Raw genomic sequence first — 54,381 nt, forward strand, 5'->3', positions numbered from 1 at the left:
GTAGGACCACAGGTGTAACCGGGAACAACCCGGCTTTCCCTGCGCGATGGGTTACGGCTTATACGTGCTCTCCCCGGCGAGACTGGGCTTTTTTGTCACCGCCGTCAGCAAGAGACCTTGGTCTCTTGCCGACAGGACACCTGCCACCAGGGCGTCAGGCCTGCACGATTTCGCCGTCCGCCCCATGCGCTCTCGTCAGTCACGCATGCAGCGTCCACCGCATCCCACCACAACGTTCGTGACGACCGCGAAGCGCCCCTCGAGCGGGTGAGACAGGAAATTCTATACACTGATTTGTCGTTACGATAAACCGAATTATTTTCCCGCGGGGACTTGCGCCGTCGGGCAAATCAGTGCTTGGCGCCTGAGGGACGGACGGTTGTTACACGGCGCGCAGCAGCGCATCGGTGACGAGTCCCGCGAACAGCAGCAGGCCGGCTTCGCGATTGGACCAGAAGATGCGCAGGCACAGCGCGGGGTTCTTGATGTCGAGCCGCCTGATCTGCCAAGCCAGATGCAGCGCGAAGGCTGCAAGCCCGATCCAGGCCGGCCAGCGCACGCCGCCGAGCACGAAGGCTGCGCCGATCAGGAGCACCGCAAGGCCGTAGAACACCACGAGCGCCCGACGGGTACGGGCGCCGAACAGGCGCGCGGTGGACTTGACGCCGATCAGTGCGTCATCCTCGGCATCCTGATGGGCATAGATGGTGTCGTATCCGATCACCCAGGCGATCGATCCGGCATAGAGGGCGAGCGCGGTGAGGTCGATCCGCTCGAGTGTCACCGCAAATCCCATCAGGGCGCCGTAGGAAAAAGCGAGGCCGAGCACTACCTGCGGCCACCAGGTGATGCGCTTCATGAAGGGATAGATCGCGACGATCAACAGCGAGGCGATGCCGGTCCAGACTGCGAAGCGATTGAATTGCAGCAGCACCGCGAGCCCTACCAGTGCCTGCAGCACCATGAAGACCAGCGCCTGTGTCACCGTGACCTGCCCGGCCGGGATCGGCCGTGAGCGCGTACGCTCGACCCTGGCATCGAGATCGCGATCGGTGATGTCGTTCCAGGTGCAGCCTGCGCCGCGCATCACGAAGGCACCGATGAAGAACAGCAGAACGACGAGCGGCAGCGATCTGACGTCATGCGCGATGCCGGCGGCCAGCGCCGCCGACCACCAGCACGGCATCAGGAGCAGCCAGGATCCGATCGAGCGGTCGAACCGCGCGAGCCTCAGATAGGGCCGCGACCATGCCGGCGCACGCGTATCGACCCAGTTGCCTGTGGAGTCGGCGACGCGGGCGGTGAGGTCGCTCATGTCATGTCGCTCGTGTCAGATCGCTGGAACGCCCGGACCATGCTCCGGGCGATCGATCATCGGGTGAGAACGTTGCCGTTCAGCGTATCGAACGTGCTGCCGCCCTTCTTGGTCGCCGTCGCTTCGGGCACCTGGGCTGCGGAGCCCAGCACGTCGCTCAGGCTCGGACCCGCGGGCCCACGCGGCTGCGACGCGGCCTGCTCTGCCACCTTGCAGACCCTGGTCTGCAAGTTCTCCGTATTCTTGTGGCCGGCCTTGAGCTGGTCGGCGATCTGAGTCGGGATTCCGCATTTCGTCGCGTTGGCCTCGACATACCTGATCATCTTGACCTCGGCCGCGCTGTAATTGGCGATCAGCTTGCAGGCCACGTCCGGACCGGCCTTCCGGTCGCTCGCAGCCTTGATCGCCTTGCCGCGCTTCTCGGCTTCCTCGCGCAGCGGAACGAAGTTCTTCATGCAGGCATCGGAGGGTCCAGCCGCCGCAGCGCTCGGCGGGGGTGGTGGCGCTACGAGCGCGCCACCCTCGATCGGCGCGGCGCCATTGCTCGGGAACGCCTGCGGTGCCGTGCTGACTCTGGCCGCGGGAGCGCCGTTGACCGGGGGAAAGGCGGGGTCGGAGGCGGTGCCGGCCTTGCTTGCACGGGTGCCGTTGACCGGCGGAAACGCCGGGTCGGACGCGGTGCCGACCTGACTTGGACCCTGACTTGGACGCAGGCCATTGACCGGAGGAAACGCGGGATCGTTGGCGGAGCCGGCCTGATTGGGCAGCGGCGCCGGAAATGCGCTCTGGGCGGCGGCATGGCCTGCAGACAGGGCGGTCGCGGCAATGGTCAGCACGAGCAGGCGGCGGATCATCGAGGGTGTTTCTCCGGCAAAGGTCCAGGCAACCCCGGCGGCTTCCAAACGAAGCAACGAAATTTGAGGGGCGTTTTACGATTCCTGCGACGCCTTAACAACCCGTGGATTAGGGCGGCAGCACGGCGTGGAGCCACATTCTCCCCATTAAAATTGTTCCCGGATTCTAAGCCTTTAGGCTAGAAACGGCTCAATACGGAACAATCAAATATGCCTGAATTCGATTTTCGCAGCCCGCGGCTATACGTGGACGCGCCCTTGCGCACCGGTGAGAGGATCGAACTCGACCGCAACCAGAGCAATTATCTGGGCAACGTGCTGCGGCTTGCGGCCGGCGACACCGTGCTGGCGTTCAACGGCCGCGATGGCGAATGGCGCGCCGAGATCGGCGGGCGCAAGCGCGCCGACACGCTTGACGTGACGACGCAGACCCGCGCGCAGGATCATCTGCCCGATATCGCCTGCGTGTTCGCACCGCTGAAGCATGCCCGGCTCGACTACATGGTGCAGAAGGCGGTCGAGATGGGCGCCTCGCGGCTGCAGCCGGTGCTGACGCGATTTACCCAGGTGTCGCGGGTCAATGGCGAGCGGATGCGCGCCAATGTGATCGAGGCGGCCGAGCAATGCGGGATCATCTCGCTCGCTGAGGTGGCCGATCCGGTGCCGCTGGATCGATTCCTTGACGGCCGCGACCCGGCCCGCCTGCTGGTGTTCTGCGACGAGGCTGCCGATGTGGCAGGTCCGGTGCAGGCGCTGCAGGCAGCCGGGAGAGCGAATGCCGGGATCGACGTGCTGATCGGGCCGGAGGGCGGTTTCGCCGAGGAAGAGCGCGCACTGCTCACGCGCCAGCCCTCTGTGCTTCGCCTCGCCCTCGGGCCGCGGATCCTGCGCGCGGATACCGCCGCAGTGGCGGCGCTGGCGCTGGTGCAGGCAGTGCTGGGCGATTGGCGGGGGAATGCGTAGCGTGGATGAAGCGCAGCGCAATCCGGGCAGGTCCATCACCGGGGCAATGCCCCGGATTTCGCTGCCCTGCATCCGGGCTGCAGGTCCCCATCCACCCCTAGCCAAGCTGTCGTAAAATCGTTAACGCACGCAATCATTAAGCCACTTGGCCGATCCCTGTCGAAACCCCTGACAGGCCATGGTAAGGGCTGCGCCAAACCGACCTGGAACTCGTCCGGAACCCGTTTCCCGGACACTTTGGACCTTGAGATGACCGAAGCTGCCGCAACACGCACGCCTCAATCCGCCGGAGGGTCAGTCTCCTGGGCGGATGCGCTGCTGCTGTCGTTCACGCAGGCCGGCTACATCAGGTCCGAGCCGACCATCCTGCAGCCGGCCGAGCCGTTCCTCGACCTCTCCGGCGAGGACATCCGCAAGAGCCTGTACCTGACGACCGACTTGTCCGGCGAGGAGCTCTGCCTGCGCCCCGACCTGACGATCCCGGTGGCGCGCGATTACCTCGCCTCCGCCAGGGCCGGCCAGCCGGCGGGCTTCAGCTATCTCGGCCCGGTGTTCCGCTATCGCTGGGGCCGCCCCAGCCAGTTCCTGCAGGCCGGGGTTGAATCCTTCGGCCGGCAGGATCGCGCGGCGGCCGACGCCGAAATGCTCGCGCTGGCGCTGGAGGCGACGACGGCCTTCGGGCTCGGCGATGTCGAGATCCGCACCGGCGACGTCGCGCTGTTCAACGCGCTGATCGACGCGCTGGAACTCTACCCGGTCTGGCGGCGGCGGCTGATCAAGGATTTCAACCGCAAGGTCTCGCTCACCGACGACATCGCGCAGCTCACGCTCACCACCGCACCGGGCCGCAACGAATATGAGGGCGTGCTCGCCGCGCTTGCGGGCTCCGATCGCAAGGCGGCGCTGGCGCTGGTTACCGACTTGATGTCGATTGCGGGCACCACCAATGTCGGCGGACGCACGGTGGCCGAAATCGCCGACCGCTTCCTCGAGCAGTCGACCTTGAAAGCCGGCGCGCTGCCGCGCGATGCGGTCGCCGTCATCAAGCGTTTCCTTGCGATTACGGGCGATCCCGACGATGCGGTCGCGCAGCTGCGCGCGCTGGCCAAGGATGCGAAGCTCGACCTCGCCGCCGCGATCGACCAGTTCGAGAGCCGTGTCGGCTTCATGGCCGCGCGCGGCATCGACACCCATCAGACGCGGTTCTCGACCTCGTTCGGCCGCGGCCTCGACTACTACACCGGCTTCGAGTTCGAGCTGCACGCCAGGGGCGACGGCGCCGAGCCGCTGGTCGCGGGCGGCCGCTACGACGGCCTGATGACGCAGCTCGGCTCCGCCACCCCGATCCCCGCGGTCGGCTTCTCGGTCTGGATCGAAACCCTGACGCAATATGGCAAGGGCAAGGAAACCTCGCAGGGAGGTGCCGCATGAGCGCGCCCTTCGTCGTCGCGGTGCCTTCAAAAGGCCGCCTGCAGGAAAACGCCGAAGCCTTCTTCGCCCGCGCCGGCCTGATGCTGGCCAAGCCCGGCGGCGCGCGTGACTATCGCGGCACCATCGCCGGCCTCGACAATGTCGAGATCGCCTATCTGTCGGCGAGCGAGATCGCGGCCAATCTGGCGCGCGGCGCCGTGCATCTCGGCGTCACCGGCGAGGACCTGGTGCGCGAGACCATCGCGGATGCCGACCGGCGCGTGCTGCTGATCGACGGCCTCGGCTTCGGCAGCGCCAATGTCGTGGTCGCCGTGCCGCAGGCCTGGATCGACGTCCGCACCATGGCCGATCTCGACGACGTCGCCTCCGGCTTCCGCGAGCAGCACAATCACCGCATGCGGGTCGCGACCAAATACATCAATCTGACGCGCGGCTTCTTCGCCCGCCACGGCGTCGGCGACTACCGCATCGTCGAAAGCGCAGGCGCCACCGAAGGTGCGCCCGCAGCAGGGAGCGCCGAGCTGATCGTCGACATCACCACGACCGGCGCCACGCTCTCCGCCAACGGGCTGAAGGTGCTGGACGACGGCGTGATCCTGCGCAGCCAGGCCAACCTGGTGGCGTCGCGGGATGCGGACTGGTCGAACGGCGCCCGCGAGACCGCGCGCGTCATCCTCGACCACATCGCCGCGCGTGCCCGCGCCAGCAAGTATCGCGAGGTCCGCACCCGCTTCGCCGGCTGCAACGATCAGCTCCTGACCGAGGCGCATAACCGCTTCGGCGTGGTGGCGCCGTTCGGGGGGCCGACCTCCTCGGGGATGCTTACGCTGCACTGCCCACCCGGCAAGCTCTACGCCCTCGGCAGCTTCCTGCGCGACCACGGCGCCGATACGGTGTCGGTGGTTTCGCTCGACTATGTGTTCGACCGCGAGAACCCGCTGTTCGCCAGGCTCGAGGCATTCCTGCGGCAATGAGTCGTCGGAGCTGTTCATGCTGGCGACAGGCGGCGGCCGGTACCATATTCTATTCAAGCGTATTTGATGGGACCTGATCGATGATGCTGGGCTCCGATGTTTCCAGCCTGACCACGACCGCAGCCAACGCTGCGGCGCGAGGGCTGTCGATCGTCGTGCCCGTCTTCAACGAGGCGGCGGGGCTGACGGCGCTGCACGAGCGGCTGGTCAATCTCGCCAGGACGCTGCGCGCCCGCCACGGCCTCGGCTGCGAAGTGGTCTATGTCGACGACGGCAGCGCCGATTCGACGCTGGCGATCGCGCGCGAGCTGCCGGCCGACGCGCTCGATCTCCAGGTGGTGTCGCTGTCGCGCAATTTCGGCAAGGAGGCGGCGCTGATGGCCGGCCTCGACCACGCCCGCCGCGGCGCGGTGCTGTTCATGGACGGCGACGGCCAGCATCCGCCCACGCTGGTGGAGCGGCTGGTCTCGCACTGGATCGACGACGGCTACGACGTCGTCTACACCGCCAAGGCCAATCGCGACAATGAATCGGCGGCGCGGCGGCTTGCCGTGCGCGGCTTCTACGCCCTGATCAACTGGGGCGCGCGGCAGAAGATCCCGGAGGATGCCGGCGATTTCCGCCTGCTGTCGCCGCGCGCGGCCGCCGCCCTGCGGCAACTGCCGGAGCGCAACCGCTTCTTCAAGGGCCTCGCAAGCTGGATCGGCTTCAGGCAGATCCGCGTCGACTACGAGCCGGCGCCGCGTGCGCATGGCGTCACCACCTTCAATGCCGGGCGGCTGATCGGCCTTTCGATCGAGGGCCTGACCTCGTTCTCGGTGGCGCCGCTGCGCTTCGCCAGCCTGCTCGGCGTGCTGCTTGCGGTCGGCGCGTTCCTGTTCGGCCTGTCGATCGTCTGGGAGGTGTGGACCACCGGCAAGCAGGTCCCCGGCTATCCCTCGCTCGTGGTCGGCCTGATGACGATCGGCGGCGTGCAGCTGATCATGATCGGCATCGTCGGCGAATATATCGGCAAGATCCTGTCCGAATTGAAGGCGCGGCCGATCTACTTCGTCGCCGAGCATTCCGAGAAACGCGCCGACAGCGCGGCGAGCGAGACCACCAGCGAGCGGACCGCTGCGGAATGAACGGCGCCGCGCCGCCGCGCCGGATCTGGCTGTGCGCCGACGATTACGGTCTGAGTGACGGCGTCAACCGCGCGATCCTCGAATTGATCGAGCTGGGCCGGCTCAATGCGACGTCGGTGATGATGGTGACGCCTGCGATCGGCCGCGACGCGGCCGCCGGCTTGCAGGCCGCGGTGGCCAACAGTCCGCGTTGCGCGATCGGGCTGCACGTCACGCTGACCGCGCCGTTCCGGCCGCTCACCCTGCATTTCCGCCCGCTCGACGGCGACATGTTCCTGCCCTTCGCCAAGCTGCTGCGCCGCGGGCTGTCGCGCCGGCTCGATGCCGAGCTCGTACATGCCGAGGTGCTGGCGCAGCTCGAGGCCTTCGGCGAGCTGTTCGGCCGCGCGCCCGATTTCGTCGACGGCCATCAGCACGTCCAGCTGTTCCCGCAGGTGCGCGACGGCGTCCTGCGCGCGGTGAAGGAACGTGCGCCGGAGGCCTGGGTGCGGCAGGGCGGACGCAACGCACCGCTCTCACGGCGGCTTGCCGCGCCGAAGGCGCTGGTGCTGGACATGCTCAGCGCGCAATTCCGCCGCAAGGCGGCGAAGCTCGGGCTGCGATTCAATCCGGCCTTTGCCGGCGCCTATGATTTTACGCGCGAGAATGACTTCGCGGCGCTGATGCGCGGCTTTCTCGACGGCCTGCCGGCGGACGGGCTCGTGATGTGCCACCCCGGTTTCGTCGACGAAACGCTGCGGAGTCTCGATCCGCTGACCACGCAGCGCGAGACGGAACATGCCTATCTGGCGAGCGACGATTTCGCCGCGCTGCTGGCCCTGAACAAAGTTACACTGGCCTGACATCGTTCAGGAATAAGGTCGTTTTGTCGCATACATAAATTTAATCCCGCCCCCCACTCCTTGCGCCGCAAACCCCGCCTACATGTGCGGCGCGCCGATTCGATCGACGCAATGGAGAACGCCATGACACCGCAAGAACGCCAACTGATCGACGATCTCTTCGACCGGCTCGCCAAGCTGGAGAACGCCCCGCGCGACAACGAAGCCATGTCCGCGATCATGCAGGGCCTGCGCACCGCACCGAATGCGGTCTACGCGCTGGTTCAGACGGCGCTGGTGCAGGACGAGGCGCTGAAGCGTGCGCACGACCGCATCCAGGAACTGGAAGCCGCGGTCAGCCAGCCGCAGGCGCAGCAGCAATCCGGCGGCTTCCTCGACTCGATGCGCGACGCGGTCTTCGGATCGAGCCAGTCACACGGCTCGGTGCCGCCGGTGCGCGCCCCCGACATGGGCAGCCGTCCGGTCTGGAACTCGGGCCAGGCGATCCAGCAGGCCCAGGGCGGCTACGGAGGCGGCGGCTATGGCCAGTCCCAGCCTTATGGCCAGGCTTATGGCGCGCCGCAGCAGCCGGCCTTCGGAGGTGGCGGTGGCTCGTTCCTCGGCACCGCGGCGGCAGCCGCCGCGGGCGTGGTCGGCGGCTCGCTCCTGATGAGCAGCATCCGCGGCCTGATGGGCGGCGGGAGCGGCCACCAGGCCTTTGCCGACCAGGGCGTGCTCGGCGGCGGTTCGCGGCCGTGGAGCGACCAGTCGTCGAGCGACCTCGCCCGCGACGCCGGCATCAACGACGTCGGCTCGTCCGGCCGCGACAATGATTCCGGGTCACGCGCCGGCCTGTTCGACCAGGCCTCGAACGACCGCAACGACGATTACAGCAACGATCACGATTCCGACGGCTTCGATGACGATGACGGCGGCTTCGACGACGGCGGTGGCGACAACAGCGACTACGCCTGATCGCACCGCTACAAAGACCAGCGGCCGCTCGCACCGAGCGGCCGTTTTTGTTTCCGATTATTCGTAGCCCGGATGCAGCGAAGCGCAGACCAGCGTTACATCACCACGACCTTGGCCCCGACATTGACGCGGCCGTAGAGGTCGATGACGTCCTCGTTGCGCATCCGGATGCAGCCCGAGGAGACGTTGGTGCCGATGGTCCAGGGCTCGTTGGATCCGTGGATGCGGTAGAGCGAGGAGCCGAGATACATCGCGCGCGCGCCGAGCGGATTGTCCGGCCCACCCTCCATGTGCCGCGGCAAGTCGGGACGGCGCGCCAGCATCTCCGCCGGCGGGGTCCAGTCCGGCCATTCGCGCTTGGCCGAGACCGTCTTGACGCCCGACCAGGCAAAGCCCGGCTTGCCGACGCCGACGCCGTAGCGCAGCGCCTTGCCGTCGCCCTGCACCAGATAGAGGAACTTGTTCGGCGTATCGATGATGATGGTGCCGGCGTGTTCCCTGCCTTGATAATCGACCAGCTGCTTCTCGTATTTCGGATCGAACGGGCGCTGCCTGGGATCCTCGGCCGCCTGCTCCTGCTGGTAGATCATCTGCTGCTGCGGATCCATCGGCGGCAGCGCGCGGCCCCTGCCGTAATAGTCCGGCTGCTGCTGATACACCGGCGGCTGCTGGGCGCCGTACGACGCAGGGCCGTCGCCGAACAGGAATTCGATCAAGCCGCCGCCCATGTTGGCGTGCTGCTGCACATAGGCGGTGCGCACCGGCGGCGGCGGTGCCGGCTGGTTGGTGTAGATCACGGTCGGCTCGGCCATCGGCGCCGCGTCGATCGCAAATGCATTGTAGGGGACGGCAATCAGCGAGGAGGCGCCGGCAAGCAGCGCAAGCGTGGTTTTCTTGAACATCGACGTACTCTGTACTGTTTCGTCGTGACGTGACTGGGATGCGGCGCGGACGATCTGCGCCGTTGCACGTGGTCAATAAGCAATGAAAACCGCATCGGTTTGGTAAACGGACCGGGCGTTTCGATTCACCACGTCAGCAATCGCACGCGGTTTTGTCGGACAGCGTTTATTTTGGATGAACGCGCGACAGCCATGGTTAACCGTTGGTTCGGCACCGCGCACGCCTCGCCGCGGCAATCCGTTCCCGCGTGAACCTCACGTTAAATCGGTTCCGTCTAGAAGGAGCGGAGTGAAGGGGCGGGAAGGAAATCATGTCGGTCAATCGCAAGCGTTTTCGTGTCGAGCAGGCCATGATGGGTGATGTGCCGGGGCCGGAGTCGGTGGGTGAAGGCGTCGATATCGGCCCGATGCATCGCGAGATCATGGCGGAGCTGCGCTCGCTGCGCGCCCAGATGGCCGCAGGCGGCATCCAGCGCAACGTCCTTGCCGAAACCGCCGAGGCGTCGGTCGCCCGCGAAGTCGCCGACGCGCATGCGCTGCTCGAGACCTATCGCGCCCAGATCGAGCAATGCGAGAAGCTCAAGGTCGAGCTCGACCTGATCCACGACGCGATCAGCCGCACCAAGCGCGAGATCGCCGTCCTGCACGGCAAGAGCTTCAACGGCGAGGAGATGGCCAAGGTCAATGGCGAGCTCGGCGCCGTCGTCGGCGGCACCGAACACGCCACCCAGCAGATCCTCGAGGCGGTTGAGGCGATCGACCAGGCCGCCACCGCGCTGGCGAAGAACGTCACGCCGGATCAGCAGAAGCTGCTCAGCGAGGAGATCCAGGAGCGCGTGGTCTCGATCTTCGAGGCCTGCAACTTCCAGGACCTCACCGGCCAGCGCATCAACAAGGTGATGCAGACGATGAAGTTCATCGAGCAGCACATCTACGAGATGATGAACATCTGGGGCGGCGTCGACGCCATCAAGGCGCACGCGCCGCCGATCGTCGACACCCGCGAGGGCGACGCCCGCCTGCTCAACGGCCCGAAGCTCGACGGCGACGCCGGCCACGCCTCGCAGGACGACATCGACGCGCTGTTCGACTGAGCGCGGTCGGATCTTCGGCCCGCTACCGGCGCAGCGCCTCCAGCCGCGCTTTCGCCTCCTGGATTCCGGCGGCGTCGGCGCGGGCATAGAGATCCTTCGCCTTGTTCGCATCGCCGCGCGTGCCGTAGGTCCCCCATTTCGCAAGCGTCAACGGGTCGTATGTTTCGGCCAGCGCGAAGCTCGCCTGGGCGCTTCCCATCTCGATCGCGCGCTCCAGCACAAGCCGCGCCGCGCCTACGTCGCCCTGCCGGATCAACGCGCCCGCGCGCGCGACCAGCCCGGTCGCCACCGCAGCCTGTTCCGCACTGACTTTCGCGGCGCTACGAGCGGGCACCGCCGTCGTCGCGGCCACCTCGACCGGTTTGCCCGGCGTGGTCGAACCTGACGTGACTGCACTCGGCGTGACGGCTCCCGCCGCTTCCTTTCCGGCTTTGCGTGCCTGCGCCTCGTACGCGTGGATCGTGCTCCGCGTCAGGGACACGTCCTGGGCCATCGCGTCCGCCCATGCGCGCGGCTGCCCCAGCCCGACGGCATCGGCTCCCGCCACCTGGTTTCGCCGCGACGCGTCTTCTGCCGCCCTTGCTGCCAAAGCGGTCTGCGTCTCGACATCGCGGCGCGCGGCCGCCAGATCCTCTTCCAGCCGCGTGGACCGCTCACGCTCCTGCCGCAGGGATTTCTGCAGCTCCGCAGCATCGCTCTCCGATGCCTGCTTCAGCCGGGAGCTTGCCTCGCCAGCCTTCGTCGCCAGCGCGGTCTGAGTCTCGGCGTCGCGCCGCGCCGTCGCAAGATCCTTCTCCAGCCGTGCGGATCGGTCGCGCTCCTGGCGCAGCGACTTCTGCAGGTCGGCAGCATTGCTCTCTGCCGCCTGCTTCAGCCGTGAGGTTTCCTCGCCTGCCTTCGTCGCCGCCGCTGTCTGGGTCTCGACATTGCGCCGCGCCGTTGCAACATCCTTCTCCAACTGGGCAGATCGCTCGCGCTCCTGGCGCAACGACTTCTGCTGGTCCGCAGCATTGCTCTCCGCCGCCTGTTTCAGCCGGGAGGTTTCCTCGCCAGACTTCGTCGCCAGCGCGGTCTGGGTCTCGACGTCGCGCCGCGCCGTCGCAAGATCCTTCTCCAACCGCGCGGATCGCTCACGCTCCTGGCGCAGGGACTTCTGCAGCTCCGCCGTGCCGCTCTCCGCCGACTGTTTCAGCCGGGAGCTTTCCTCGCCTGCCTTCGTCGCCAGCGCGGTCTGGGTCTCGAGGTCGCGCCGCGCCGCTGCCAGATCCTGCTGCAACCGCGCGGACCGTTCGCGTTCCTGTTGCAGCTCCTTCGTGCCAAGTTCTCCCGCCGCCTTCAGCCGGGTGGCCTCCTCGTTTGCCTTCGCCGCAAGCGCGGCCTTGGCTTCGATATCGCGTTGCGCGCCCGCAAAATCCTGCTCCAGGCGCGCGAGCCGCTCGCCCTCATCCTGTGCGGGTCTGCGCGACGACGCGCTGTCTGCTGCCGCCTGTCTGAGTTCGGACGCTTCGTCTTCGACTTTGCGGGCCTGCGCCTCGCACGCATAGACCGAGCTCCGCGCCTGCGAGAGCTCTTGTGACAGCGCGTCGGCCCTGGCGCGCAACTGCTTCAGCTCGGCCGCACCGGCTTCCGCCGCCTGTGTCCGCCGCTTGACGTCGTCGCCTGCCTTTGCCGTCAGCGCGGTCTGGGTTTCGGCGTCTCGGCGGACCGCCGCGAGTTCCTGCTCCAGCTGCGCGGACCGCTCGCGTTCCTTCTGCAATTCCGCTGCGTCGCTCGCCCCGGCCGTCTTCAGCCGGGAGGCTTCCTCATCCGCTTTGGTCACCAATGCCGTCTGGGTCTCGACGTCGCGTCGCGCAGCCGCGAGGTTCTGCTCCAGCCCCTCCGCCCTTTCGCGCGCCTGCTTCAAGGCGTTCTGCAACTCGATGCCGCCCTGTGCGGCCTGCTTCACCTGGGCAGCTTCTTCCGCCGCCTTGGCCGCCAGCGCCGCCTGCGTCTGGACCTCGCTGCGCGCCGCCGCGAGATCCTGCTCCAGATGCTCCGCCCGCTCACCTGCCTGTTTCAGGGCGTTCTGCGAGTCTGGTTCTCCCTGCGCAGCCTGCTTCGCCTCGGCGGCCTGCTCGACCGCTTTGGCCGTCAGCGCGGTCTGTGTCTCGACGTCGCGACGCGACGCCGCAAGGGCCCGCTCCAGCCATTCTGTCCGCACACGCGCCAGTTCAAGGCGCTGCAGCAACTCGATATCCCGCCTTGCTTTGGTGAGTTCGCAGGATAGTGCATCCGCCCAACGGTGCTGCCGTTCCGCATCGCTGGTCGTCGCTTGAGCAAGCACCATCGATCTGCCGCTGAAGCCTCGCCTCGGCGGCAAGGTTCCAAAACCGTCAACCGTCGTTCCAGCAGGATCAAGCTTGCGGAGAGCCGTTGCGTGCTGCGCATCCGAGAGGGACGGCGCCAAGCCGGGCGAGGCCTGCAGTTCCGACGCCCATGCCGTGGCGAGCGCGGCAGCGACCAACCACAGAGACGCGGATCGTTTCCCCAACATAGGCAGGTGCTGCATTGTCTTCTGAGAAAATGGATTTGTTCAAATCGCTGCTTATTCGGACCTGCGATATTGCAGGTGGAGTTACTTCATCACTCGGGACTATCGTACGCTGTCGCGGCGATACGACCTGTCCGACAGATCATTATGCGCGCCTCTCGGCGCGAATCCTATAACCCGCATGGAGGACCCGACCACCCCTTTCGGGTTAGGCTGCGGGGCTGCTCTCGTCACCGAGCTACGCGATGCAGTCACAAGATCCGGCCGGAACGCCAGGAGCGCTCACGGCTTCACATAGGACCATCCCTTCTCCTGCAGTTCCATCACGCGCACGACGCCCGACTTCACCACCTCGGCCTGGGGAACGATCGGGATGTCCTTCTTCTCGGCGTTGTGCATCTTTTCCTGCGTGTTGCCGCAGGCCTTGAATGAGACCTCCGGCGTACTCAGCGCCATCTCCTCGATACGGCTCTTCACCGGCGAGGTATCTTCACGCAGCATATGCAGGCCGGGCCCGAACGTGATCACTTCGATTTTCACCTTCTCGCCGAGATCCTTGTAGTACTGCGCAACGTTCGAGGCGTTGTTGAGCGCGAGATTCATGGCGGCAGGGTCGTTCGTATTCACCTGCAGGATCAACCGGTGCGTCTTGGTCTCCGGTTCCAGTCGAGCGTTGGCGGAGAGAGGAGGATGTTCCTTGTTGCGGTAGGTCGTCTTTCGGTAGGTCGTCGCCTTATGCGTGGTTGCCGCCATGCGCGGTTGGCCCATCGCGTCGTCCGACGCTGTCGGTACCCAGTACCGTCCGGCCTGTGCGAGTGACGCGGCGAACAGGAGCGTGACGGCACCCAGGACAATGGCCCGGACCGTATGTCGAAACGTGCTCATAATGCCTCTCCTATCGAACACAGATCATCGGGCTCTTCACCCGCTCGATTTCGCAGCCGGACCCGGCCATCTGCACGCGGCGGCCATCTTCGCCCGCACCGCGTTCAGCCCGTCCAGCGGAAACACGATATCCACGGCGGTTCCCAGGCGGGATGTCAGGTGAATGCTGAGGCTTCCACCCTCCGGAAGCGACTGCAGCAGGCCAACCACGTCGCCCGCGAACCCAACGCCGTCTCCGGACGCCGGCACGACTGACGCGATCTGCCGCGCCTGGCCGTCGTTGACGCGATAGGAAATCGCATAATCGGCGCTGCGACCGGAAATACCGGGCCCGGTGACGATCAGATCGCTCCGCCCGCCGCGGCAGCGAATCGAAAGCTTTATTCCGGGGCCGCCTGCACCGTCGCGCGCCGATGTGGTGGCGGTCGCGACCGGTGAATAGTCGACGGGCGATGTCGTCAGGCTGATGATCCAGCTGCTTGCCTCGTCTGCCCGACGAGGCGCTGTGGCCCGCGGTGCATTCTCGGAACACTCGCGGTTTCGTGCACGCTCCGCCGGAGAGCAATCGCGCAGCTGGGCTATCCGGCGATCTTCGGCTTGCGCCGACGCAACGCCGCTTGCCAGCGTCATTCCAGCCACGAACAGGATGGCCGCGCTTCTCATTGGGTTGGACGCGCAGCGCGCGGCTCTTTATCGAGCCACGCCTGCGCCGCGGGGAAGCGCGCGAGGCCGGGAACGGTGGCCGCGAGATTGATTGTCTTCCACTTCGGGTCGAAGCCCGGCTGCTGCAGCTTTTCAATCCGCGAGAACAGATAGTCCACGAAGCGTTCGAGGCGCTCGAAGCGGTTCGAGCCAGCCGGGAAGTTGAACGCGACCAGGGCGGTCGGCACCGCAATCGTGTCGATCCGTTCGCCCTGCTTGATCAGATTGGGATATTCGGCGGCATCGAGTGTTGCCGGAAGGTAATAGTCCTCGAACTTGCTGCTATAGGGAACAGGCAAGAACTTGAACCCCGGCTCCCAATGGCCGCGTACGAAGACGTCGACCGGCTTCGAGGTAATGAAGACGACCGCAGCGATCTCGCCCTTGCGCATCTGTTCGAGCGCGATCTGATGGGGGATGAAGGTCTGATCGACAGAGAGGCCGAGACGACTGAAGATCAGCGGCCCCGAATAGGCCGCGGCGGTACCCAGGGTGTTGAAGTTTACCTTCTTGCCGGTGAGATCGCTCAGGTTCTGGATCTCGGGGCGAACGAAGATATGAAGCTCAGATGGAAACAGGTTCAGGATGTAGGCCAGCCGCTGCTGAATGTCGGGCACTTGGCTCTTGTATTCATCAAGCGAGTCGGAGTTGATGATGGCCGCATCGATGCCGCGCAAATAAAGCAGTGAGTTGACATTCTCCGTCGGCCCGCGCGTCACGACCGGCAAAACGTGCAGCTTTTCGCCGTCATCCACGACCCGCGCCATCTCGGCCGCCAGGCGGATGGGGGCCCCCTCGAGGAGTCCCCCGGCGAGGCCGACCGTCCAGGCATTCATCGTCACTTGCGGCTTTTGCGGCAGCGGCTCACGGCGCAATTGACGGGCCGTCTGCGCACCCAGGTCGGACGGCTGAATGGTCGAGAGCAGCGAGGCCAGCACTGCCAACACGAACAGCGGGCGCAATCGGGCGATTGCGCTTCGTGCCCCGCGTGCAATCACCCGTCTCATGGGATTGCCCCTCTGTGTCCATCATGACGGCAGTTTCATGCACATGCTATTCCTCGCATGACGGAACTGCGACTACCCCTTCCGGGTTAGGCGGTGCGACGGCGACGCCTCCCGTAACCGCATCGATGCGCGGGTTCGACTGATGGTCGGAGATTGACGAGAGCTTTGATCGGGAGCCGCCGGATTTGGTGCGAACTAGTTGTCGAAATCATACTCGTGCAACGAAATCCGGACTTCACGGACAAGGTTTGTCAGTGACGCGGTGAAAAATCCGAGAGCAACCACGAATAATACGGCAACACCGTATTCGTGCCGCATCTGATAAAATGCGCTGATGAAAGCCACGATCACGAGCAGGCACGTCAGTATCGCGCTCGTCCCGGCAAGCAGGATGGCGCTGTTCAACAGTTTCGCGCGACGCTTCAGCCGAGGGATATCTTCCTTGAGAGGGATCTTGGCTGCGTTCCCGTCCGAGATGGAATGGAGCACCTGTATCCGGTCGATGACCCGGTTCATGCGCGAGATGAGCACAGAGATGAATGAAGCAACGGCCCCGAGAAGGAAGGAAGGTGCGGTGACCTGAACAATCACCTGCGAGATTTGTTCGACGGAAGGGGTGTCCGGAAGCATTGAGGCGATCTCCAGGCCAGCGGCATTCACCAGACCGAACCGCCGCCCAGCTCGACGCGAGCGACAGGAGCGGCACCGACCGATCACACCTCGGCTCACTCGGCCGACCCGCTTATAACCACCGTGCTTGGGGGCAAGCGCGACCCGCCAACATTGACTTAGGTCAAGCCCATTGTCGGACGGATGGGGTTACTTTCGTGGGCTCGGGGCTGAGGAGCGCGCGCAATGCGTCACGGCATGTGCAAGAACAAGACCGGTTTGGCTGCTATGGCCCTGTTGGGTCTGTTGGCAGCAATGACATCGTTCGCTCGGGCTGAACCAGCGCCGCCGCCGAGTGAGCAGGAAGCCCACGATATTGCAATGGAGGCGTACATCTACGCCTACCCCTTGGTCACGATGGACGTGACGCGCCGACAGGCCACCAACGTGGAAGCGGGCAAGACGGTTGGCCGGGGGCCAATGAACACCTTTACCCATGTAAGGGCTTATCCGACGGCCGAGTTTCGCGACGTGGTGCGGCCCAACTTCGATACGCTCTATTCCATAGCCTGGCTGGATTTGACCAGTGAGCCGCTCGTCGTGTCGGTCCCTGACACGAATGGACGGTATTACCTGCTTCCAATGCTGGACATGTGGTCTGACGTCTTCGCCGTTCCCGGAGCGCGAACGACCGGCACCAAGGCGGCTCTCTTCGCAATTGTCCCTCCCGGCTGGTCCGGAACGCTTCCGCCGATCACCGAGCGGATCGATGCACCTACGCCTTACGTCTGGATCATCGGTCGCACGCAAACGAATGGGCCAGGAGATTATGATGCTGTCCACAAAGTGCAGGACGGGTTCACCATCACGCCGCTTTCCCACCTGGGGCTCAACGCCGCGACCACGATGAAGGTGGAGATCGATCCCTCCGTGGACATGAAGACGCCACCGCTCGACCAGGTGAACAAAATGCCTGCGGCGGACTACTTCAAGCACGCGGCGCGGCTGATGGCGATCAATCCCCCGCACGCAACGGATTGGTCCACCGTCGCGCGCATGAGGCGGATCGGGCTGGAGGTTGGGAAGCCCTTCGATGCCGACAAGCTCTCGCCGGCGATCCGCGCGGCGCTCGAGCGCGGCGCAGCCGACGGACTGAAGACGATATACGCGAAAATCCCGACGCTCGCGCGCAACGTCAGTGGCTGGCAGATGAACACCGACACCATGGGCGTATACGGCAATTATTATCTGAAACGCGCCATCATTGCCCTTGTCGGACTGGGGGCCAACCAGCCGGAAGACGCCATCTATCCGATTCTTTTGTCTGATGCGGATGGCAAGCCGCTCACCGGCGAGGGGAAGTACGTCCTGCACTTCTCAAAGGAGGAGCTTCCGCCGGTCGCAGCCTTCTGGTCTGTCACCATGTACGACGCTGCGGGCTTCCAGGTGGCAAACCCCCTCAACCGCTTCGCCATCGGTGACCGCGACCCGCTCAAGTTCAACCCGGACGGCTCGTTGGATATCTACATCCAGCACGACAGTCCGGGAGCCGAGAAGGAGCCGAACTGGCTGCCATCTCCCGCGAACGGCACATTGGGCGTGACCATGCGCCTGTACGCGCCCGCGCCACAGGCATTGGACGGTCGATGGAATCCGCCGCCCGTCAAAAAGTCCTGAATTACCGGGCAGACCGGCAAGGCCGTCCGCGAGTTCTGTCGTGACTGCCTTACAAGGGCGGTGCGCTACGCCCTTGGCCCGCAGCGGACGTAGACCATGTTGCCGTAGCGGGTGGCGGCGTCCTTGTCGACGAAGCGGGTGATCATGACGCGGCCGTCGAAGGAGACGATCTCGCGGTCCTGCTCGCCCGGGGTCGGACCGGGCGGGCCGATATAGTTCTTGCCGCTCGGCGAGCCCTTCAGCCGCAGCTCCTGCGGGGTGGCCTGGTCGGCGAGGTGCATGATGACGCCGCCCGACTGGCCGGCACCGATCACATAGGGCTGCTTGCACTGGGAGCGCGCGGCGGCCTCGGTGCGGGCGCGGTCGGCGGGATTCTGGAACGAGGCAAGGCCCCAGCGGCCCACGATCTCGTCGGCCCGGATCGTGGCGGGCATCTCGGGCGCCATTCCCGGCTCGGTGGGCGCGGGTTCGGTGTTCGACGACAACGAAGGCAGGTTCGTGCTGCTACATGCCCCCAGCGTGACCGTCAGCGCGGAAACAGCCGCGAGCCGTGCGACCATTCGCGCATTGAGTGACCTGATCATTCGTAACCCCCGACAATGTCCCAGCCGCACGCACAGGCAGCCAAGCGTAAAACGTTAGGCGGAGCAATGACGGCTGACAAAAATTACGCCATCGCTGCGATTTGGTTTCCGGTCCACCATCCTATATTGGCCTCACCAAGGCCTTAACCCCAGTTTGCTTGACAGAAACCGCGGCAAGCCATATTTCCCGGCCCTCTATTAGCACTCCAGCACCGTGATTGCTAAGTCCGTCGGGCCTCCCGCCCGACGCCGACCGGGCCGGCATTCAACCCCGGCCTCGATGAACCGGACCTGAAACCAAGCCTTCAAGAGGGATCGTCATGGCTAAATCCAAATTCCGCCCGCTGCATGACCGCGTCGTGGTCAAGCGTATCGATGCCGAGGAGAAGACCAAGGGCGGCATCATCATTCCGGATACGGCAAAGGAAAAGCCCTCCCAGGGGGAAATCGTCGCCGTCGGCCCGGGTGGCCGCGACGAGGCCGGCAAGCTGATCCCGATCGACCTCAAGGTCGGCGACCGCGTGCTGTTCGGCAAGTGGTCGGGCACCGAGGTCAAGCTGGACGGCGAGGAGCTCCTGATCATGAAGGAGTCCGACATCATGGGCGTGCTGGTCTGACACCGCGACAAGCTTAAGGAGTTCAAGAGATGGCTGCCAAGGACGTAAAATTCGCCGGAGACGCCCGCGACCGCATGCTGCGCGGTGTCGACGTGCTCGCCAATGCCGTGAAGGTGACGCTGGGCCCGAAGGGCCGCAACGTCGTCATCGAGAAGAGCTTCGGTGCCCCGCGCATCACCAAGGACGGCGTCACCGTCGCCAAGGAGATCGAGCTCGAGGACAAGTTCGAGAACATGGGCGCGCAGATGCTGCGCGAGGTCGCTTCCAAGACCAACGACACCGCCGGTGACGGCACCACCACCGCAACCGTGCTGGCGCAGGCGATCGTCCGCGAAGGCGGCAAGTCGGTCGCCGCCGGCATGAACCCGATGGACCTCAAGCGCGGCATCGACATCGCGGTCAGCGCGGTCGTCAAGGACCTCGAGAAGCGCGCCAAGCCGGTCGCCTCCTCGTCCGAAGTCGCCCAGGTCGGCACCATCTCGGCCAATGGCGACACCGCGATCGGCAAGATGATCGCGCAGGCGATGCAGAAGGTCGGCAACGAGGGCGTGATCACGGTCGAGGAGAACAAGTCGCTCGAGACCGAGGTCGACATCGTCGAGGGCATGAAGTTCGACCGCGGCTACCTCTCGCCCTACTTCATCACCAATGCCGAGAAGATGACCGCCGAGCTCGAGGATGCCTACATCCTGCTGCACGAGAAGAAGCTCACCGGCCTGCAGGCGATGCTGCCGGTGCTGGAAGCCGTGGTGCAGTCGGGCCGTCCGCTGCTGATCATCGCCGAGGACGTCGAGGGCGAGGCGCTGGCGACGCTCGTGGTCAACCGCCTGCGCGGCGGCCTGAAGGTCGCTGCCGTCAAGGCGCCGGGCTTCGGCGATCGCCGCAAGGCGATGCTTGAGGACATCGCGATCCTGACCGGCGGTCAGCTGATCTCCGAGGAACTCGGCATGAAGCTCGAAAGCGTCACGGTGAACATGCTCGGCCGCGCCGGCAAGGTCGTGATCGACAAGGAGAACACGACGATCGTCAAGGGTGCGGGCAAGAAGAAGGACATCGAGGCCCGTGTCGGCCAGATCAAGGCGCAGATCGAGGAGACCACGTCCGACTATGATCGCGAAAAGCTCCAGGAGCGCCTTGCCAAGCTCGCTGGCGGCGTTGCCGTGATCAAGGTCGGCGGCGCGACCGAGATCGAGGTCAAGGAGAAGAAGGACCGTGTCGAGGACGCGCTGAATGCGACCCGCGCCGCAGTGCAGGAAGGCATCGTGCCCGGCGGCGGCGTGGCGCTGCTGCGCGCCAAGAAGGCGGTCGGCCGTCTCACCAACGACAATGCCGACGTCCAGGCCGGCATCAACATCGTGCTCAAGGCGCTGGAGGCCCCGGTCCGCCAGATCTCCGAGAATGCCGGCGTCGAGGGCTCGATCGTGGTCGGCAAGATCCTCGAGAACAAGTCGGAGACCTTCGGCTTCGACGCGCAGACCGAGGACTATGTCGACATGGTCGACAAGGGCATCATCGACCCCGCCAAGGTGGTGCGCACCGCACTGCAGGACGCCTCCTCCGTGGCAGGCCTCCTGGTGACCACCGAAGCCATGGTCGCCGAAGTGCCCAGGGACGCAGCGCCGGCGATGCCCGGTGGCGCCGGCATGGGTGGAATGGGCGGCATGGGCGGCTTCTGAGCCGCCACGCACATCTGCATCGCAATCGAAGGCCGCCTCCGGGCGGCCTTCTTCCTTTGGCGGAGGCCGGCATCGGCCGGACGATCACCCGTCAGGCGCCCCACGGCTCCATCGCCCGGGCGGCGGATTCGCCGAGCGCCGCGGGTTCGGTGGCCCGCGGCTGGAACCGGCCAGCCTGACCAAGATAGGACTTCTCGAAGTCGGACAGCCGTGAGAGTGCCTCGAAGTCCACGATGGTGATGGACCGGCCATCCACCTTGATGAGCTTGTCCTGCCGCAGGGCGCGCAGCGTGCGATTGACATGGACCGCGGTGAGACCAAGCGCATCGGCGATCAGTTCCTGTGTCAGCGGGATCGAGAGGGTCATCTCGCCGCTGCGATGGCTGGTGTTCAACCTTACGAATAACTCGAGCAGCAGATGACTGACGCGCTCGTAGGCCGAGCGGCGGCCGGTGCCGGTCAGATGCTCGCCGAGGATCGCAGCTTCCTGCACTGTGGACCAGAACAGAGTCTTGGCCAGCGCCGGATCGCGGTCGAAGACATTGTCCGTCATATCGAACGGAATGGCCGAGACGCTGGCTTCCGTGATGGTGATGATGGAGTACGGCGCGCGCGGAAACAGGCAGGCCGGCAGGCCAAAGACCTGACCGGGAAGGACGAAGTCCAGGATCTGGCGAGAGCCCTTGTGGAGGATCTTGTAGCGGGCCAACCAGCCATCATGGTTGAAGTAGATGCAACGATTGTGGCTGCCCGAGATCACGACATCCCTGGCCTTGGCGAAGCTCAGCCGTCGCACGCCAGGGCGGCGCGAGTTGATCCACTCGTCCGCGAAGGTGCCCTCGTGGGCCGCTGCTGCCGGCGCGCACGCGTGTTCCATAGGGCGAACTGGATGCGCGCGGCGGCGTATCGATTGATCCATGTCAACAACGCTCGCTAATCCCGGATCAACGAACGGACCATGACCGGGTTCCCATGCACCGTCGCTGGCAGCCAAAACCCTGAACGACGTGCGTGAGCAGGTGCCGCGGCTCGAAGCTCGCGGGCTTAACCTGGATCAATATCCGCCGTTAGGGCGGAATCGGGCCGATCGTTCCATTCTGCTTTCCCAAACAGACGATGCAAATCGGCCTTCGGCCCAGGGAGAGCGCCTCGTGTCCATGCCATCGGCCCGCAGGGGCCATACCAATCGCTGGTTTCAACTTGTCCTCGGCATCATATGCATGGCGAGCGTCGCCAATCTTCAATACGGCTGGACGCTGTTCGTGCTGCCGATCCAACATCAGTGGGGATGGTCCAAGGCGGAGATCCAGGTCGCATTCTCGATCTTCATCGTGCTGGAAACCTGGCTCGTGCCGTTTGAAGGCTGGATCGTGGATCGCATCGGTCCGCGCTGGATGGTGCTGGCGGGCGGCGTCGGCACCTTTCTCGCATGGTATGTCAACTCGAAGGCCACCTCGCTCGGCATGCTGTATCTCGGCGGGGCCATCGCAGGTTTCGCCGGCGGCGCAGTCTACGGCACCTGCGTCGGCAACGCGCTGAAATGGTTTCCCGACAAGCGCGGCCTGTGCGGCGGGCTCACCGCGGCGGGTTTCGGTGCAGGCGCCGCGATCACGATTGCGCCGATTCGAGCCATGATCCTGTCCAGCGGATACCAGCACACCTTCCTGTTTTTCGGCATCCTGTACGGGGTCATCGTCGTCGTCGTCTCGAACTTCATCAGGGCACCTGACCTCGAGGAGCTTCCTGCGGCCACCAACATCAAGGTGCTGCAGAGTGCCGAGGACGTTCCGCCAGCTCAGGTGGTGCGATCGCCGATCTTCTGGATCATGTATCTGATGTTCTTCCTGGTCGCTGCCGGCGGGCTGATGTCCGCGGCACAGCTTGCGCCGATCGCGAAGGAGCGCGGCATTGCCGACGCCACCGTCGTGATCTTCGGGTTCAGCATGCCCGCGATCGTGGCGGCGCTCACCTGTCACAACATCACCAACGGCGTGGGCAGGCCGCTCAACGGCTGGATCTCCGATCATATCGGGCGCGCGAACATGATGGCAATCGCGTTCGGGATCGAGGCGATCTGCCTCGCAGCCTTCGGCTTCTTCGGTACGACGGCGATATCGTTCATCATCACCGATGGCTTGGTGTTCCTGTTCTGGGGCGACATCTTCAGCCTGTTCGCCGCAACCGTGGGCGATGCCTTCGGGCGGAAATTCGTCACCGTGAACTACGGCATCATGTACACGGCAAAGGGCGTCGCCTCGCTGCTGGTGCCGCTGGGCAACGTGCTGACACATGCCAGCGGAAGCTGGCACGCCGTCTATGCGGTCGGATGCGGCATGAACGTGCTCGCGGCGCTCCTCGGCTTTTTCGTGCTCAAGCCGGTCATCAAGGCACGGCTGGCGCCGCCGGCCCACCCGGTGGCCTCGGAGCCCGCCCATGCCGGTGAGGAAATCGAGAGGCGGCGCGCGGTCGGCTAGAGCTGTCCTCCGGGGCTTTGCGGAAAGGAGGCGTTCCTCTTGCCCATTGAACTGCCGGTCACGACCCCGTCCCCGCCGGCCTCCGAACTCGAGCTGATCGCACTGGCCTCACTCCTGCCGTGGTGCTTGAGCCTGCTGCTCGCCTGTCACTCCTCCGCGATCGCGCAGGCGTTTCTGCTCATGGGCCGGTTCGGCTGATCGATAGCGGCCCGCTACGCGACGCAGATGTCCGGCACCGCGACCTTCTGGAACAGATGCGGCGACGCCACCGCCGACGCCGGATAGGCCGTGAGCTTCGCCCTGAACTCCGGGTTCGCGAATGCCGCACGGAAGGCGGCGGTCGATTCCCATACCGCGTAGTTGAGATAGGCCGGGCTGTCGCCGAGCGCGCGGTGTAGCTGGGTCGAGATGAAACCCGGCTGCCGCTTCATGATCGCGGCGTCGTCCTGCCATGCCTTGAGGAAGGTCTCCTCGTCGGCCTTGTCGAGCGTGAACAGGTTCACGAGCACGACGGAATTGGCATCGACGGCGAGCTGGCGGTCGATCGGGAATGCGGGGTCCATCGGGCGCATCTGCGGCATGGTTGGCTCCGTTCAATATGGTGCTATGATGTCGTCTCGTTACGATGGATACATATGAATATTGACATCATAATGTCAATACCATCTTATGGTGACAAATGTCGCATCCCAGGCGAACCCCGACCGGTGAAACCCTGACCAGCCTGATTCCGGACCTGTTCCGGCTCAACAGCCTGCTGTTCACGGCCGGCGACCGGATGGTGGCGGGGCTCGGCCTGACCAGCGCCCGCTGGCAGATCCTCGGCGCTGTTATCGCCGCGGAGCGGGCGCAGCCGGTCGCATGGCTCGCGCGCGATCTCGGCGCCAGCCGGCAGAACGTGCAGCGGATCGTCAACGACCTGGAACGCGATGGGCTCGTGACCTTCGAGACCAATCCGCATCATCGCCGGGCGCAACTCGTCGTCCTCACCGACAAGGGCCGCCAGGCCTTCGACGCGGCGATGCGCTTGCAGCTGCCCTGGGTGAATGCGCTCGCGGACGGCGTCTCGCAAAAGGACATCGAAACCACGAGCCGCGTCGTGGCCGCGCTGCGCAGGAAACTCGAAAGCAGCGAAGCCTCCGCGTGAGGCCAAAACAGCCGCTGCCTCGTCCGGATTCCGCTTGAACAGATCAAATCAAGCTCGCGGCCGCCTCCGCGCGGCCTTCTTTTTGGCCAATGACACGGAGGTTTGCTAGTTACGACGGAACCGATTCCCCGCGAGGACTTAATCGTATGCGCGCGCTTCCACTCCTGCTGCTCGGTCTCGTCGCCACCTCGGCGCCTGCTCTCGCCCAGATCAAGCTCCAGTCCAAGGCTGCCCCGAGCAACGGCCCGGAGACGCGCTACTTCACGGGGATGGACGGCCTGATGGACAATGCCGATGTCATCCTGAAGGAGACGCGGCAGGGCAAGGCCGTCACTTCGGCCGTGCTCGACGTCTGCTACCCTGCTGCAAAGGGCTCCGACCGCAAGGACCGCTTCGTCGCCAACCTCGCGGTCAACGGCCCGACGCTGTCCGGCTCCACGCAAAGCGTCGCCGGGAAGCAGCCGGTCACGATCAAGCTGACCCGCAAGCAGACCGGCGACAATTTTGAATTCCGCGGCCAGATCACGATCGGCCAGACCGTGACCGAGGTCGCCTCGTCGGACAATTCCGATCTCAGCGAGAAGGAATTCCAGGACAACCAGACCAGCGACGACGGCATCACGCAGCAGCCGAAGGATTTCACCGACGTCTCGCCGGAATCGGTCGGCGTGCGGGTGAAGCTGGAGCAGGCGGCCGACTTCCTCAAGAGCCTGAAGGGCGACCCCGTCGAGATCAGCACCTCGAGCCTCGCGGTGACCTGCGACGCGATGCGCGCCGGCGAGCAGACCATCAACCTCACGGTCGATCCGGAGCACGCATCCGCGCTGCTCGCCAAGGCGAAATCGGCCGCCGGCGTGACCGCGGCGGGCTGGACCAGCGGCGTGGTGGAGATGGATCGCACCATCCGCTTTGCCGCCGCCGACTGGCGGGACGGCGACAAGATCAACCGGGACAAGATCGCCACCACGATCTCGAACGTGCTGGCGAAGACGCTGTCGGCCAAGCCGGCATCAAGCACGTGGAACGCCAACACCGGCAAGCTGAAGCTCGTCCTGAAACGGCCGAGCTCGACCTACCCGACGCTTGGCCTCACCGAGAATCTGGAGGTCACCGCGCTGGTGTCGCCCGACAGGCCCGGTACCTCCGACCGGCTGATCCTGTGGGTCTCGAGCCCCACCAGTTCGACCAGCGACGACAGCGCCGGCGCCAGGCTTGTCCTGTCCGAAGACGCCGCCAGCGACGAGGAAGGCGGCGAGGCGAAGGACGACAACGGCGCGATCGACGCGCTGATCAAGGAATTCAAGGCCCAACGCTGGGATGCCGACAAGTCGGCGTGGAAGTAGGCCGGCGCGCGAAGTCGAGGAAGCCGCCGTTTCCTGCATCAGGCCGCCCTGTTGCCCAGCGGCACGACGTTGTCGCGCGCCGCGATGGGCGCGGCATCCGGACCGGACTGCAGCATCCCGTCGCCTCTGACGAAGAGTTCGGAACAACGTTCGGTGGCAACGCGGTCGAGCAGCGCTCGTAGTTCCGGCCGAAGTCCCTCGCCGCGCAGCGCGGCGATCGCATCGAGCTTGCGCATCATGTGCTCCTCTGTTCGAAGCACGATTGCGCGGCGGCGATTGGCACGCCACCCGATTCCGGTATCGACGGCATTCGCAACGCGACGCGCCAAACGTCGCTGCGTGCAGTGGAATCCCGCATCCTGCATTGCGTTACTGACAATCTGGAATCGGGTGGCGAGACGTACCTCTCCGATTGCTTACTGCGCGCATTGAAGCAGCGCTGCTTGCGATGATCGCAAGACCAGCCATCAGTGAATGGAGACATCCGATGTCAGAAGCGAACAAAAGCATCGTGGCCCGATGGTTCAAGGAATTCTGGGGCAACCCGTGGAATCCGCGCGTCATCGACGAACTCGCCACATCAGACATTGTCGTGCACTACCCGATGCATGAGCCGAAGCGCGGACGCGCCGCGGTGACGAATTTCATGACGGAGTTTCGCGAAGCGTTCCCCGATCTGAATTTCTGGGGAGTCGGCGATCTCATCGCGGAGGGCGACTATGTCGTCGGCCGATGGGAGGGCGGCGGCACCCACACCGGTGCGGCGCTGAGCGACTTCCGCCTCGGCTCGCTGCCCGCAGCCTCGGGCCGCAGGATGAAGTTTGCCGGCACCACCGTGCTGCGCGTGCGGGACGGCCGGATCGCCGAGGAGCTCGGTCAGGAGGACGCGCTGACGGCGATGCTCCAGCTCGGGCTCATTCGCCTGCCCGAGCTCGAGGGCGCGGCCCGCTGAGCCTACGACGCCGGGAAGATCAGGCACGTCGTGGTGCCGTGGGCGAGCAGGCGGCCATGCGCATCGGTGACGCGGCCCTCGGCGATGCCGATGCGGCGACCGCAATTCAATACCTTGCCCTCGGCCCTGATCTCCCCGGTGTCTTCCGTGATCGCGCGTATCAGCGAGATCTTGAACTCGAGCGTGGTTTGCGCGGTGCCCTTCTCGAGCATCGACTGCACCGCAAGGCCCATGCAACTGTCGAGCAGCGTGGCGGTGAGCCCGCCATGCATTGCACGGTGCCCGCAGGATTGAGATGCGCGTCGGTCGGCACCAGCGAGACGACGACGCGGCCTCGCTCGGCTTCCACAATGTCATAGCCAAGCGTGCGCGCGATCGTGTTGAGCGGCAGCGCACCGCTGACGAGCCCCTGGACGAATTCGAGTCCGCTCATCTGCAGCTTCTGTTCGTGACTGACGGTGCCGTAGGTCTTGCTGGTCATTGGTGGTCTCCTCCGGGATTCATGGCGCGGCTGCCTCCGCCGGTCGCTTGTTTCGGAAGGTCGACGGAGGCCGGCCGCAAATCCGGGTGAATGCAGCGCTCATCCGCCTTGCGCTGGAAAAGCCGGCCCGCTGCGCCACCGCCGACATCGGCAGGTCGCTGTCGAAGATCAGCCGTCTTGCCCGCTGCACGCGCAGCCGCAGCGCAAGCTGGAGCGGCGGGGCCCCGAGATGCGCGGCGAACAGACGTGACAAATGTCGCGCCCCGACGCCGAGTCGCTCGGCCAGCGCATCGACATCGCCGTGGTCGAGCGCGCCGTGCTCGATCAGCGCGAGCGCGCGCTCGGCCGTCGTCCTGGTGCCCTTCCAGGCCGGGCAAAACGGTGCGGCCTCGGGGCGGCAGCGCAGGCACGGCCGGAAGCCGGCGCGCTCCGCGGACCTGGCGCTGCGATAGAAGCTGACATTGCGCGCCAGCGGCGTGCGCGCCGGGCAGACCGGGCGGCAGTACACGCCCGTGGTCTTCACGGCGACGAACACGACGCCGTCCCAGGCGGGGTCGCGTCGTCGAAAGGCGTCATACTGTGCGGCGAAGTCGAGCATGACTTCGCTATAGCGGCGGCCGCGCGGCGCGACGACCCGCTTCCCGGAGACCATGTCCGGAAACGACCGCTGCGCGGGCGGGACGATGCTGAGTGAACCGGTTCAGCGGCAGAAAACGAGGTCAACGTCTTGGTTAACGGGCGGAGCTTGGGACACCGCTTCTGACGGTAGTTGTCCGGAATCCACATGCGACCGGGATTCTCTTACAGTTGGATCATCCCAGCGCGGGGTACGAGTTTTCATTCCGAAGCAATTTGGTCGCGAAGGGCCGTCGATGCAGATCGGCGGCCCTTTTTGCTGTTTCGCGTCAATGTTTCAGAACGCCGCGCTCGCGCCTCCCCTCGTTTTCTGCCGCTGAACTGAACCAATCATCGTCGCGCGGACAACACGTCGTGCCCCTCGCGCCGTCGATCACGGCCGGAGGAGCTTGGTCATGAACAGGCTGAGCGGATCGGCCACGTAGTTCCCGAACGGCGCACATTCGAGATAGCCGGATGCGCGATAGAGTCCGATCGCCTCCGGCTGCCGGATTCCAGTCTCCAGACTGATGCGCGCGATGCTCCGCCGGCGCACAGCGCCTTCGAGTGCCTCGAGCAGGCGGCGGCCAAGCCCGCAGCCACGTGCGTCCTCGCGCACGAACATCCGCTTCATCTCGGCATGATCAGCCGCGATGACGCGGAACGCGATCGAACCAAGCACTTCTCCGCCCCGGCGTGCGACCAGGAACACGGTGCCGGGCGCGCTGAGCGCGTCGACATCGACGAGATGATTGCTCCCGGACGGATACAGCGCCTCCATATAGACGTCCGACAGGGCGATCAGCCGCCGCACCTCGGGCTGGCGTGGGTCCTCGGGCACGATGCTGATCTCAGGTTTGGTCATTTCGGGGAGGTCCCGAGCTTGCGCGATCGGCCGCGAAACGGCGTCTCTCGGATATGTCGGCGGAGGCTCCCGATCCGTCGATGCGGGACCTGCGGCCGGACGACACGGCTTTGCCGCAGTTCGGTCACCGAAAATTAAGGGCGGATTCAGTTTCGAGGATCATGATTGCACAAGCCAACACAGGTCAAGCCATGCAAGACCGCGAGCCGAGCAGTGCCGACAGCATCTGGTTGACGGATGCGGCTCACGGCCGATTGCCGGAGCAGCCGACAGACCTTTGGGATCTCTCGAACGGCAATCATGATGCCGCCCTGCTGCTGCGGGAGCCGTTCGCGGATCGCATCGGCACCGCGCTTCTGGCGGCCACGGCGCTGGCGGCGACCTTCGTGCTGGGATGGGCCGGCGGAGCGAACTGGCACGAATTTGTACCGACCTCGACGCCAGCCCCGGTTGCCCAGAAGGAGGCGCCTGCGCCGTCTCACGTTGCGGAGACGCGGCCGAGCGGCAAGAGCGAAGCCACGCGACGGATCGCATCCAGCGGCGATCCTGGCGTCACCGGCAGCATTCCCAGGACCACGGCCAGTCCCACATCCAATCCGCGCCCGCTCGCCCTGGGTGCCGCGCCGACAACCCTGAACGCGCAGGCCGCAGCACTGGCTCCGAGGCAACCGCTTTCGGCGTCCCCGGAGACGCGGCCGAGCACAATTCCCGGATGGTCGGTCGTCGAGGTCCGCGACGGCACCGCGGTGCTCGAAGGGCCCGAGGGCGTGCGGATGGCGGCACGCGGCGACGTCGTTCCAGGACTTGGCCGCGTCGATTCCATCGTGCGCTGGGGCAATCGCTGGATCGTTGCCACCGCGAGCGGATTGATCGCGACGCCCTGAGCGCGGCGCGCCGTTCGCCTTCAATTCGTGTTGATGATGAAGCGCAGCGACCGGCTGCCGGTCAGCGTGACCGCATCGCCCTGCCGCCGCCAGGTCGCGACATCGCCGAGCGCCGCCATCAGGTCGCTGTCGGCCTGCGCACGGTCAGGCGGGCAGTTGCGGTTCTCCATCGCGCCGGGGACGAAGACGATGGTATTGCCCGCAACCGAGAACTGGCCCTTGCCGCCGTTGCACCAGAGCTCGAGCACGACCTCGCCATTGTCGCCGATCTCGATCGAGGGAATCCGCTTCGAGCCTGGCATGCGCGCGGCGTCCAGCGTCATCAGGAAGCCGAACGGAAACTCCTCCTGGGCCAAGGCGGGAACGCTTCCCAACATCGCGCTCACCAGCACAAGACTTTTCAAGATACGACCGGCTGAAATCATTCCATTCCCCGAAACCGCAAGCTCACGGCCGCCCTTGTATTGGACGCGCCTGCGCTTGACCAGATTGGCCGCGACAGAAAAAGTCCTTGAAACGCAAATCCCCGCGAGCGTTGCGCCCGCGGGGATTTCGCTTCAAGCGGATGCGGTTACTTCAGGACCAGTTCGGTGAACGGATACACATAGGCCTGCAAGGTCACGAACAGGCCGACCAGGCACGCCAGCACGATCGAGTGCAGGAACACGTAGCGGAGGATCGAGCCCTCGTGCCCGTACCAGTTGGTCGCGGTCGAGGCGACCACGATCGATTGCGCGTCGATCATCTTGCCCATCACGCCGCCCGAGGAGTTCGCCGCCGCCATCAGGATCGGCGGCAGGCCGAGTTGCTGCGAGGTGATCTTCTGCAGGTTGCCGAACAGGATGTTCGAGGCGGTGTCCGATCCCGTCAGCGCCACGCCGAGCCAGCCGAGCAGCGTGCCGAAGAAGGGATAGAGCACACCGGTTGCAGCAAACGCCAGACCGAGCGTGGCGTCGATGCCGGAGAGCCGGGTCAGCGTACCGATCGCCAGCATCGCCGAGATCGTGATCAGCGAGATCGCGCACAGCTTGATGGTGCGGCCATATTCGGCGATCAGGCCGACCGGCGAGACGCCCATCAGCAGCCCCGAAATGACCGCGGCGATCAGCATGCCGGTGCCGGTGAACGACAGATAGGTGAAGGCAAAGACGGCGCCTTCCGGCGTCGGCTTCGCCGCCACCGGCGGCACCTTGTTGATCATGTTGTGCAGATCGGGAACCGGATAGTTCCAGGTGAAGATCGCGTTCGCCCAGGTCTTGAACGCCCCGTTGCCCCAGATCAGCATCAGGATGCAGACGATGATCCACGGCAGCAGCGCGCCCCACAATTCGGCCGAGGTCAGCGGCGTCTTGTCGAGCGGCTTCGCCGCCGCCATCGTCGCGGCCGATTCATCGCGGCCGCGCAGCGCCGGCGACAACCAGAGCTGTCGCGGCTGCCAGACCTTCAGGAACAGGATCAGGCAGCCCATCGAGATCAGCGAGGCACCGATGTCGACGATCCAGGGATTGATGTAGTTCGAGATCACATATTGCGGGACCGCGAACGACACGCCGGTGACCAGGATTGCCGGCCAGACCTCCTTCATGCCGCGCCAGCCGGCGAACGCGCACACCACCCAGAACGGCACGATCAGCGAGAACGGCGGCAACTGCCGGCCGACCATCGCACCGAGGGTGTAGGGATCGAGCCCGGTCACCGAGGCGAGGCCCTGGATCGGCGTGCCGAGCGCGCCGAAGGCGACGGGTGCGGTGTTGGCGATCAGCGACAGGCCGGAGGCGGCAAGCGGCGAGAAGCCGAGCCCGATCAGCACCGCGCCCGTGATCGCGACCGGGGTGCCGAAGCCCGAGGCGCCCTCGAAGAAGGCGCCGAACGAGAACGCGATCAACAGCAATTGCAGGCGGCGGTCCTCGGTGACGCCGCCGATCGCGCGCTTGAGCAGCTCGAACTTTCCGCACCTCACCGTGACCTGGTAGAGGAAGATGACGTTGAGCACGATCCAGCCGATCGGGAAGAAGCCGGAGACGATGCCGAGCAGCGAGGCACGGATCGACATCCCCGCCGGCATCGTGAACACCACGATCGCGATCAGGTTGGTCACGATCACGGCGATGATGGCGGCGATGTGCGCCTTCACCCGGCCGCTGGCGATCAGGACCAGCAGCGTGACCACGGGGATTGCCGCCGCGATGGTCGACAGCCCCGCATTGCCCAGCGGATTGTAGATTTGATTCCACGTATTCATGGCCCGGCATCTCCCCACGCATTGTGCAGCGCGACCGCCGGCGTGAACGGTCTGGGCGCGCCTGGCACGATCGCGGGAGGCTTCTCGAATGCGCTTGAAGGTTGGCTCGCGAATGAACGATCGGTAAGGATCGCTCACATCCTCGCGAAAAACCCTAGGGCCCCCGCCCCGCACCGTTGCCAGCATGCTAGGGTTGACTTGAACGCCGGGACAAGCGAACGCTTGCATGCCAGTGCTACGACTTTAGTCTAGACACATCCCGATTGTCCCGATTCTTCAGGCCTTTGCTGGTCATTCCCCGGAGACGATAATCTGTGAACAACATCCGCTCGACGCTCGCCACGGTGTGGCGCATCGCCTCGCCTTATTTCAGCTCCGAGGACAAATTGGCAGGCCGCGTTCTGCTTGCCACGCTGGTCGTGATGGAGTTGGTGTCCGTCGGACTCGACGTGTTGATCAATCAATGGCGCAACCGCTTCTATACCGCGCTCCAGGACAAGGACTGGGACACGTTCAAGCGCGAGTTGCTGGTGTTCTGTCTGCTGGCTGCGGCGTCGGTGGTCCTTGGAATCTATCAGCTCTATCTGAACCAGTGGCTGCAGATCCGCTGGCGCAACTGGATGACCGGCAAGTATCTCCGCAATTGGTTGCACGGCGCCAATCACTACCGCATGCAGCTGGTCGGCGATGCCGCCGACAACCCCGATCAGCGCATCACCGACGACATCAAGCTGTTCGTCAGCCAGACGCTGGCGATCGGCATCGGGCTTTTGAACTCGGTCGTCTCGCTCGCCTCCTTCGTGGTGATCCTGTGGGGATTGTCGAAGGTTCTGCCGCTGCTGCTGTTCGGCGTCGATTTTTCGATACCGGGCTATCTGGTCTGGGGCGCGATCATCTACGCCGTGCTCGGGACGGCGCTGACGCAGTGGATCGGCTCGCCGCTGGTCAATCTCAACTTCGACCAGCAGCGGCTGGAGGCGGATTTCCGCTTCAACCTGGTGCGGGTGCGCGAGAACTCCGAACAGATTGCGCTGCTCAAGGGCGAGGGGGCGGAGCGCGAACGGCTGTCGGAGCGTTTCGGCCGCGTGATCGGCAACTGGTACGGCATCATGAGCCGGACCAAGCGGCTGACCGCTTTCACGGGAAGCTACGCGCAGGCCTCGGTGGTGTTTCCCTTTGCGCTTGCCGGCCCGGCCTATTTCGTCAGCAAGACGGTCCAGCTTGGCGCATTGATCCAGATCGCCGAGGCCTTCGGCAAGGTGCAGGACGCGCTCTCGTTCTTCGTGTCGGCCTACCGCACCCTCGCCGAATGGCGCGCGGTGGTTTCCCGTCTCGAAGGCTTCGAGACTTCGATCGCAAACGCCGAAAATCTGGCTGCCGATCCCGCCTACATCCACACAAGGCCGGCGGCTGCCGGCGAGATCGCGCTGCCGCAGCTCCTGGTCGAGTTGCCGAACGGCGCGCCGCTGGTCTCGGCCGATCATTTCAGCTTCCGTCCCGGCGAGCGGACGCTGGTCACCGGCCCCTCCGGTGCCGGCAAGTCGACACTGTTCCGCGCCGTGGCCGGGATCTGGCCCTACGGCGCCGGCACGGTCGAGATTCCGGCCGGCACGACGCTGATGATGCTGCCGCAGCGGCCTTATTTGCCGATCGGATCGCTGCATGCGGCGGTGGTCTATCCCGGCGAAGCCGCGGAATACGACGCCAATCGGGTCCACGACGTACTCGCGGCCGTCGGCCTGCCGCAGCTTGCCGCGCGGCTCGACGAGGAGGCGCACTGGAACCGGATGCTGTCGCTCGGCGAGCAGCAGCGGCTGGGCATCGCGCGGGCGCTGTTGCACGCGCCGCAATTCCTGTTCCTGGACGAGGCAACCGCCTCGCTCGACGAGCCGTCGGAAGCCGCGCTCTACAAGCTGATCGCCGAGAAGCTGCCGTCGACCACGGTGGTCTCGATCGGTCACCGCTCGACACTCGAGGCCTTCCATCAGCGCCACGTCACGCTGGTCCGTGATGCCGACCGCTTCACCTTGCGCGACCCGGTCGAGGTCGCCGCGTCGTAGGCTGCCTGCGACGTCGGTTCACCCTCTTCGCTGCTTCAGGTCCCGCAGGCGCTGGGCTCCCTCTCCCGCTTGCGGGGGAGGACTGGGATGGGGCGGATCGCATCGTGGAGAGCCCCACCCGCCGCGCTCTGGCGCGCACGAGCGCTGCCGAGCGCGTCGACCTCCCGCAAGCGCGACTCGCAAGGGAGAAGGTGCAGTCTGCCGCGCGACTGCCAAAAAGCAAAAGGGGCGGCAGATCGATCTGCCGCCCCTCTGGTCTCCGCAAGGAGAGCTTACTTCAGATTGGACGCCGCCGTCAGGTCGACCGAGAGCTTGGCGATGCCGGCCGCGCCGCACCAGTTGGAGCCGGTGCCGAGTGGGTTGATCGGGGTCACGTCGGTCGTGCCGGAGGCATTGAAGGCGCTGGTGAAGGCGCTGCAATTGCCCTTCGAGAGGTCCGTGTCGGAGTAGCGCAGATCGAGCGTGAACACCTTGTAGGTGAAGCCGATGCCGATATTCCAGGTGTCGTAGTCGGCATATTTGATGCCGTTCGGGAACGCCGGGACGCCATAGAAGCTGTCGGACGTGCCGAGCCACTGCCGGCCGAACTCACCCGACACATACATGCCGACGCCGCTGCTGCCGAACACGGTGCTCGGCGCGGTGTACTTGCCGATGATCGAGGAGTAGTTGCCCCAGGCGCCGGTGTTGAGGAAGTTCGGTGAATAGTACTCGTTCAGGCTGAACGCCCAGTTGTCGTTGATCGTGTAGGTGACCTTGCCGTAGACCTCGAAGAAGCTGACGTCCTTCTTCATCACGTTGCCGTTCAGCAGGAAATTGGTGGCGCACTCTGGGCCGACCGCGTTGCCCGCGGTGTCGAACGGCGCGCCGAAGAAGCAGGTTCCACCCGGATACAGGTAACCCCAGATACCGACGTCGAAGGCGAAGGCGCCAAAGGTCGGGCGGATACCGCCGTAGACGTCGACTTCAGCAGCAGCGCGGTTGGCGAAGGAGATGCTCTCGGTCGAGGTGCCGACGTAGAGCTGCAGGTCCTTTGTGACGTTGTAGCGCGGCTCGAAATAGGCGGTGACCGACGGATTGTGGTTGGACTGGGTGACGCCACGGAAGATGTAGTCGTTCATGACACCGGCGCCAAAGGCGATATCCCAGGGATCGAACGGAGCCGGCGGCGGCGCCTTGACGGCCTTCACCGCCATGTCGGCTGCCATCGCCGAGCTCGAGATCATTGCTAGCGCCGTTGCTAACAAAGCCAGTTTCTTCATGACGGTCCCCATTTACTTGACAGACAGCCCTGCACAGGTGGCCCCCCAGGGCATGCGATAACCGGACTGCAACAAATCGCGTGTGTCCAATTTGAAACGCGCGCACGGAGTCTTGAAGCCAAAAAGAGTTGCAGATGCTGACTTTTTGGGCGTTCAAGCCCTCTCGGCAAACGTTGCTCAGTGAGTGTTGCATTTGAACAACAAGGTTGAAGGCGTGAGGCGAAACGAGCGGTGGGCCAGCGGGCGGCGGGGATCGGCCGAGTCCCGTGCTCGGACGGTCACGCGGTATTGGCCCGGCACGGAAATCGGCCCGCAACTGAAAAAGCCGCAGCGGCGACCGCTGCGGCTTTGAACATCAGTCCAGTTCGCGCTCCCCGAGAGCGCCGGAATCCGGCACCGGGATTCGGCTAGTGGTGCTCGCCTCCATCGGAGGGGTAGCTAGGAGCCGGCTCGTGGCTTGGCGTGGCCCAACTCGGCGCAGGCTGCGGCGCGGGTTCGGGTGCAGGCGCGGCAGCGACCGGCTTCGGGGCTTTCTTCGGCGCGCTCTTCTTGGCGACCGTCTTGGGTGCCGCTACCGCGGGCGCTGCCTTCTTCGGCGCGGCCTTCTTCGGGGCGGCCTTCTTCGCAGCTTTCTTTGCAGCTTTCTTTGCAGCCTTCTTCTTCGGCGCCTTCTTGGCTTTCTTCGCGGACTTCTTGGCGGCCTTCTTGACCGACTTCTTCGCGGACTTCTTCTTCGCCGCTACCGCCTTCTTGGCCTTTTTGGCCTTCTTGCTCTTCTTCGCCTTCTTCGCTTTCTTCGCCATCGTGGTCCTCCTGTTGCCGCTGATGTGAGTCCACCGGGCGTATTGAAGTGATCGCTTGCCGGACAGCGGCTGCACCTCCGCAAGAGGCGCCTTCCGCTTCGCTCGTCGGGCATGATCGCCGCATCGACGCTGCGCGCCTGTGGCGAGGGAGAGCCGGTCCTTCACGTAACGTCGGCGCGAGGCTGACGCGTCGGCAGAAGGCTAAGGTCCGGATCATGCTCGAGTAGCAGTCGATCAATTCAATCCTGGCCGGGGACCTCCTGTCGCCCAATCGAGAAGCTCAATCGTGTGCACCACGGGGACTGACGTGCCGCCGGCAATCTGAACCATGCAGCCAATATTGCCCGCAGCGATCATGTCCGGTTTGACAAGCGCAATATTGGCGACCTTGCGATCGCGCAATCTGCTCGCAATGTCGGGCTGGAGAATGTTGTAGGTCCCCGCCGAACCGCAACACAAATGGCTCTCAGGCACATCTTTCACCACGAATCCATTCTTGGAAAGCAATTCTTTCGGAAGTTGAGTGATTTTCTGTCCATGCTGCAACGAACAGGCTGAGTGATAGGCGACGGTGACGTCGCCTTTTTGCGTCGACGGCGCGAGTTCGATGCCCGCGAGATACTCGCTGATATCCTTTGCCAGCGCGGAGATTCGCTTGGCCGGCTCCGCGAAAGCGCGGTCCTCGCGCAGCAGGTAGCCATAGTCCTTGACGACTGTCCCACAGCCCGAGGTCGTCACCAGGATGGCGTCCAGACCGTTCAGGTCCGCTTCCCTCTGCCACACCGTGATGTTGGCGCGCGCGCGCTCGAGCGCGTCGCCGTCCTGGCCCATATGGTGGGTCAGCGCGCCGCAGCATTGCTCGTCCTTGACCAGCACGACCTCGATGCCGTGCCGCGTCAGCACGTTGATAGCGGCCTGATTGATTCGCGGCGCCAGCACCTGCTGGGCGCAGCCCTGCAGCAACGCGACCCGGCCGCGGCGCCGGCCGGCCGGCGCGAACACGGTTCCGGCCAAAGGTCCGGGCTGCGGCAGGCTGCGCGGCGCCAGCGCCAGCATCGCCGTGATCCGGCGCAGCAGGCCGGGGCTCGATGCACCGACCGACGGGGTCGGCAGCAGCTTCGTCAACGGGCGCGCGAGCCCGGCCAGGATCATGCCGATCCGGAATACGCCCGGCCGCGGCAGCACGAAAGCCAGCACCGACCGCAACAGCCGCTCCGTGAGCGGCCGCGTGTAGTCCCGCTCGATCCGGACCCGGGCCTGGTCGACGAGGTGCATGTAGTTCACGCCCGATGGACAGGTGGTCATGCAGGCGAGGCACGACAGGCAGCGGTCGATATGCTTGACCACGTCAGGCGTCGGCGGCTTGTCCTTCTCCAGCATCTCCTTGATCAGGTAGATGCGGCCGCGCGGGCTATCGAGCTCATCGCCGAGCAGCACGTAAGTCGGGCAGGTCGCGGTGCAGAAGCCGCAATGCACGCAGGCGCGCAGGATCTTGTCGGCTTCCTTGATGTCGGGATCGGCGAGTTGGGTGAGGCTGAATTCGGTTTTCATGCGGCCCCGCCTCGCCTCATCCGGCCTCGGTTGAGGACGCTCCTGGGATCAAAGCTGTTGCGGACCCGCTCGCCGAGCGCGGCAAGCCCGTCCGGCTGCGGCTGGAACACATCGACGTTGCGGCGCACCTCTTCGCTGGCACGGATCAGGGTGGCGTGTCCGCCGGCGGCCGCGACCCGGCTGCGCACCAGCCGAGCCTGCGCATCTGCACTCGGCGGCAGCGCGGCCCAGATCAGTCCGCCGCCCCAGTCGTAGATCACGTCCCCGCCGCTGTCGCGCGCCAGCCCCTCTCCAAGCGCGCCACCGGAGGCCGGCGGGCAGACGATGCGCCACACCGGCCACGCCCCGAGCGCGGCATTCGCGGCGAACGGCTGCACGTCGCGCAAGCCGGCCCACACCGCAAGCGAGGCGGCATCTGCGAGGGTCTCGACCGTCCCATAGGAGGACAGCAGCGCGCCGAGCGAGCCAGCCCGATGCACCGCCGACGCCGCGATGCCCTCGAGCCGCACCAGCGTCACCGACTGCCCCGATCCCGCAAGACCTGCGAGTGCTCCGCTCCCGGCCCGGAACACCTGCTGCGGCAGATGCGCCGCGCCCGACACGTCGAAGGGCGAGCCGAGCGCTGCCGTCATTGCCCGGTTCGCCGTGCCGTCGTCGAGCCCGCGCAGCACCAATGTGCGCTCGCTTTCAGGCTTCGGCATCACCTTCAGCGTAACCTCGGTCATGACCGCGAGCGTGCCCCAGGAGCCGGTCAGGAGCTTGCAGAGGTCGTAGCCGGTGACGTTCTTCACCACCCGGCCGCCGGTCTTGAAACTGTCGCCGAAGCCCGACACCGCGTGCGCGCCGAGCAGGTGGTCGCGCGCGCCGCCGGCCTTGATTCGGCGGGGCCCCGCCAGCCCGGCGCCAATCATGCCGCCGATCGTGCCCGCGGCCGGCCCGCCGAGCAGAACCGAAATATCCATCGGCTCGAAGGCGAATTGCTGGTTCTTGGCATCGATCAGCGACTGCACGTCGGCGAGCGGAGCTCCGGCCTGGACCGTGATGATCAGCTCGTTCGGCTCATAGGCGGTGACGGCGTTCAGGCCCGAGAGGTCGAGCACCGCATTGGTCGCCGTCGGATGGCCGATCGCGCGCTTGGTGCCATGGCCGATGATCTCGAGCGGCTGCTCGCCGGCCACGGCCGCGCGCACCACCTCTTCGACGTCTTTCGCGTCTCTGACCTTGAGCGTGTCCACGGCGTAAGGCGGTATCGAAATTCGGCGCCGAAATCAAATGCGCGCGCCGAACAGCGTCCTGAACGCCGCAAGCCCGGCTGCTGATATCTCGACGGAACGCCCCTCCGGCCGGCGGCGGATCCAGTCCCGGCGGAACGCGAGGTCGGCAAGCGCGGCCCCAGCCCGGCCGGCCAGATGCGGACGCCGCTCGCTCCAGTCGAGACAGGGCCGGCACAATGCCCGCCGATGCCGCGACGAGGGACGCAGGTCGATCTCGAGGCTGCACAGGAACGCCGTCCCGGCGGCGGTCAGCTCGCCCACCTCATGATCAAGCACGAGATAGCCGCGCTCGCGCATCGCATCGCTGACCGCAACCCCAAGCTCGCCGGCAAGGTGGTCATAGCAGGTCCGGGCCCGCCGCATCTCGTCGTCGATCCGCGGCGGCCTGAGGGGCTGCGACCCGGCGACGGCGACCGTCATCATGCCCTCGAGCATCTGCGCGACCAGCGGGTTCGCCAGACAATAGAGCCGGCGCGGACCGCGCCGCTCGACCTTGAGCAAGCAAAACCTCGCCAGCCGCGCAAGGTGCCAGCTCGCGGTCTGCGGGGTGACGCCGGCGACCTGTGCGAGCTCGCTCGCGGTCTGCGGCCGCCCGTCCATCAGCCGCGACAGGATGCTCGCGCGCCCGGGATCGGCGATCAATGCGGCGAGTTCGGCAAGCTCTGGTGCGATGGTCTGCATGGCGGCCTCCGGCGCTGGGAACCACGCCCTTATCGCATCGCGGCCGGCTACTACGCTTCGATCATGATCGAAATATTCACGACATCGACATTTCGATGATCGGCGAACCGAACCCGCCGGTCGATCGCCTATCTCCTGCATGCGGTACGGCACCGCGAGACAATCGGAGATGATCATGCAGCGTTCGGAAATCGAGATCGCCACGATGTCGACCCGACGGTCGGCCATCGGCACATTCGCAGCGATCATGGCGGTCGCCGGCGTCTCACCCTGGGCAGTGTCGCAATCCCGATCGGAGCCAAGCGAAGGAGGAAGACCGATGAAGCACTATGCGATGAGCACGAGAACCATCAGCGACGCCATCAATACGGGTGGCCTCTTGGTGGTGGCACAATGGGAGGCCAAGGAAGGTCAGGCCGACAGGATCGCCGAGATCCTCGACCGTTTCCTGCCTGAAGCGCAGAAGGATCCGGGTGCGAAGCTGTTCCTGATCGGTCGCGGCAAGGACAATCCGGCGCAGTTCCTGTTCTACGAGCTGTTCCAGGACGAAGCGGCGCTGAAGGCGCATCAGGACAGCGCCTACTTCAAGACCTATATCGCCGAGCAGGCGCTGCCGCTGCTGGCGAAGCGCGAGCGCGCGCAATACGCGCTGATCTGAGCGACGCGGCTGCGTTGGCGCTCACAGCAGCGCGCGCAGCGGCGACTTGCGCAGGATCAACGCCGAGGCCGCAAAGCTGCCGGTTGCCGCAAGGCAGGTCAGCAGCGCGGCCTTGGCGAGCGCAGGCCATGCCAGCGGATGCAGCAGGATCGCGCAGGCGATCAGGACCGGCGGATGGATGAGATAGACGCCGAAGGCGTTGTCGGAGAGAAATCTTGCGACAACGCCCTGCCCGTCGAAGTGACCGCGATAGATGGCAAGCATCAACAGGCCCATGCCGACACAGACCAGCGCCTCCCACAGGCATTTGCCGGCGCTGACCCAGTTGAAGCCACCGGAATAAAGCTGCGTGTCGCCCGAAAGCCCGCCGCCGAACAGGATCAGCGCACCGATCAGCGGCACCGAAGCCGCGAGCATCAACCGGCCCGCGCGCACGCAGAAGCGCTCGGGTATTCCGACCAGCCAGTTGCCGCGATAGCCGAGCGTGCCGGCCGCGAACATCAGGACATATTGCGGGAAGTCGCCGGGGTGGACGTTGAGCACCGAGGCGCCCTCGTCCAGCCGGATGCGGACCAGAAAGGTCAGAGCCGCCATTGCGGCAATGAAGCCGGCGAGCCGGAGGCGGCTCGGCCGGTCGTCACCGAGGTCGACCCGCGGCTCGCGCCAGCCGGCAAGGCGAAGCAGCCCGTAGAGGATCGAGAACACGAGCAGCGCCGCGCAGAACCACATCGGCCCGGTCTCCGACAGCCATTCGCCATCCCCGAGATGCCGGAGCCATTGATGGCCGAAGCCGCCGCTGCCCCAGGTCCAAGACAGGAAATATTGCGTCAGCGGACCGATCACGAGCATGTAGAGCAGCGTCGGCAGGCCGAGCCGCAGTACGCGGTCGCGGACGAAGGGTGCAATGCCCTTGCGGTCAAAGGACGCGGCCGCGAAATGGCCGGCGATGAAGAACAGCGCGGCCATGAAGAAGGCCTGCAGGAAACTCTGATAGACGCCGAAGACCAGCGCCGTGCCGAACCCGGTCGCCTTCCGGTCGACATAGTACCAGTTGCCGAACGGGCTGTAGGTGTCGCAGGCGTGCATCGAGAGCACGAGGATGATCATCGACCATCTGATATTGTCGATGAACAGCAGGCGGGACGACGCGCTCCGCACCGGCGCCGCGGTGGCGGAGGTGCCGAGGGAGATGTCAGCCATTGCGCATCACCCCTGGTCTCCCGTCTGCCTGACGCGTTTTCTTCACGCGTCCATTTCGCTCGAAAACGCTCTAGAACCGCGGGATATCCGGAAACGCCAGCTTGCCGGCGTGGACATGGACGCGGCCGAGCTCGGCGCAGCGGTGCAGCGTCGGAAACACCTTGCCGGGGTTGAGCAGGCCCTGCGCGTCGAAGGCGCATTTCAGCCGCTGCTGCTGGTTGAGGTCGATCTCGGTGAACATTTCCGGCATCAGGTCGCGCTTCTCGATGCCGACGCCATGCTCGCCGGTGAGCACGCCGCCAAGCTCGACGCAGCAGCGCAGGATATCGGCGCCGAACGCTTCGGCACGCTCGATCTCGCCGGGCTTGTTGGCATCGTAGAGGATCAGGGGGTGCAGATTGCCGTCGCCGGCATGGAACACGTTGGCGACGCCGAGCTGGTATTTTTCCGAGAGCTCGCGGATCCGCGCCAGCGCCTTCGGTAGCGCGCCGCGCGGGATCGTGCCGTCCATGCAGAGATAATCCGGCGAGATGCGGCCGACCGCGGGGAACGCCGCCTTGCGGCCGGCCCAGAACAGATTGCGCTCGGCTTCGGATGTCGAGATCTGGCAGGTGGTCGAGCCACAGCCAAGTGCGATCGCCTCGACCCGCTTGATCAATTCGTCGACCTCGACGGAGGGGCCGTCGAGCTCGATGATCAGCAGCGCCTCGACGTCGAGCGGATAGCCGGCATGGACAAAGGCTTCCGCAGCGTGGATCGCGGGCTTGTCCATCATCTCCATGCCGCCCGGGATGATGCCGGCGCCGATGATGGCAGCCACGCATTCGCCGGCGGCCTCGACCTCGGCGAAGCCGACCATCATGGCGCGTGCCGTCTCGGGCTTCTGCAGGATGCGCACCGTGATCTCGGTGATGACCCCGAGCAGGCCCTCGGAGCCGGTGATGATCCCCATCAGATCGTAGCCGGCATTCTCCGCCGACTTGCCGCCGATCCTCAGGATCTCGCCATTCATCAGGACAATCTCGCAGCCCAGCACGTTGTTGGAGGTCATGCCGTATTTCAGGCAGTGAACGCCGCCGGAATTCTCCGCGACATTGCCGCCGATCGAGCAGGCGATCTGCGAGGACGGGTCGGGCGCGTAATAGAATCCGGCATGGGCCACCGCCTGGCTGATCGCAAGGTTGGTGACGCCGGGCTCGGTGACCACGACGCGGTTGTCGAAATCGATCTCGCGGATGCGCTTGAACTTGCCCAGACCGAGCAGCACGCCGTCGGCGAGCGGCAGCGCCCCGCCTGACAGCGACGTGCCGGAGCCGCGCGGCACCACCTTGATGCCCTGCGCATGGCAATATTTGAGGACGCGCGAAACCTGCTCCGTCGTGTCGGGCAACACGGCAACCATCGGCGGCTGCCGATAGGCGGTCAGGCCGTCGGACTCGTAAACCTGCAGTTCGGCTGCGCTATCGATCACACCCTCGCCCGGGACGATGGCGCGCAAGGCCGCCACGATCTCGCCACGGCGGCTCAGGACGGCCTGGTCGGCAGCCGGCATCATGATGGACATCGGGATTCCCTCGGAGCCTCTGCCCCCTGTCGATTTGTTACGACAAATCAAGCACGTCTGCACCTGTTTGGGTAGGCGGGCCGAAGGTCGGATTGCCACCCTTGCGCCAGATGAGTTCTCTCTGGGACAAGCGGGCGATCATGAAACCTGTCAAGGTTTCGTGGCTTGTCCGGCCCAAGCGGACCATGCCACAAACAGATCACTGTTCCCGGGACGAAACGAAGAGAACCCCATGAAGATAATGACCTTGAGCGCGCTGGCGGTCGTCACATCGCTGGCTTCCTTGTCCTCCGCGCTGGCGCAGGACGCTGCCGCTGGCAAGACCTCGTTCAACAAGTGCCTGGCCTGCCACGCGATCGGCGAAGGCGCCAAGAACAAGGTCGGCCCCGAGCTCAACGGCCTCGACGGCCGCCACTCCGGCTCCGCCCCGGACTACAATTATTCCGACGCCAACAAGAATTCCGGCATCACCTGGAACAAGGAACAGTTCCTCGAATACATCAAGGACCCGAAGGCCAAGATCCCCGGCACCAAGATGGCGTTTGCCGGCATCAAGAACGAGACCGAGGCCAACAATATCTGGGCCTACATCTCGTCCTTCGACAAGGACGGCAAGCAGAAGCAGTAATTGCTTCTTCTCCTGAGGCCAGCGTGCTGCGCTACCAGGTGTAGCGCACGACGCCCTTGCAGGCGTAGCTCCGCGTCACGTCGGAGAACCCGCCCTCGAATGTCGCCGCCGCGGACCAGCCGTTGATCCACTTCATCTCGACGGCCGCGGTGGTGAGCACGGAGTCCCGGCGAGGCGCCGGATTAGTCGGCACCCCCGTGACAGAGCCGACGGGATGTCGCTCGCAGGACACATCCGGCGCGACCGCCCCGCGGTCAGCGCGGCAACAGATTGGTCTTCGCCAGGTCGACCACCTCGTCGCCACGGCCGCTCATCACGGCACGCAACACCCAGAGGCTGAAGCCCTTGACCTGCTCCAGCGTGATGGTCGGCGGCATCGACAGTTCCTGGGTCGCGGTGACGACGTCGAGCACCGCCGGACCGTCATGGGCGAGCACGTCGCGGACCGCCCCCTCGAGCTCGCCGGGATCCTCGACCCTGACGCCGTGAATGCCCATCGCGCGGGCCATCGCCGCGAAATCGGGGTTTTGCAAATCGACCCCGGTCTCGATGAAGCCGGCGGCCTTCATCTCCAGCGCCACGAAGCCGAGCACGCTGTTGTTGAAGATCACGACCTTCACCGGCAGCTTCATCTGCGTCAGCGTGATCAGGTCACCCATCAGCATGGCAAAGCCGCCGTCGCCCGACATCGACACCACCTGGCGGCCACGCTGCGCCGCCTGCACGCCGATCGCCTGTGCCATTGCGTTGGCCATCGAGCCATGCACCAGCGAGCCGATCAGGCGACGTCGGCCGTTCATCTTGAGATAGCGCGCCGACCAGATCGTCGGCGTGCCGACATCCGCGGTGAATACCGCGTCCTCGGCAGCGTGCTCGCTGAGCAGCCGGGCGAGATATTGCGGATGGATAGGCTTCTGGCCCGGCCTGCCCCGGGCGAGATCGTCGAGGCCCGCGCGGACGTCCTTGTAGTGCGCCATGGCGGCGTCGAGATGCTTGCGGTCAGTCTTGGGGGCAAGTCTCGGCAGCAGGGCTGCGATGGTCTCGTTGACGTCGCCGACGAGGCCGAGGTCGAGCTTGCAGCGGCGGCCGAGCTGCTCGGGACGGATGTCGACCTGCGCGACGCTGACGTCCGTCGGAAAGAACTGCTTGTAGGGGAAGTCGGTCCCCAGCATCAGCAGCACGTCGCAGGCGTGCATGGCGGCATAGCCGGAGGAGAAGCCGATGAAGCCTGTCATGCCGACGTCGTAGGGGTTGTCGTGCTCGACATGCTCCTTGCCGCCGAGCGCGTGCACGATCGGGCTCTTCAGCGCCTCCGCGAGCTTCATCAGATTGTCATGTGCGCCGGCGCAGCCGCGGCCGCAGAACAGCGTGATACGGCGGGCGCCATTGAGCAGATCGGCCAGCGCCGTCAACTCGGACTCGGCGGGGCGCACGACCGGCGCCGGCGGCAGGAGACCGGCATTGGGCGAGACGTTGCGTTTCGGCGCGGGCTTGAACGCGACATCGCCCGGCAGCACCAGCACCGCGACGCCGCGCTTGCCGACCGCGGCGCGGATCGCATTCTCCAGCATGTAGGGCAGCTGCGCCGGATCTGACACCAGCTCGCAATAATGGCTGCATTCGCGGAACAGGTCCTGCGGATGGGTCTCCTGGAAATAGCCGCCGCCGATCTCGGCGGACGGGATCTGCGCCGCGATCGCCAGCACCGGAGTGCGGCTGCGATGCGCGTCGAACAGGCCGTTGATGAGATGGAGATTGCCGGGACCGCAGGAGCCGGCGCAGACCGCGAGCTCGCCGGTGATCTGCGCTTCACCCGCGGCGGCGAACGCAGCGACTTCCTCGTGACGCACATGGACCCATTCGATCGTCCCGCGCTTGCGCAGGGCCTCGGTCAGGCCGTTGAGGCTGTCACCAACGATGCCGAAGATGCGCTTCACGCCGGCCTGGGTGAGTGTTTCGGCGATGAGGTCGGCGACATTGTCGATCCGCATGGGGCTTGTCCTTTGATGAACCGCGCGGCCGCATGATGTTCGGCGCGATGCAGCCACGCAAGCCTCGGGCGGATCACAGATTCGCGGGCGCGGTCCTGTCCGTCCCTGTCGTCGGTTGCACAATCCGGTCGGCCATGGCCGCGATCTCCGACAGCACGAGATCGGGCGCTGCGTGTTGCACCATGTGGCCGACGCCCGGAAGCACGATGAGCCTGGCGTGCGGTGCGGTGGCGGCGAGCGGGCGCGAATGGATCGCGGTCGAGACCGTCTTGTCGGCATCGCCGGAGATGATGGAGACCGGCACCGTGATCTCCGGATAGTGCGGTGCCTGTGCGGTGACGGCAGCCTTCAGCGTCACCAGATCATGGGCATTGGCGATGAACTCGCGCGGCCGCAGCAATAGCTGCGTCGCGCTGCTTTCGACGAAATCATCGGGCATCGTCTGCGGCGCGAACACGCCGCGGGCGCCGGAGGTGGTGACGAGGGTGCCGAGCGGCAACGTGATCGTATGAGCGAGCAGCGGCCCGATCAGCGGCATTGCGATCAGCTCATTGTAACGTCCCACCCGACCGCGCCAGGGATAGGCGACGGGTGCCAGCAGGACGAGGCCGGCGACACGATCGGGATCGTCCAGTGCCATGCGGAGACCGAGTGCACCGGCCCAGGAATGCGCCACCACGATCGCCCGGTCGACATCGAGCCCGGTCAGCGCCTCCATTATCATCCGGCTCTGCACCGCCGGCGTTGAATCCTCGACGCGGTCGCGGCTGCTCCAGCCATGGCCCGGCCGGTCGATCAGGATGACGCGGCGGGTTTTGGCGAGCCGCTCGCCGAGCGGATGCTGCATCACGCGGAGGTTGGAGCTTGCACCATGCAGCATCACCACCGGGGGCCCTGCCGCATCGCGCGGCCCGAGCTCGACCACATGCAGCCGTGCCCCCGCGACCTCAATCATGCGGCCCTGCGGCGGATAGGCCCGCTTGACCAGCACGGCGCCGAATTGCGTCGTCAGCGCCAGTGCGGCGATCGCGAGCACGGCGATGGTGATTAGCATCTGGATGATCCGGACGATCCCACGCATCGAGCTGCCGGGGGATTGGGCTTTTGATCGAGCGCCGCACTGGTCGCCGCGTCGCTTCCCACCGCCTCGAAATTATCCACAATACGTCCAGCCTGTGGATAGCGGGTTCATACCAGCGTCATTAGCCATTTCATACATTGCCGGTGGCAATTTTGCCATCACTCGCGATGCTACATCGAATACGGAACGGTCCCTGATCGATCCACGCTATTCACAGGAACCGGCGTCCCAAACTACGAGTTCAACGGGAACAATCGGAGGAGTACCATGATTTCCGACCCATGCGATGCGGCCATCGAGCAGATCGTGGCAAGCTGCAATGGTGACCTGCGCGGCGCCCTCAAGGCGCTTCTCCTGGTCAACGAGCATCTGGAAGCCGAACTGCAGCAGTTTTACGCGGCGGCCGCCCAGGACAGCGCGCCGCGCGGCAGGTTCCTGCACTAGCGGCTAGCGCGCTTCGTCGTTCTCACTCTGGCTGTCCGACGGATCATCCTCCTTCGGACAGGCGCTAATCGTCGAGCGAGCGAGCTTGGCGTCCGCCATCGATTTGTAGGGTCCGTCGCCGAACCAGATGTCGCCATAGATGACCGGGTTGGAGGTGACGATCGGGCAGCGGCCCGTGGCGCGGTTTCCGACCACCCAATAGAGGCCATCGGCGAGGCATGTCGTTCCGGTTGCGACCACGATCGCGCCGGCCAGCAGCAATGTTTTCATGGCTTTGCTCCTGGGCAGGATTCTATTGCGGGCAGGCCGGCACCGGTGAGTCACGTTCCCGTTCGCGGCGTTCCGAACGCGAATCGTGGTTAATCCCGCGCCATCAGATATCGCGGCCTTCGACCTTTTCGGAGAGCTGCTTCACCATCTCCGGCACCTTCTCGAGGAACGGATCGACCGCCAGAGCCTTGCGGAATGCATCGAGCGCGCGTTTGTCGTCGCCGACATCCTGCATGATCATGCCAAGGCCCGCGAGCGCGCCGAAATGGCGGGGTTCGCGGATCAGAACCTGCTGAATGTCCTCGAGCGAACGGGCGTAGTCGCTCTTCAGGTAATAAAGCGTCGCGCGCCGGTTCCAGGCCTCGACATAGTCGGGCCTGAGCTTGATCACGGCATCCAGCAGCTTCAGAGCGACGTCAACGTTCTGGGCATCCATCGCGGCCTTGGCGCGCATCATCAGAAGCGCGGCGGTGTCGCTCGGGGTCTGCAGCCACAAGGCCCAGATCCGTGCCTCGACATGACGGGCGCTGGCTTCGTCCGGCGCGGCCTTCAGCGCGCCGAACAGGAAGTCCAGCCCGCGGGTGCGATCGGCCGGGACCCTCGGCAGCTTGCTTGGCGCTTCAGGCAGCTTCTTCTGGGCTTTCGGCGGAATGACGCGCGGATCGTCTTGCGCAACGGCGGCAACAGGCATCGCCAGCAGCGCCGCGATCAGCATCGCGAGCCGGTTGTTGCGTCCTAGGAAACTCGATCCCATGGCGGGAAGTCTAGACGCACAAAGCCGCGCTGCAAAGCAGCACGGCGTCAAAGAGCTGTGAAAGGGAATGGCGCGCGAGCAGGCAGGGCGATCAGCCCCGACGATCAACCCTGGCGGGCCTTGAAACGGCGCTGGACCTTGTTGATCACATAGACCCGGCCCTTGCGGCGGACCAGACGGTTGTTGCGATGGCGGCCGCGCAGCGACTTCAACGAGTTACGGACCTTCATGGGACAATCCTGTTGCTTCGAAAGGCCCGTGTCGGAGGCCGTACCTGATCAATGCCCAAAGGCAAAATGGGATTTATCCCGACAAACGGCCCTGCCGCCCGGGACGGGGCGGTTTCTAAGCCATCGGACCGCCAAATGTCAACCGAAACGGGGCGGTTTTCACCTCGTCCGGACCTGCCGGAACCGGCACAAGCCGCAGACGTGACGTTGAAATCGCTCGGCAATCAGGCCGCCGGGAGGCCGACCAGCCCAACCTCCCGGCCGCCAAACCCGCCATCCGCCGGAACTGAGTCCCGGCGTCGCGATATGGCGGGTGTTCTAGAACACTACGAATCGTGCGGTCCCCTCGAGCGCGTAGACCGTGTAGAGTTCGGTCTGCCCGGTCGGGGGTCGGACGATAGAGAATTTGTGCAGCGTCGTGATGCCCTCGGTCGAGATGTTGACGACCTCGGGACCGGTCAGCCGCACGCCCGGGACCAGCAGCGTGAACGACGTTGACGGTCCGTCGATGGTCCGCATCAGGAACACGCTCACGAGCGTCCCGAGCACGGACGTCTGGGTCTGGATCTCGTCGCCGGTGAAGGTCTTGGTCTGCGCCGCGTCGTGATAGGTGAGCACCGGCTTCCCCGTGATGCTCGTCGTCGAATAGGTCACGCTGATGCCGGGACCGGAGACTTCGTAAAGGTTGGGCTGTGTATCGGCCATGGTGCAAGCCTTTCAAATCAGGGTTTTCCAAATCGGGGGGTTCTGGCAATTACAGGTTGTAATCTGTCTCGTCAGTAACCACCGCCCTATGAACTGCCTCACAGCTCGGGTTCCGCCAGGCGAGACACATTGTCGCAATTTGCACGGTGGCAATGATCGGGAGCGGCCCCTTGAGGCGGGCTTGCCAAAATCGTTATATAGTATAATCATTTTCGCGAACCCAACAATCAAGCCGCCGGGGAAGCCGCCATGCCCAAGCTCAAACTGCCCGACATTGAAAAGGTCACAGCGATCGACATCCACACCCATGCCGAGGAGCCTTGCGGCATGCATGGGGACGACGGCTATGACGATTTCCAGGCGCAGATGGCTGATTACTTCAAGTCGCCGCACAAGCATCCGCCGACCGTGCCGGAGACCGCAGCCTATTACCGCTCCAAGAACATCGCCGCTGTCATCTTCCCTGTCGATGCCGAGCGCGAGACCGGTTTCCGCCGCTACAACAATCACGAGATGCTCGAGGTCGCGTCCGACCATCTCGACGTCCTGATCCCGTTCGTCTCGATCGACCCGCACAAGGGCAAGCTCGGCGTGCGCGAAGCACGCAAGTTGATCGAGGAGTACGGCGTCCGCGGCTTCAAATTCCATCCGACCATGCAGGGCTTCTACGCCAACGACCGCATGGCCTATCCGCTCTATGAGGCGATCAACGACGGCGGCGCGATCGCGCTGTTCCACACCGGCCAGACCGGCGTCGGCAGCGGCATGCCCGGCGGCATGGGGATGCGACTCAAATACTCCAACCCGATGTACATGGACGACGTCGCGGCTGATTTCCCCGACCTCAAGATCATCCTCGCGCACCCCTCGTTCCCCTGGCAGGAAGAGGCGCTGTCGGTCGCGACCCACAAGCCGAACGTCTATATCGACCTCTCCGGCTGGTCGCCGAAATATTTCCCGCCGATCCTGGTGCGCTACATCAACTCGATCCTGCAGGACAAGATGCTGTTCGGTTCCGACTGGCCGGTCATCACGCCGGACCGCTGGCTCGCCGATTTTGCCAAGCTCGACATCCGCGAGGAGATCCGTCCCAAAGTGTTGAAAGCCAACGCCCGCAGGATTTTGGGTATATAGGGCTGTACCGCCCTAGCGCCCTCGGCGTCCCGATCGCGCAGGCGGTCGGGACGAGAGGGAACGACAGTGACCATCAAAGCCGTTGTGTTCGACGCCTATGGCACGCTCTACGACGTGCAGTCGGTGGCCGATGTCACCGAGGATGCCTTTCCGGGCTATGGCGACATCATCACCCAGGTCTGGCGAATCAAGCAGCTTGAATATTCCTGGCTGCGCACGCTGATGCGGCGCTATCAGGACTTTTCCGTCGCCACGCGCGACGCGCTCGCCTACACGCTGCGCAGCCTCGGCCTGCAACATGACGCGGCGACGTTCGCGCGCATCATCGACAAATATCAGCACCTCGATCTCTACCCTGATGCGATCACAGCGCTCGAGGCGATGAAAGACAAGAAGCTCGCGATCCTCTCCAACGGCAGCCCCGACATGCTGAATGCGCTGGTGCAGAATTCGGGGCTCGACCGGCTGCTCGATGCGACGATCAGCGTCGACGCCCACAAGGTGTTCAAGCCGGCACCCGAGGCCTACACGCTGATCGAGGAGGTTCTGGCCGTGCCGCCTGCGGAGGTGATGTTCATCTCCTCCAATCCGTGGGACGCCTGCGGCGCCAAGGCGTTCGGGCTCGATGTCGCATGGATCGAGCGGGTGACGCCGGAGGCGATGGCGCTGGCCTGCGTCGAGACCGAGACGGTCGCCCCGTTGACGATGTTCAAGGCGTTGCGTACCCAGATGGACGAGCTCGGCGTCGTGCCCGATCACCGGATCCACGGTCTTTCCGAACTCCCTGCCCTGGTGTCTGCAAGGTCCTGAACAGATGAGTCTCGAGTCCGTCCGCGCCTTCTTCGCCGAGAAGGCGCCCGAAATCTCCGTGATCGAATCCCCCATCAGCTCTGCGACCGTCGTGCTGGCGGCGGAGGCCTATGGCGTCGAGCCGGCGCGGATCGCCAAGACGCTGAGCCTGCGCGTCGGCGATCGCGTCGTGCTGATCGTCACCAGCGGCACCTCACGGATGGACAACAAGAAGGTGAAGGCACAGTTCGGCGGCAAGCCGAAGATGCTCGGCCTCGAAGAGGTCGCCGAGATCACCGGCCATGAGGTCGGCGGCGTCTGCCCGTTCGGGCTGAAGGCGCCGCTCCCGATCTATTGCGACGTGTCGCTCAGGTTGTTCGACGTGGTGCTGCCGGCCGCGGGTTCGACCCATAGCGCCGTGCGCATCACGCCCGACAGGCTGGCGGAACTGACATCGGCCGAATGGATCGACGTCTGCGAGCACAGGCCGTAGACACTAGACTAGTCGTCATCATCGTCGAACGACGACCGCGGCGCGGGCTGGGCCGGCTGTGCGGTGCGCGGGTGCTGCATCACCTGCGGCTGCGGCGCGCGCGCTGTTGGCTGGCGGTGCGCGGGTTGCTGCTGCTGCGCGCTCGCGTTCGATTCGAACACCGCGCGGCAGGAGCTGCCAAGCAATGCCGTGTTCTGCCGCAGGCACGCGACGATCCGGCCGGTGTCGGGAATCTGGTCGCTGCAGAGGCGCATGACGTCGGGCGTGCACGCCATCTGCTGTTCCCAGGTTCCCTGATACTCTTGTGACGACGCCGGCACCGCAATGGCCACGCCGCCGGCGACGATTGCAAGGCTCAGGACAATCCGCTGCGTTCGCATGTCCGGGTCCCCTCTTTCGATTCCCATCCGCGAATTACACAACACACGCATAAAAGTTCCGCGCGTCGCGATGTGCTTCAGGCTGGCCAATGAATGCGGCCAAGGATCGTTCGCGCGGACAACTAAATGTGAGCGAAGTTCCCTCGCCGATCTTGCCAGCGGGCACGCGTTCCTTGCGTGACGGTCATCGCTTCTTCGCTTTCGCAAATTGCCTGGCGAGGAAGTCGGCGAGCACCTCGACGCGGGCGGGACGCGGGCCGCCGGGCGGGGTGACGAGATGCACGGCGGCTTCCGGCTGCTTCCAGCCTTTCAGGATCACCTCGACCTCGCCGCTGGCAATCGCGTCGCCGACGATGAAGTCCGGCAGATCGGCAATGCCCAGGCCCGCGATCAGCGCGGGCATCACGGCTTCGCCATTGTTGACCCTGAGCTGGCCCGCCGGGCGCACGCTCGCCTGCTCGCCTGACGCGTTGGTGTAGTGCCAGGCGCCCTGGGTCGAGAGATAGGCGTAGCCGAAGCATTTGTGATCGGCGAGATGCATCGGATGCGTCGGCCGGCCATAGCGCTTCAGATAGGACGGCGCCGCCACCGTGTAACGCGGCATCGCGCAGAGCCGGCGCGCGATGAGTGAAGAATCCGGCAGCCGGGCGATACGCAGGCCGGCGTCAAAGCCCTCGCCGATCAGATCCACCGTCGCATCGCTCAAGTGAAGGTCGATCGAGACCTCCGGATAGGCCTCCAGGAACTCCGGCAACAGCGGCGCCACCGTCTTGATGCCGAAGCTCATCGGCACTGCGAACCGCACCAGTCCGCGCGGTGTGGTCGATTGCGCCAGCGCCTCGTTCTCGGCGGCCTCGCCGTCGGCGAGCAGCCGCGCTGCGCGTTCCGACAGTTTCTGGCCGGCATCGGTCAGCGCCAGCCGGCGCGAGGTGCGGTTGAACAGCCGTGCGCCGAGCCGTTCCTCCAGCCGGCTCACCGCCTTCGACACCGTGGCCTTGGACAGCGAAAGCTCGCTCGCCGCGGCCGCAAACGACCGCAACTCCACGACTTTTGCGAAGATCGCGAGTGCCTCGAAGTCCGGCAGTTTCGCCATGGCGACCCCCAAAATATGGAAACAATGAGTTTCGATAGTTTCTATTTCTATATCACGACGGACGGCATATCCAAGGCCCAACGACATTCACTCAATCGCCTCGCGCGACATTCGAATTGAACGGAGTATTCAAATGATCGAACTGAAACCATTCGCAAAGCTCGGCGGTGCCGACCACGGCTGGCTGAAGGCCAAGCACCACTTCTCGTTCGCGAACTACTATGATCCCGATAACATGAGCCATGGCTCGTTGCGGGTGTGGAACGATGACGAGATCGCGCCGAACACCGGCTTTCCCGCCCATCCGCATGCCAACATGGAGATCATCACCTACGTTCGCGAAGGTGCGATCACGCATCAGGACTCGCTCGGCAACAAGGGACGCACCGAGGCCGGCGACGTCCAGGTGATGAGCGCCGGCAGCGGCATCCGTCACTCCGAGTACAATCTGGAGCCGGCGAAGACCAAGATCTTCCAGATCTGGATCGAGCCGACGACGAAGGGTGGTCAACCGACCTGGGGCTCCAAGCCGTTCCCCAAGGCCAACCGCTCGGGCAAGCTCGTCACCATCGCCTCGGGCATCAAGGGCGACAACGACGCGCTGCCGATCCGCGCCAACGCACGGGTGCTCGCCACCACGCTCAGGGCCGGCGAAAGCGCCGAGTATGATGCCGACAAGACCCGTCATCTCTATCTGGTGCCAGCCGCCGGCAGCGTCGAGGTCAACGGTGTGCGCGTCAACGCGCGCGACGGCGCCGCGATCCGAGACGAGGCCAGGCTGAAGATCACCGCGCTCGAGGATGCCGAGCTCGTGCTGGTCGACGCGGCCTGACCCTTCACCTCCATGCGCGGACAGACGTCCGCGCATGTCCCTCCCCCGAACTTCACCCACTGCAAAATCTGAAAGGAAGCCATCATGGCCAAGGTTCTCGTGCTCTATTACTCCGCCTACGGTCACATCGAGGCGATGGCGAATGCCGTCGCGCAAGGTGTGCGCGAAGCCGGCGTTACCGTCGACATCAAGCGCGTGCCGGAGCTGGTGCCGGCCGAGGTCGCAAAGGCGTCGTATTACAAGCTCGACCAGGCCGCGCCGGTCGCCAAGATCGACGATCTCGCCAATTACGACGCCATCATCGTCGGCACCGGCACCCGCTTCGGCCGCATGTCCTCACAGATGGCCAACTTCCTCGATCAGGCCGGTGGCCTGTGGGCCAAGGGCGCGCTGCACGGCAAGGTCGGCGGCGCCTTCACCTCGTCCGCGACCCAGCATGGCGGCCAGGAGACCACGCTGTTCTCGATCATCACGAACCTGCTGCATTTCGGCATGACGGTGGTCGGCCTCAACTACGGCTTCGCCGGCCAGATGAAGCTCGACGAGGTCACCGGCGGCGCGCCCTACGGCGCCACCACGATCACCGGCGGCGACGGCAGCCGCCAGCCGAGCGAAAACGAGCTGGCCGGTGCGCGCTATCAAGGACGCGTGATCGCGGAGACCGCCAGGAAGCTCCATGGCTGAGCTCCACGGCTGAGCTCCACGGCTAAGCTCCATGGCTAAGCAAAATAGCTGAGCGCCACGGCCAACTGCATGGC

57 protein-coding genes and 1 pseudogene are annotated in these 54,381 nt (G+C 65.1%); 25 read left to right on the forward strand and 33 right to left on the reverse strand.

Going from position 1 to position 54,381, the window contains the following annotated elements; translation table 11 throughout:
- Positions 1 to 382: 382 nt before the first annotated feature.
- Positions 383 to 1,315: a 4-hydroxybenzoate octaprenyltransferase gene (gene ubiA, locus JQ586_RS30095; protein WP_212398261.1), complete on the reverse strand. Its 933-nt coding sequence runs from the start codon at positions 1,313 to 1,315 to the stop codon at positions 383 to 385.
- 56 nt (positions 1,316 to 1,371) lie between these two features.
- Positions 1,372 to 2,169, reverse strand: a complete 798-nt coding sequence (locus tag JQ586_RS30100; RefSeq protein WP_212398262.1) for a hypothetical protein — start codon at positions 2,167 to 2,169, stop codon at positions 1,372 to 1,374.
- 210 nt (positions 2,170 to 2,379) lie between these two features.
- Between JQ586_RS30100 and JQ586_RS30105 the strand changes: the two genes are divergently transcribed.
- From JQ586_RS30105 to JQ586_RS30130, 6 genes are all read left to right on the forward strand, one after another.
- Positions 2,380 to 3,132, forward strand: a complete 753-nt coding sequence (locus JQ586_RS30105; RefSeq protein ID WP_212398263.1) for a 16S rRNA (uracil(1498)-N(3))-methyltransferase — start codon at positions 2,380 to 2,382, stop codon at positions 3,130 to 3,132.
- 249 nt (positions 3,133 to 3,381) lie between these two features.
- Positions 3,382 to 4,563 (forward strand): ATP phosphoribosyltransferase regulatory subunit, encoded by a 1,182-nt coding sequence (locus JQ586_RS30110; protein WP_212398264.1) that lies wholly within the window; start codon positions 3,382 to 3,384, stop codon positions 4,561 to 4,563.
- Positions 4,560 to 5,537 carry an ATP phosphoribosyltransferase gene (gene hisG, locus JQ586_RS30115; protein ID WP_212398265.1) on the forward strand — a complete coding sequence of 326 codons (978 nt, stop codon included), beginning with the start codon at positions 4,560 to 4,562 and terminating at the stop codon, positions 5,535 to 5,537. The genes JQ586_RS30110 and hisG overlap by 4 nt, the downstream gene beginning before the upstream one ends.
- 80 nt (positions 5,538 to 5,617) lie before the next feature.
- Positions 5,618 to 6,664, forward strand: coding sequence for a glycosyltransferase family 2 protein (locus JQ586_RS30120; protein WP_212398266.1), 1,047 nt, complete (start codon positions 5,618 to 5,620; stop codon positions 6,662 to 6,664).
- Positions 6,661 to 7,506, forward strand: a complete 846-nt coding sequence (locus JQ586_RS30125) for a ChbG/HpnK family deacetylase (RefSeq protein WP_212398267.1) — start codon at positions 6,661 to 6,663, stop codon at positions 7,504 to 7,506. Before JQ586_RS30120 ends, JQ586_RS30125 begins: the two co-directional genes overlap by 4 nt.
- A gap of 123 nt (positions 7,507 to 7,629) precedes the next feature.
- Positions 7,630 to 8,460: a DUF2076 domain-containing protein gene (locus JQ586_RS30130; RefSeq protein WP_212398268.1), complete on the forward strand. Its 831-nt coding sequence runs from the start codon at positions 7,630 to 7,632 to the stop codon at positions 8,458 to 8,460.
- 95 nt (positions 8,461 to 8,555) lie between these two features.
- Here JQ586_RS30130 and JQ586_RS30135 read toward each other — a convergent pair whose 3' ends face one another.
- On the reverse strand, positions 8,556 to 9,362 hold the full coding sequence (locus JQ586_RS30135; RefSeq protein WP_212398269.1) for a L,D-transpeptidase: 807 nt from the start codon (positions 9,360 to 9,362) through the stop codon (positions 8,556 to 8,558).
- Positions 9,363 to 9,673: 311 nt separating this feature from the next.
- Here JQ586_RS30135 and JQ586_RS30140 point away from each other — a divergent pair, with 311 nt between their 5' ends.
- On the forward strand, positions 9,674 to 10,456 hold the full coding sequence (locus JQ586_RS30140) for a protein phosphatase CheZ (RefSeq protein WP_212398270.1): 783 nt from the start codon (positions 9,674 to 9,676) through the stop codon (positions 10,454 to 10,456).
- Between the two features lie 22 nt (positions 10,457 to 10,478).
- On the opposite strand, the gene JQ586_RS30145 is transcribed toward JQ586_RS30140, so the two are convergent.
- The 5 genes from JQ586_RS30145 to JQ586_RS30165 form a co-directional block, all read right to left on the reverse strand.
- Positions 10,479 to 12,683 (reverse strand): hypothetical protein, encoded by a 2,205-nt coding sequence (locus JQ586_RS30145; RefSeq protein ID WP_212398271.1) that lies wholly within the window; start codon positions 12,681 to 12,683, stop codon positions 10,479 to 10,481.
- A gap of 585 nt (positions 12,684 to 13,268) precedes the next feature.
- A complete protein-coding gene (locus tag JQ586_RS30150) occupies positions 13,269 to 13,871 on the reverse strand; it encodes a DsrE family protein (protein ID WP_212398272.1) in 603 nt (200 codons plus the stop codon).
- A gap of 36 nt (positions 13,872 to 13,907) precedes the next feature.
- Positions 13,908 to 14,534, reverse strand: coding sequence for a hypothetical protein (locus JQ586_RS30155; RefSeq protein ID WP_212398273.1), 627 nt, complete (start codon positions 14,532 to 14,534; stop codon positions 13,908 to 13,910).
- Entirely contained in the window at positions 14,531 to 15,580 is a 1,050-nt protein-coding gene (locus tag JQ586_RS30160; RefSeq protein WP_212398274.1) for a TAXI family TRAP transporter solute-binding subunit, read from the reverse strand. The genes JQ586_RS30155 and JQ586_RS30160 overlap by 4 nt, the downstream gene beginning before the upstream one ends.
- A 195-nt stretch (positions 15,581 to 15,775) precedes the next feature.
- Positions 15,776 to 16,210, reverse strand: a complete 435-nt coding sequence (locus tag JQ586_RS30165) for a DUF2721 domain-containing protein (protein ID WP_212398275.1) — start codon at positions 16,208 to 16,210, stop codon at positions 15,776 to 15,778.
- Between the two features lie 225 nt (positions 16,211 to 16,435).
- On the opposite strand from JQ586_RS30165, the gene JQ586_RS30170 reads away from it, so the two are divergent.
- Positions 16,436 to 17,866 carry a DUF1254 domain-containing protein gene (locus JQ586_RS30170; RefSeq protein ID WP_409411030.1) on the forward strand — a complete coding sequence of 477 codons (1,431 nt, stop codon included), beginning with the start codon at positions 16,436 to 16,438 and terminating at the stop codon, positions 17,864 to 17,866.
- A 65-nt stretch (positions 17,867 to 17,931) separates the two neighbouring features.
- On the opposite strand, the gene JQ586_RS30175 is transcribed toward JQ586_RS30170, so the two are convergent.
- On the reverse strand, positions 17,932 to 18,450 hold the full coding sequence (locus JQ586_RS30175; RefSeq protein ID WP_212398276.1) for a hypothetical protein: 519 nt from the start codon (positions 18,448 to 18,450) through the stop codon (positions 17,932 to 17,934).
- Positions 18,451 to 18,770: 320 nt separating this feature from the next.
- Between JQ586_RS30175 and groES the strand changes: the two genes are divergently transcribed.
- Positions 18,771 to 19,067 carry a co-chaperone GroES gene (gene groES / locus JQ586_RS30180; RefSeq protein WP_212363317.1) on the forward strand — a complete coding sequence of 99 codons (297 nt, stop codon included), beginning with the start codon at positions 18,771 to 18,773 and terminating at the stop codon, positions 19,065 to 19,067.
- Between the two features lie 29 nt (positions 19,068 to 19,096).
- Positions 19,097 to 20,743 carry a chaperonin GroEL gene (gene groL, locus JQ586_RS30185; RefSeq protein ID WP_212398277.1) on the forward strand — a complete coding sequence of 549 codons (1,647 nt, stop codon included), beginning with the start codon at positions 19,097 to 19,099 and terminating at the stop codon, positions 20,741 to 20,743.
- A gap of 91 nt (positions 20,744 to 20,834) precedes the next feature.
- Here the strand turns inward: groL and JQ586_RS30190 are convergent, their stop codons facing one another.
- Positions 20,835 to 21,737, reverse strand: coding sequence for a Crp/Fnr family transcriptional regulator (locus JQ586_RS30190; RefSeq protein WP_212398278.1), 903 nt, complete (start codon positions 21,735 to 21,737; stop codon positions 20,835 to 20,837).
- Positions 21,738 to 21,900: 163 nt separating this feature from the next.
- Between JQ586_RS30190 and oxlT the strand changes: the two genes are divergently transcribed.
- Entirely contained in the window at positions 21,901 to 23,217 is a 1,317-nt protein-coding gene (gene oxlT, locus JQ586_RS30195) for an oxalate/formate MFS antiporter (protein ID WP_212398325.1), read from the forward strand.
- 39 nt (positions 23,218 to 23,256) lie between these two features.
- Positions 23,257 to 23,415: a hypothetical protein gene (locus JQ586_RS30200; RefSeq protein WP_212398279.1), complete on the forward strand. Its 159-nt coding sequence runs from the start codon at positions 23,257 to 23,259 to the stop codon at positions 23,413 to 23,415.
- A 14-nt stretch (positions 23,416 to 23,429) separates the two neighbouring features.
- Here the strand turns inward: JQ586_RS30200 and JQ586_RS30205 are convergent, their stop codons facing one another.
- Positions 23,430 to 23,798: an antibiotic biosynthesis monooxygenase gene (locus JQ586_RS30205; RefSeq protein WP_212398280.1), complete on the reverse strand. Its 369-nt coding sequence runs from the start codon at positions 23,796 to 23,798 to the stop codon at positions 23,430 to 23,432.
- 98 nt (positions 23,799 to 23,896) lie between these two features.
- Between JQ586_RS30205 and JQ586_RS30210 the strand changes: the two genes are divergently transcribed.
- Complete coding sequence (locus JQ586_RS30210; RefSeq protein WP_212398281.1) at positions 23,897 to 24,364, forward strand: MarR family winged helix-turn-helix transcriptional regulator; 468 nt, start codon at positions 23,897 to 23,899, stop codon at positions 24,362 to 24,364.
- A gap of 146 nt (positions 24,365 to 24,510) precedes the next feature.
- Positions 24,511 to 25,707 carry a hypothetical protein gene (locus JQ586_RS30215; RefSeq protein WP_212398282.1) on the forward strand — a complete coding sequence of 399 codons (1,197 nt, stop codon included), beginning with the start codon at positions 24,511 to 24,513 and terminating at the stop codon, positions 25,705 to 25,707.
- A 38-nt stretch (positions 25,708 to 25,745) separates the two neighbouring features.
- On the opposite strand, the gene JQ586_RS30220 is transcribed toward JQ586_RS30215, so the two are convergent.
- On the reverse strand, positions 25,746 to 25,946 hold the full coding sequence (locus tag JQ586_RS30220; RefSeq protein WP_212398283.1) for a hypothetical protein: 201 nt from the start codon (positions 25,944 to 25,946) through the stop codon (positions 25,746 to 25,748).
- A 248-nt stretch (positions 25,947 to 26,194) separates the two neighbouring features.
- On the opposite strand from JQ586_RS30220, the gene JQ586_RS30225 reads away from it, so the two are divergent.
- On the forward strand, positions 26,195 to 26,659 hold the full coding sequence (locus tag JQ586_RS30225) for an ester cyclase (protein WP_212398284.1): 465 nt from the start codon (positions 26,195 to 26,197) through the stop codon (positions 26,657 to 26,659).
- Positions 26,660 to 26,661: 2 nt separating this feature from the next.
- Here the strand turns inward: JQ586_RS30225 and JQ586_RS40690 are convergent, their stop codons facing one another.
- The 3 genes from JQ586_RS40690 to JQ586_RS30240 form a co-directional block, all read right to left on the reverse strand.
- The gene (locus tag JQ586_RS40690; protein WP_249148365.1) at positions 26,662 to 26,931 is read right to left on the reverse strand and encodes a PaaI family thioesterase; all 270 of its coding nucleotides are present in this window, start codon (positions 26,929 to 26,931) and stop codon (positions 26,662 to 26,664) included.
- Positions 26,932 to 27,159: 228 nt separating this feature from the next.
- Complete coding sequence (locus tag JQ586_RS30235) at positions 27,160 to 27,792, reverse strand: bifunctional transcriptional activator/DNA repair enzyme AdaA (protein ID WP_409411031.1); 633 nt, start codon at positions 27,790 to 27,792, stop codon at positions 27,160 to 27,162.
- A gap of 357 nt (positions 27,793 to 28,149) precedes the next feature.
- Entirely contained in the window at positions 28,150 to 28,620 is a 471-nt protein-coding gene (locus JQ586_RS30240) for a GNAT family N-acetyltransferase (RefSeq protein ID WP_212398285.1), read from the reverse strand.
- 191 nt (positions 28,621 to 28,811) lie between these two features.
- Between JQ586_RS30240 and JQ586_RS30245 the strand changes: the two genes are divergently transcribed.
- On the forward strand, positions 28,812 to 29,504 hold the full coding sequence (locus JQ586_RS30245; protein ID WP_212398286.1) for a hypothetical protein: 693 nt from the start codon (positions 28,812 to 28,814) through the stop codon (positions 29,502 to 29,504).
- A 20-nt stretch (positions 29,505 to 29,524) separates the two neighbouring features.
- Here JQ586_RS30245 and JQ586_RS30250 read toward each other — a convergent pair whose 3' ends face one another.
- Together JQ586_RS30250 and JQ586_RS30255 are read right to left on the reverse strand one after the other, a co-directional pair.
- Positions 29,525 to 29,881, reverse strand: coding sequence for an META domain-containing protein (locus JQ586_RS30250; protein ID WP_409411032.1), 357 nt, complete (start codon positions 29,879 to 29,881; stop codon positions 29,525 to 29,527).
- A 194-nt stretch (positions 29,882 to 30,075) separates the two neighbouring features.
- A complete protein-coding gene (locus tag JQ586_RS30255) occupies positions 30,076 to 31,746 on the reverse strand; it encodes an L-lactate permease (protein ID WP_212398288.1) in 1,671 nt (556 codons plus the stop codon).
- Positions 31,747 to 32,060: 314 nt separating this feature from the next.
- Between JQ586_RS30255 and JQ586_RS30260 the strand changes: the two genes are divergently transcribed.
- The gene (locus JQ586_RS30260) at positions 32,061 to 33,806 is read left to right on the forward strand and encodes an ABC transporter ATP-binding protein/permease (protein WP_212398289.1); all 1,746 of its coding nucleotides are present in this window, start codon (positions 32,061 to 32,063) and stop codon (positions 33,804 to 33,806) included.
- A 272-nt stretch (positions 33,807 to 34,078) separates the two neighbouring features.
- On the opposite strand, the gene JQ586_RS30265 is transcribed toward JQ586_RS30260, so the two are convergent.
- From JQ586_RS30265 to JQ586_RS30285, 5 genes are all read right to left on the reverse strand, one after another.
- A complete protein-coding gene (locus JQ586_RS30265; RefSeq protein WP_212398290.1) occupies positions 34,079 to 35,068 on the reverse strand; it encodes a TorF family putative porin in 990 nt (329 codons plus the stop codon).
- A 407-nt stretch (positions 35,069 to 35,475) separates the two neighbouring features.
- Positions 35,476 to 35,871 (reverse strand): histone, encoded by a 396-nt coding sequence (locus JQ586_RS30270; RefSeq protein ID WP_212398291.1) that lies wholly within the window; start codon positions 35,869 to 35,871, stop codon positions 35,476 to 35,478.
- A 234-nt stretch (positions 35,872 to 36,105) separates the two neighbouring features.
- Positions 36,106 to 37,422, reverse strand: coding sequence for a glycolate oxidase subunit GlcF (gene glcF / locus JQ586_RS30275; protein WP_212398292.1), 1,317 nt, complete (start codon positions 37,420 to 37,422; stop codon positions 36,106 to 36,108).
- Complete coding sequence (locus JQ586_RS30280; RefSeq protein WP_212398293.1) at positions 37,419 to 38,657, reverse strand: FAD-binding protein; 1,239 nt, start codon at positions 38,655 to 38,657, stop codon at positions 37,419 to 37,421. The genes glcF and JQ586_RS30280 overlap by 4 nt, the downstream gene beginning before the upstream one ends.
- 33 nt (positions 38,658 to 38,690) lie before the next feature.
- Positions 38,691 to 39,377 carry a helix-turn-helix transcriptional regulator gene (locus tag JQ586_RS30285; protein ID WP_212398294.1) on the reverse strand — a complete coding sequence of 229 codons (687 nt, stop codon included), beginning with the start codon at positions 39,375 to 39,377 and terminating at the stop codon, positions 38,691 to 38,693.
- A 175-nt stretch (positions 39,378 to 39,552) separates the two neighbouring features.
- Here JQ586_RS30285 and JQ586_RS30290 point away from each other — a divergent pair, with 175 nt between their 5' ends.
- A complete protein-coding gene (locus JQ586_RS30290; RefSeq protein ID WP_249148366.1) occupies positions 39,553 to 40,035 on the forward strand; it encodes a putative quinol monooxygenase in 483 nt (160 codons plus the stop codon).
- Between the two features lie 21 nt (positions 40,036 to 40,056).
- On the opposite strand, the gene JQ586_RS30295 is transcribed toward JQ586_RS30290, so the two are convergent.
- Together JQ586_RS30295 and JQ586_RS30300 are read right to left on the reverse strand one after the other, a co-directional pair.
- Positions 40,057 to 41,235 (reverse strand): acyltransferase family protein, encoded by a 1,179-nt coding sequence (locus tag JQ586_RS30295; RefSeq protein ID WP_212398295.1) that lies wholly within the window; start codon positions 41,233 to 41,235, stop codon positions 40,057 to 40,059.
- Positions 41,236 to 41,305: 70 nt separating this feature from the next.
- Entirely contained in the window at positions 41,306 to 42,799 is a 1,494-nt protein-coding gene (locus tag JQ586_RS30300) for an FAD-linked oxidase C-terminal domain-containing protein (protein WP_212398296.1), read from the reverse strand.
- A 232-nt stretch (positions 42,800 to 43,031) separates the two neighbouring features.
- Here JQ586_RS30300 and cycA point away from each other — a divergent pair, with 232 nt between their 5' ends.
- Positions 43,032 to 43,427 (forward strand): cytochrome c-550 CycA, encoded by a 396-nt coding sequence (gene cycA, locus JQ586_RS30305; protein ID WP_212398297.1) that lies wholly within the window; start codon positions 43,032 to 43,034, stop codon positions 43,425 to 43,427.
- Positions 43,428 to 43,458: 31 nt separating this feature from the next.
- Here the strand turns inward: cycA and JQ586_RS41190 are convergent.
- From JQ586_RS41190 to JQ586_RS30315, 3 genes and pseudogenes are all read right to left on the reverse strand, one after another.
- Positions 43,459 to 43,605 (reverse strand): annotated as a pseudogene (locus JQ586_RS41190) (autotransporter outer membrane beta-barrel domain-containing protein); the annotation flags it as partial.
- Between the two features lie 76 nt (positions 43,606 to 43,681).
- Positions 43,682 to 45,418: a ubiquinone-dependent pyruvate dehydrogenase gene (gene poxB / locus JQ586_RS30310; RefSeq protein ID WP_212398298.1), complete on the reverse strand. Its 1,737-nt coding sequence runs from the start codon at positions 45,416 to 45,418 to the stop codon at positions 43,682 to 43,684.
- 73 nt (positions 45,419 to 45,491) lie between these two features.
- Positions 45,492 to 46,472 (reverse strand): alpha/beta fold hydrolase, encoded by a 981-nt coding sequence (locus tag JQ586_RS30315; protein WP_212398299.1) that lies wholly within the window; start codon positions 46,470 to 46,472, stop codon positions 45,492 to 45,494.
- A gap of 294 nt (positions 46,473 to 46,766) precedes the next feature.
- Between JQ586_RS30315 and JQ586_RS30320 the strand changes: the two genes are divergently transcribed.
- The gene (locus tag JQ586_RS30320; RefSeq protein ID WP_212398300.1) at positions 46,767 to 46,943 is read left to right on the forward strand and encodes a hypothetical protein; all 177 of its coding nucleotides are present in this window, start codon (positions 46,767 to 46,769) and stop codon (positions 46,941 to 46,943) included.
- A gap of 3 nt (positions 46,944 to 46,946) precedes the next feature.
- Here JQ586_RS30320 and JQ586_RS30325 read toward each other — a convergent pair whose 3' ends face one another.
- The 4 genes from JQ586_RS30325 to JQ586_RS30340 form a co-directional block, all read right to left on the reverse strand.
- Positions 46,947 to 47,213 (reverse strand): hypothetical protein, encoded by a 267-nt coding sequence (locus JQ586_RS30325; protein WP_212398301.1) that lies wholly within the window; start codon positions 47,211 to 47,213, stop codon positions 46,947 to 46,949.
- A 103-nt stretch (positions 47,214 to 47,316) separates the two neighbouring features.
- Entirely contained in the window at positions 47,317 to 47,967 is a 651-nt protein-coding gene (locus JQ586_RS30330; protein ID WP_212398302.1) for a tetratricopeptide repeat protein, read from the reverse strand.
- A 104-nt stretch (positions 47,968 to 48,071) separates the two neighbouring features.
- On the reverse strand, positions 48,072 to 48,197 hold the full coding sequence (ykgO, locus tag JQ586_RS30335; RefSeq protein ID WP_002718645.1) for a type B 50S ribosomal protein L36: 126 nt from the start codon (positions 48,195 to 48,197) through the stop codon (positions 48,072 to 48,074).
- A 318-nt stretch (positions 48,198 to 48,515) separates the two neighbouring features.
- Complete coding sequence (locus JQ586_RS30340) at positions 48,516 to 48,902, reverse strand: hypothetical protein (RefSeq protein WP_212398303.1); 387 nt, start codon at positions 48,900 to 48,902, stop codon at positions 48,516 to 48,518.
- Positions 48,903 to 49,151: 249 nt separating this feature from the next.
- Here JQ586_RS30340 and JQ586_RS30345 point away from each other — a divergent pair, with 249 nt between their 5' ends.
- From JQ586_RS30345 to JQ586_RS30355, 3 genes are all read left to right on the forward strand, one after another.
- A complete protein-coding gene (locus JQ586_RS30345; protein WP_212398304.1) occupies positions 49,152 to 50,036 on the forward strand; it encodes an amidohydrolase family protein in 885 nt (294 codons plus the stop codon).
- A 66-nt stretch (positions 50,037 to 50,102) separates the two neighbouring features.
- Positions 50,103 to 50,846 (forward strand): haloacid dehalogenase type II, encoded by a 744-nt coding sequence (locus JQ586_RS30350; protein WP_212398305.1) that lies wholly within the window; start codon positions 50,103 to 50,105, stop codon positions 50,844 to 50,846.
- Positions 50,847 to 50,850: 4 nt separating this feature from the next.
- The gene (locus JQ586_RS30355) at positions 50,851 to 51,318 is read left to right on the forward strand and encodes a YbaK/EbsC family protein (protein ID WP_212398306.1); all 468 of its coding nucleotides are present in this window, start codon (positions 50,851 to 50,853) and stop codon (positions 51,316 to 51,318) included.
- 8 nt (positions 51,319 to 51,326) lie between these two features.
- Here the strand turns inward: JQ586_RS30355 and JQ586_RS30360 are convergent, their stop codons facing one another.
- Both JQ586_RS30360 and JQ586_RS30365 read right to left on the reverse strand, forming a co-directional pair.
- On the reverse strand, positions 51,327 to 51,698 hold the full coding sequence (locus JQ586_RS30360; RefSeq protein WP_212398307.1) for a cysteine rich repeat-containing protein: 372 nt from the start codon (positions 51,696 to 51,698) through the stop codon (positions 51,327 to 51,329).
- Between the two features lie 184 nt (positions 51,699 to 51,882).
- Positions 51,883 to 52,791, reverse strand: a complete 909-nt coding sequence (locus JQ586_RS30365) for a LysR family transcriptional regulator (protein ID WP_212398308.1) — start codon at positions 52,789 to 52,791, stop codon at positions 51,883 to 51,885.
- Between the two features lie 133 nt (positions 52,792 to 52,924).
- Here JQ586_RS30365 and JQ586_RS30370 point away from each other — a divergent pair, with 133 nt between their 5' ends.
- On the forward strand, positions 52,925 to 53,623 hold the full coding sequence (locus tag JQ586_RS30370; RefSeq protein WP_212398309.1) for a pirin family protein: 699 nt from the start codon (positions 52,925 to 52,927) through the stop codon (positions 53,621 to 53,623).
- A gap of 84 nt (positions 53,624 to 53,707) precedes the next feature.
- Positions 53,708 to 54,307, forward strand: coding sequence for an NAD(P)H:quinone oxidoreductase (wrbA, locus tag JQ586_RS30375; RefSeq protein ID WP_212398310.1), 600 nt, complete (start codon positions 53,708 to 53,710; stop codon positions 54,305 to 54,307).
- Positions 54,308 to 54,381: the final 74 nt, after the last annotated feature.

The organism is Bradyrhizobium jicamae, assembly GCF_018130215.1.
Taxonomy (GTDB): domain Bacteria; phylum Pseudomonadota; class Alphaproteobacteria; order Rhizobiales; family Xanthobacteraceae; genus Bradyrhizobium; species Bradyrhizobium jicamae_A.

What these genes read in the sequence shown, in the direction of transcription:
- groL (WP_212398277.1), top strand. Translation starts at nt 19,097, where the DNA reads ATGGCTGCCAAGGACGTAAAATTCGCCGGAGACGCCCGCGACCGCATG.
- JQ586_RS40690 (WP_249148365.1), bottom strand. Translation starts at nt 26,931, where the DNA reads ATGCATGGCGGGCTCACCGCCACGCTGCTCGACAGTTGCATGGGCCTT.
- JQ586_RS30225 (WP_212398284.1), top strand. Translation starts at nt 26,195, where the DNA reads ATGTCAGAAGCGAACAAAAGCATCGTGGCCCGATGGTTCAAGGAATTC.
- ubiA (WP_212398261.1), bottom strand. Translation starts at nt 1,315, where the DNA reads ATGAGCGACCTCACCGCCCGCGTCGCCGACTCCACAGGCAACTGGGTC.
- wrbA (WP_212398310.1), top strand. Translation starts at nt 53,708, where the DNA reads ATGGCCAAGGTTCTCGTGCTCTATTACTCCGCCTACGGTCACATCGAG.
- JQ586_RS30370 (WP_212398309.1), top strand. Translation starts at nt 52,925, where the DNA reads ATGATCGAACTGAAACCATTCGCAAAGCTCGGCGGTGCCGACCACGGC.
- JQ586_RS30140 (WP_212398270.1), top strand. Translation starts at nt 9,674, where the DNA reads ATGTCGGTCAATCGCAAGCGTTTTCGTGTCGAGCAGGCCATGATGGGT.
- poxB (WP_212398298.1), bottom strand. Translation starts at nt 45,418, where the DNA reads ATGCGGATCGACAATGTCGCCGACCTCATCGCCGAAACACTCACCCAG.
- cycA (WP_212398297.1), top strand. Translation starts at nt 43,032, where the DNA reads ATGAAGATAATGACCTTGAGCGCGCTGGCGGTCGTCACATCGCTGGCT.
- JQ586_RS30290 (WP_249148366.1), top strand. Translation starts at nt 39,553, where the DNA reads ATGCAGCGTTCGGAAATCGAGATCGCCACGATGTCGACCCGACGGTCG.
- oxlT (WP_212398325.1), top strand. Translation starts at nt 21,901, where the DNA reads ATGCCATCGGCCCGCAGGGGCCATACCAATCGCTGGTTTCAACTTGTC.
- glcF (WP_212398292.1), bottom strand. Translation starts at nt 37,422, where the DNA reads ATGAAAACCGAATTCAGCCTCACCCAACTCGCCGATCCCGACATCAAG.
- JQ586_RS30345 (WP_212398304.1), top strand. Translation starts at nt 49,152, where the DNA reads ATGCCCAAGCTCAAACTGCCCGACATTGAAAAGGTCACAGCGATCGAC.
- JQ586_RS30355 (WP_212398306.1), top strand. Translation starts at nt 50,851, where the DNA reads ATGAGTCTCGAGTCCGTCCGCGCCTTCTTCGCCGAGAAGGCGCCCGAA.
- JQ586_RS30120 (WP_212398266.1), top strand. Translation starts at nt 5,618, where the DNA reads ATGATGCTGGGCTCCGATGTTTCCAGCCTGACCACGACCGCAGCCAAC.
- JQ586_RS30155 (WP_212398273.1), bottom strand. Translation starts at nt 14,534, where the DNA reads ATGAGAAGCGCGGCCATCCTGTTCGTGGCTGGAATGACGCTGGCAAGC.
- JQ586_RS30245 (WP_212398286.1), top strand. Translation starts at nt 28,812, where the DNA reads ATGCAAGACCGCGAGCCGAGCAGTGCCGACAGCATCTGGTTGACGGAT.
- JQ586_RS30170 (WP_409411030.1), top strand. Translation starts at nt 16,436, where the DNA reads ATGCGTCACGGCATGTGCAAGAACAAGACCGGTTTGGCTGCTATGGCC.
- groES (WP_212363317.1), top strand. Translation starts at nt 18,771, where the DNA reads ATGGCTAAATCCAAATTCCGCCCGCTGCATGACCGCGTCGTGGTCAAG.
- JQ586_RS30150 (WP_212398272.1), bottom strand. Translation starts at nt 13,871, where the DNA reads ATGAGCACGTTTCGACATACGGTCCGGGCCATTGTCCTGGGTGCCGTC.
- JQ586_RS30365 (WP_212398308.1), bottom strand. Translation starts at nt 52,791, where the DNA reads ATGGCGAAACTGCCGGACTTCGAGGCACTCGCGATCTTCGCAAAAGTC.
- JQ586_RS30105 (WP_212398263.1), top strand. Translation starts at nt 2,380, where the DNA reads ATGCCTGAATTCGATTTTCGCAGCCCGCGGCTATACGTGGACGCGCCC.
- JQ586_RS30240 (WP_212398285.1), bottom strand. Translation starts at nt 28,620, where the DNA reads ATGACCAAACCTGAGATCAGCATCGTGCCCGAGGACCCACGCCAGCCC.
- JQ586_RS30160 (WP_212398274.1), bottom strand. Translation starts at nt 15,580, where the DNA reads ATGAGACGGGTGATTGCACGCGGGGCACGAAGCGCAATCGCCCGATTG.
- JQ586_RS30265 (WP_212398290.1), bottom strand. Translation starts at nt 35,068, where the DNA reads ATGAAGAAACTGGCTTTGTTAGCAACGGCGCTAGCAATGATCTCGAGC.
- JQ586_RS30255 (WP_212398288.1), bottom strand. Translation starts at nt 31,746, where the DNA reads ATGAATACGTGGAATCAAATCTACAATCCGCTGGGCAATGCGGGGCTG.
- ykgO (WP_002718645.1), bottom strand. Translation starts at nt 48,197, where the DNA reads ATGAAGGTCCGTAACTCGTTGAAGTCGCTGCGCGGCCGCCATCGCAAC.
- JQ586_RS30125 (WP_212398267.1), top strand. Translation starts at nt 6,661, where the DNA reads ATGAACGGCGCCGCGCCGCCGCGCCGGATCTGGCTGTGCGCCGACGAT.
- JQ586_RS30220 (WP_212398283.1), bottom strand. Translation starts at nt 25,946, where the DNA reads ATGATGCGCAAGCTCGATGCGATCGCCGCGCTGCGCGGCGAGGGACTT.
- JQ586_RS30270 (WP_212398291.1), bottom strand. Translation starts at nt 35,871, where the DNA reads ATGGCGAAGAAAGCGAAGAAGGCGAAGAAGAGCAAGAAGGCCAAAAAG.
- JQ586_RS30320 (WP_212398300.1), top strand. Translation starts at nt 46,767, where the DNA reads ATGATTTCCGACCCATGCGATGCGGCCATCGAGCAGATCGTGGCAAGC.
- JQ586_RS30110 (WP_212398264.1), top strand. Translation starts at nt 3,382, where the DNA reads ATGACCGAAGCTGCCGCAACACGCACGCCTCAATCCGCCGGAGGGTCA.
- JQ586_RS30130 (WP_212398268.1), top strand. Translation starts at nt 7,630, where the DNA reads ATGACACCGCAAGAACGCCAACTGATCGACGATCTCTTCGACCGGCTC.
- JQ586_RS30360 (WP_212398307.1), bottom strand. Translation starts at nt 51,698, where the DNA reads ATGCGAACGCAGCGGATTGTCCTGAGCCTTGCAATCGTCGCCGGCGGC.
- JQ586_RS30210 (WP_212398281.1), top strand. Translation starts at nt 23,897, where the DNA reads ATGTCGCATCCCAGGCGAACCCCGACCGGTGAAACCCTGACCAGCCTG.
- JQ586_RS30205 (WP_212398280.1), bottom strand. Translation starts at nt 23,798, where the DNA reads ATGCCGCAGATGCGCCCGATGGACCCCGCATTCCCGATCGACCGCCAG.
- JQ586_RS30325 (WP_212398301.1), bottom strand. Translation starts at nt 47,213, where the DNA reads ATGAAAACATTGCTGCTGGCCGGCGCGATCGTGGTCGCAACCGGAACG.
- JQ586_RS30330 (WP_212398302.1), bottom strand. Translation starts at nt 47,967, where the DNA reads ATGGGATCGAGTTTCCTAGGACGCAACAACCGGCTCGCGATGCTGATC.
- JQ586_RS30135 (WP_212398269.1), bottom strand. Translation starts at nt 9,362, where the DNA reads ATGTTCAAGAAAACCACGCTTGCGCTGCTTGCCGGCGCCTCCTCGCTG.
- JQ586_RS30315 (WP_212398299.1), bottom strand. Translation starts at nt 46,472, where the DNA reads ATGCTAATCACCATCGCCGTGCTCGCGATCGCCGCACTGGCGCTGACG.
- JQ586_RS30340 (WP_212398303.1), bottom strand. Translation starts at nt 48,902, where the DNA reads ATGGCCGATACACAGCCCAACCTTTACGAAGTCTCCGGTCCCGGCATC.
- JQ586_RS30295 (WP_212398295.1), bottom strand. Translation starts at nt 41,235, where the DNA reads ATGGCTGACATCTCCCTCGGCACCTCCGCCACCGCGGCGCCGGTGCGG.
- JQ586_RS30285 (WP_212398294.1), bottom strand. Translation starts at nt 39,377, where the DNA reads ATGCAGACCATCGCACCAGAGCTTGCCGAACTCGCCGCATTGATCGCC.
- JQ586_RS30175 (WP_212398276.1), bottom strand. Translation starts at nt 18,450, where the DNA reads ATGATCAGGTCACTCAATGCGCGAATGGTCGCACGGCTCGCGGCTGTT.
- JQ586_RS30215 (WP_212398282.1), top strand. Translation starts at nt 24,511, where the DNA reads ATGCGCGCGCTTCCACTCCTGCTGCTCGGTCTCGTCGCCACCTCGGCG.
- JQ586_RS30300 (WP_212398296.1), bottom strand. Translation starts at nt 42,799, where the DNA reads ATGTCCATCATGATGCCGGCTGCCGACCAGGCCGTCCTGAGCCGCCGT.
- JQ586_RS30165 (WP_212398275.1), bottom strand. Translation starts at nt 16,210, where the DNA reads ATGCTTCCGGACACCCCTTCCGTCGAACAAATCTCGCAGGTGATTGTT.
- JQ586_RS30250 (WP_409411032.1), bottom strand. Translation starts at nt 29,881, where the DNA reads ATGTTGGGAAGCGTTCCCGCCTTGGCCCAGGAGGAGTTTCCGTTCGGC.
- JQ586_RS30100 (WP_212398262.1), bottom strand. Translation starts at nt 2,169, where the DNA reads ATGATCCGCCGCCTGCTCGTGCTGACCATTGCCGCGACCGCCCTGTCT.
- JQ586_RS30235 (WP_409411031.1), bottom strand. Translation starts at nt 27,792, where the DNA reads ATGGTCTCCGGGAAGCGGGTCGTCGCGCCGCGCGGCCGCCGCTATAGC.
- hisG (WP_212398265.1), top strand. Translation starts at nt 4,560, where the DNA reads ATGAGCGCGCCCTTCGTCGTCGCGGTGCCTTCAAAAGGCCGCCTGCAG.